At 68.9% G+C, this 56890-nt stretch carries 53 protein-coding genes (2 of these 53 only partly in view); 17 read left to right on the top strand and 36 right to left on the bottom strand.

What is annotated here, in order from left to right:
* Window positions 1–37, top strand: partial view of a DUF6153 family protein gene (locus DC434_RS02170; RefSeq protein WP_116633621.1) — the 3' end only. Its footprint begins 425 nt before the window's first position; 37 of the gene's 462 nt are visible here — the last part of the coding sequence; the start codon falls outside the window, past its left edge; its stop codon occupies window positions 35–37.
* An 85-nt stretch (window positions 38–122) separates the two neighbouring features.
* Window positions 123–722, top strand: a complete 600-nt coding sequence (locus DC434_RS02165) for a DUF305 domain-containing protein (RefSeq protein WP_116633620.1) — start codon at window positions 123–125, stop codon at window positions 720–722.
* 95 nt (window positions 723–817) lie between these two features.
* Here DC434_RS02165 and DC434_RS02160 read toward each other — a convergent pair whose 3' ends face one another.
* From DC434_RS02160 to soxR, 8 genes are all read right to left on the bottom strand, one after another.
* Window positions 818–1192, bottom strand: a complete 375-nt coding sequence (locus DC434_RS02160; protein WP_116633619.1) for a hypothetical protein — start codon at window positions 1190–1192, stop codon at window positions 818–820.
* 19 nt (window positions 1193–1211) lie between these two features.
* Window positions 1212–2213, bottom strand: a complete 1002-nt coding sequence (locus tag DC434_RS02155; protein WP_116633618.1) for an aldo/keto reductase — start codon at window positions 2211–2213, stop codon at window positions 1212–1214.
* Window positions 2214–2257: 44 nt separating this feature from the next.
* Complete coding sequence (locus tag DC434_RS02150) at window positions 2258–3424, bottom strand: aminotransferase class I/II-fold pyridoxal phosphate-dependent enzyme (RefSeq protein WP_116633617.1); 1167 nt, start codon at window positions 3422–3424, stop codon at window positions 2258–2260.
* A gap of 55 nt (window positions 3425–3479) precedes the next feature.
* On the bottom strand, window positions 3480–4310 hold the full coding sequence (locus DC434_RS02145; protein ID WP_243408759.1) for a sugar nucleotide-binding protein: 831 nt from the start codon (window positions 4308–4310) through the stop codon (window positions 3480–3482).
* A 226-nt stretch (window positions 4311–4536) separates the two neighbouring features.
* Window positions 4537–6798, bottom strand: coding sequence for a heavy metal translocating P-type ATPase (locus DC434_RS02140; RefSeq protein WP_116633615.1), 2262 nt, complete (start codon window positions 6796–6798; stop codon window positions 4537–4539).
* Window positions 6799–6845: 47 nt separating this feature from the next.
* Window positions 6846–7790 (bottom strand): heavy-metal-associated domain-containing protein, encoded by a 945-nt coding sequence (locus DC434_RS02135; RefSeq protein WP_116633614.1) that lies wholly within the window; start codon window positions 7788–7790, stop codon window positions 6846–6848.
* Window positions 7787–7999 carry a heavy-metal-associated domain-containing protein gene (locus DC434_RS02130; RefSeq protein WP_116633613.1) on the bottom strand — a complete coding sequence of 71 codons (213 nt, stop codon included), beginning with the start codon at window positions 7997–7999 and terminating at the stop codon, window positions 7787–7789. Before DC434_RS02130 ends, DC434_RS02135 begins: the two co-directional genes overlap by 4 nt.
* A 168-nt stretch (window positions 8000–8167) precedes the next feature.
* On the bottom strand, window positions 8168–8608 hold the full coding sequence (gene soxR, locus DC434_RS02125; RefSeq protein WP_116633612.1) for a redox-sensitive transcriptional activator SoxR: 441 nt from the start codon (window positions 8606–8608) through the stop codon (window positions 8168–8170).
* A gap of 114 nt (window positions 8609–8722) precedes the next feature.
* On the opposite strand from soxR, the gene DC434_RS02120 reads away from it, so the two are divergent.
* Together DC434_RS02120 and DC434_RS02115 are read left to right on the top strand one after the other, a co-directional pair.
* A complete protein-coding gene (locus tag DC434_RS02120) occupies window positions 8723–10162 on the top strand; it encodes an MFS transporter (protein WP_116633611.1) in 1440 nt (479 codons plus the stop codon).
* Window positions 10105–11055 (top strand): NAD(P)-binding domain-containing protein, encoded by a 951-nt coding sequence (locus DC434_RS02115; RefSeq protein WP_243408801.1) that lies wholly within the window; start codon window positions 10105–10107, stop codon window positions 11053–11055. The genes DC434_RS02120 and DC434_RS02115 overlap by 58 nt, the downstream gene beginning before the upstream one ends.
* A gap of 9 nt (window positions 11056–11064) precedes the next feature.
* Here the strand turns inward: DC434_RS02115 and DC434_RS02110 are convergent, their stop codons facing one another.
* The 5 genes from DC434_RS02110 to DC434_RS02090 form a co-directional block, all read right to left on the bottom strand.
* Complete coding sequence (locus DC434_RS02110; RefSeq protein ID WP_116633609.1) at window positions 11065–11562, bottom strand: hypothetical protein; 498 nt, start codon at window positions 11560–11562, stop codon at window positions 11065–11067.
* Window positions 11550–12926, bottom strand: coding sequence for an aldehyde dehydrogenase family protein (locus tag DC434_RS02105; RefSeq protein WP_116633608.1), 1377 nt, complete (start codon window positions 12924–12926; stop codon window positions 11550–11552). The genes DC434_RS02110 and DC434_RS02105 overlap by 13 nt, the downstream gene beginning before the upstream one ends.
* Window positions 12927–12957: 31 nt before the next feature.
* Entirely contained in the window at window positions 12958–13860 is a 903-nt protein-coding gene (locus tag DC434_RS02100) for a carbohydrate ABC transporter permease (RefSeq protein WP_116633607.1), read from the bottom strand.
* Window positions 13861–13869: 9 nt separating this feature from the next.
* Window positions 13870–14754, bottom strand: coding sequence for a sugar ABC transporter permease (locus DC434_RS02095; protein WP_116633606.1), 885 nt, complete (start codon window positions 14752–14754; stop codon window positions 13870–13872).
* Window positions 14755–14819: 65 nt separating this feature from the next.
* Window positions 14820–16097 carry an ABC transporter substrate-binding protein gene (locus DC434_RS02090; protein ID WP_165807972.1) on the bottom strand — a complete coding sequence of 426 codons (1278 nt, stop codon included), beginning with the start codon at window positions 16095–16097 and terminating at the stop codon, window positions 14820–14822.
* 180 nt (window positions 16098–16277) lie between these two features.
* Between DC434_RS02090 and DC434_RS02085 the strand changes: the two genes are divergently transcribed.
* The 5 genes from DC434_RS02085 to DC434_RS02065 all read left to right on the top strand — a co-directional run bounded on the left by DC434_RS02085 (window position 16278) and on the right by DC434_RS02065 (window position 23149).
* A complete protein-coding gene (locus DC434_RS02085) occupies window positions 16278–17315 on the top strand; it encodes a Gfo/Idh/MocA family oxidoreductase (RefSeq protein ID WP_116633604.1) in 1038 nt (345 codons plus the stop codon).
* A 43-nt stretch (window positions 17316–17358) separates the two neighbouring features.
* Window positions 17359–19299, top strand: a complete 1941-nt coding sequence (locus DC434_RS02080; RefSeq protein WP_116633603.1) for a primary-amine oxidase — start codon at window positions 17359–17361, stop codon at window positions 19297–19299.
* A 22-nt stretch (window positions 19300–19321) separates the two neighbouring features.
* Complete coding sequence (locus tag DC434_RS02075) at window positions 19322–20338, top strand: SIS domain-containing protein (RefSeq protein ID WP_116633602.1); 1017 nt, start codon at window positions 19322–19324, stop codon at window positions 20336–20338.
* Window positions 20335–21255, top strand: coding sequence for a BadF/BadG/BcrA/BcrD ATPase family protein (locus DC434_RS02070; protein WP_207769870.1), 921 nt, complete (start codon window positions 20335–20337; stop codon window positions 21253–21255). Before DC434_RS02075 ends, DC434_RS02070 begins: the two co-directional genes overlap by 4 nt.
* Window positions 21256–21919: 664 nt before the next feature.
* On the top strand, window positions 21920–23149 hold the full coding sequence (locus DC434_RS02065) for a hypothetical protein (protein ID WP_133192763.1): 1230 nt from the start codon (window positions 21920–21922) through the stop codon (window positions 23147–23149).
* Window positions 23150–23314: 165 nt separating this feature from the next.
* Here the strand turns inward: DC434_RS02065 and DC434_RS02060 are convergent, their stop codons facing one another.
* The 11 genes from DC434_RS02060 to DC434_RS02010 all read right to left on the bottom strand — a co-directional run bounded on the left by DC434_RS02060 (window position 23315) and on the right by DC434_RS02010 (window position 35147).
* Window positions 23315–24079 (bottom strand): GntR family transcriptional regulator, encoded by a 765-nt coding sequence (locus DC434_RS02060; protein WP_116633600.1) that lies wholly within the window; start codon window positions 24077–24079, stop codon window positions 23315–23317.
* A 109-nt stretch (window positions 24080–24188) separates the two neighbouring features.
* Entirely contained in the window at window positions 24189–25292 is a 1104-nt protein-coding gene (locus DC434_RS02055; protein ID WP_116633599.1) for a Gfo/Idh/MocA family oxidoreductase, read from the bottom strand.
* Window positions 25289–26029 (bottom strand): TIM barrel protein, encoded by a 741-nt coding sequence (locus DC434_RS02050; RefSeq protein ID WP_243408758.1) that lies wholly within the window; start codon window positions 26027–26029, stop codon window positions 25289–25291. The genes DC434_RS02055 and DC434_RS02050 overlap by 4 nt, the downstream gene beginning before the upstream one ends.
* Window position 26030: 1 nt before the next feature.
* Window positions 26031–27014, bottom strand: a complete 984-nt coding sequence (locus DC434_RS02045) for an NAD-dependent epimerase/dehydratase family protein (RefSeq protein ID WP_116633598.1) — start codon at window positions 27012–27014, stop codon at window positions 26031–26033.
* Entirely contained in the window at window positions 27011–27781 is a 771-nt protein-coding gene (locus DC434_RS02040; protein ID WP_243408757.1) for a sugar phosphate isomerase/epimerase, read from the bottom strand. Before DC434_RS02040 ends, DC434_RS02045 begins: the two co-directional genes overlap by 4 nt.
* A complete protein-coding gene (locus DC434_RS02035) occupies window positions 27778–28425 on the bottom strand; it encodes a ThuA domain-containing protein (protein WP_116633597.1) in 648 nt (215 codons plus the stop codon). The genes DC434_RS02040 and DC434_RS02035 overlap by 4 nt, the downstream gene beginning before the upstream one ends.
* Before the next feature lie 81 nt (window positions 28426–28506).
* Window positions 28507–30153 carry an ABC transporter substrate-binding protein gene (locus tag DC434_RS02030; protein ID WP_116633596.1) on the bottom strand — a complete coding sequence of 549 codons (1647 nt, stop codon included), beginning with the start codon at window positions 30151–30153 and terminating at the stop codon, window positions 28507–28509.
* Window positions 30154–30220: 67 nt separating this feature from the next.
* The gene (locus tag DC434_RS02025; protein WP_116633595.1) at window positions 30221–31180 is read right to left on the bottom strand and encodes an ATP-binding cassette domain-containing protein; all 960 of its coding nucleotides are present in this window, start codon (window positions 31178–31180) and stop codon (window positions 30221–30223) included.
* On the bottom strand, window positions 31177–33060 hold the full coding sequence (locus DC434_RS02020; protein WP_116633594.1) for a dipeptide/oligopeptide/nickel ABC transporter permease/ATP-binding protein: 1884 nt from the start codon (window positions 33058–33060) through the stop codon (window positions 31177–31179). Before DC434_RS02020 ends, DC434_RS02025 begins: the two co-directional genes overlap by 4 nt.
* On the bottom strand, window positions 33057–34040 hold the full coding sequence (locus tag DC434_RS02015; RefSeq protein WP_116633593.1) for an ABC transporter permease: 984 nt from the start codon (window positions 34038–34040) through the stop codon (window positions 33057–33059). Before DC434_RS02015 ends, DC434_RS02020 begins: the two co-directional genes overlap by 4 nt.
* Before the next feature lie 36 nt (window positions 34041–34076).
* Window positions 34077–35147, bottom strand: coding sequence for a Gfo/Idh/MocA family oxidoreductase (locus tag DC434_RS02010; protein ID WP_116633592.1), 1071 nt, complete (start codon window positions 35145–35147; stop codon window positions 34077–34079).
* Window positions 35148–35327: 180 nt separating this feature from the next.
* On the opposite strand from DC434_RS02010, the gene DC434_RS02005 reads away from it, so the two are divergent.
* The 6 genes from DC434_RS02005 to DC434_RS01980 all read left to right on the top strand — a co-directional run bounded on the left by DC434_RS02005 (window position 35328) and on the right by DC434_RS01980 (window position 42375).
* Window positions 35328–36272, top strand: a complete 945-nt coding sequence (locus tag DC434_RS02005; protein ID WP_116633591.1) for a zinc-binding dehydrogenase — start codon at window positions 35328–35330, stop codon at window positions 36270–36272.
* 94 nt (window positions 36273–36366) lie between these two features.
* Window positions 36367–37650 (top strand): ABC transporter substrate-binding protein, encoded by a 1284-nt coding sequence (locus tag DC434_RS02000; RefSeq protein ID WP_165807971.1) that lies wholly within the window; start codon window positions 36367–36369, stop codon window positions 37648–37650.
* 58 nt (window positions 37651–37708) lie between these two features.
* Window positions 37709–38623, top strand: a complete 915-nt coding sequence (locus DC434_RS01995; RefSeq protein ID WP_165807970.1) for a sugar ABC transporter permease — start codon at window positions 37709–37711, stop codon at window positions 38621–38623.
* Between the two features lie 14 nt (window positions 38624–38637).
* A complete protein-coding gene (locus DC434_RS01990; RefSeq protein WP_116633588.1) occupies window positions 38638–39558 on the top strand; it encodes a carbohydrate ABC transporter permease in 921 nt (306 codons plus the stop codon).
* Between the two features lies 1 nt (window position 39559).
* Window positions 39560–41296 carry a glycoside hydrolase family 9 protein gene (locus DC434_RS01985; RefSeq protein ID WP_116633587.1) on the top strand — a complete coding sequence of 579 codons (1737 nt, stop codon included), beginning with the start codon at window positions 39560–39562 and terminating at the stop codon, window positions 41294–41296.
* A 26-nt stretch (window positions 41297–41322) separates the two neighbouring features.
* Window positions 41323–42375: an NADP-dependent oxidoreductase gene (locus DC434_RS01980; RefSeq protein ID WP_116633586.1), complete on the top strand. Its 1053-nt coding sequence runs from the start codon at window positions 41323–41325 to the stop codon at window positions 42373–42375.
* Here the strand turns inward: DC434_RS01980 and DC434_RS01975 are convergent.
* Window positions 42306–42767 carry a MarR family transcriptional regulator gene (locus DC434_RS01975; protein WP_116633585.1) on the bottom strand — a complete coding sequence of 154 codons (462 nt, stop codon included), beginning with the start codon at window positions 42765–42767 and terminating at the stop codon, window positions 42306–42308. The genes DC434_RS01980 and DC434_RS01975 overlap by 70 nt on opposite strands.
* A 110-nt stretch (window positions 42768–42877) precedes the next feature.
* On the opposite strand from DC434_RS01975, the gene DC434_RS01970 reads away from it, so the two are divergent.
* The gene (locus DC434_RS01970) at window positions 42878–44068 is read left to right on the top strand and encodes an MFS transporter (protein WP_116633584.1); all 1191 of its coding nucleotides are present in this window, start codon (window positions 42878–42880) and stop codon (window positions 44066–44068) included.
* Between the two features lie 11 nt (window positions 44069–44079).
* Here DC434_RS01970 and DC434_RS01965 read toward each other — a convergent pair whose 3' ends face one another.
* Together DC434_RS01965 and DC434_RS01960 are read right to left on the bottom strand one after the other, a co-directional pair.
* Window positions 44080–44751 (bottom strand): GPP34 family phosphoprotein, encoded by a 672-nt coding sequence (locus DC434_RS01965; protein ID WP_116633583.1) that lies wholly within the window; start codon window positions 44749–44751, stop codon window positions 44080–44082.
* A 124-nt stretch (window positions 44752–44875) separates the two neighbouring features.
* Window positions 44876–45523, bottom strand: a complete 648-nt coding sequence (locus DC434_RS01960) for an aquaporin (RefSeq protein WP_116633582.1) — start codon at window positions 45521–45523, stop codon at window positions 44876–44878.
* A 235-nt stretch (window positions 45524–45758) separates the two neighbouring features.
* On the opposite strand from DC434_RS01960, the gene DC434_RS01955 reads away from it, so the two are divergent.
* On the top strand, window positions 45759–45974 hold the full coding sequence (locus DC434_RS01955) for a multidrug transporter (RefSeq protein WP_116633581.1): 216 nt from the start codon (window positions 45759–45761) through the stop codon (window positions 45972–45974).
* On the opposite strand, the gene DC434_RS01950 is transcribed toward DC434_RS01955, so the two are convergent.
* The 9 genes from DC434_RS01950 to DC434_RS01910 all read right to left on the bottom strand — a co-directional run.
* Complete coding sequence (locus DC434_RS01950) at window positions 45971–46897, bottom strand: PDR/VanB family oxidoreductase (protein WP_116633580.1); 927 nt, start codon at window positions 46895–46897, stop codon at window positions 45971–45973. The genes DC434_RS01955 and DC434_RS01950 overlap by 4 nt on opposite strands.
* 18 nt (window positions 46898–46915) lie before the next feature.
* Window positions 46916–47542, bottom strand: coding sequence for an MSMEG_1061 family FMN-dependent PPOX-type flavoprotein (locus DC434_RS01945; protein WP_116633579.1), 627 nt, complete (start codon window positions 47540–47542; stop codon window positions 46916–46918).
* Window positions 47543–47637: 95 nt separating this feature from the next.
* Window positions 47638–49554, bottom strand: a complete 1917-nt coding sequence (locus tag DC434_RS01940) for a helix-turn-helix domain-containing protein (RefSeq protein ID WP_165807969.1) — start codon at window positions 49552–49554, stop codon at window positions 47638–47640.
* A 60-nt stretch (window positions 49555–49614) separates the two neighbouring features.
* Window positions 49615–50388, bottom strand: a complete 774-nt coding sequence (locus DC434_RS01935; protein ID WP_116633577.1) for an enoyl-CoA hydratase/isomerase family protein — start codon at window positions 50386–50388, stop codon at window positions 49615–49617.
* Window positions 50388–51653, bottom strand: a complete 1266-nt coding sequence (locus DC434_RS01930) for a CoA transferase (protein WP_116633576.1) — start codon at window positions 51651–51653, stop codon at window positions 50388–50390. Before DC434_RS01930 ends, DC434_RS01935 begins: the two co-directional genes overlap by 1 nt.
* Window positions 51650–53020 carry an MFS transporter gene (locus DC434_RS01925; protein ID WP_116633575.1) on the bottom strand — a complete coding sequence of 457 codons (1371 nt, stop codon included), beginning with the start codon at window positions 53018–53020 and terminating at the stop codon, window positions 51650–51652. Before DC434_RS01925 ends, DC434_RS01930 begins: the two co-directional genes overlap by 4 nt.
* A 186-nt stretch (window positions 53021–53206) precedes the next feature.
* The gene (locus DC434_RS01920) at window positions 53207–54391 is read right to left on the bottom strand and encodes a M20 family metallopeptidase (RefSeq protein WP_116633574.1); all 1185 of its coding nucleotides are present in this window, start codon (window positions 54389–54391) and stop codon (window positions 53207–53209) included.
* Window positions 54388–55158 carry an ATP-binding cassette domain-containing protein gene (locus DC434_RS01915; RefSeq protein ID WP_116633999.1) on the bottom strand — a complete coding sequence of 257 codons (771 nt, stop codon included), beginning with the start codon at window positions 55156–55158 and terminating at the stop codon, window positions 54388–54390. The genes DC434_RS01920 and DC434_RS01915 overlap by 4 nt, the downstream gene beginning before the upstream one ends.
* A 17-nt stretch (window positions 55159–55175) precedes the next feature.
* Window positions 55176–56890, bottom strand: partial view of a dipeptide/oligopeptide/nickel ABC transporter permease/ATP-binding protein gene (locus tag DC434_RS01910; RefSeq protein ID WP_116633573.1) — the 3' portion only. Its footprint extends 67 nt past the window's final position; only the last 1715 of its 1782 coding nucleotides appear in the window; its start codon lies off the right edge, out of view; its stop codon occupies window positions 55176–55178.

The raw sequence follows: 56890 nt of genomic DNA, 5'->3' as shown, positions 1-56890 counted from the left end.
GCCCTCTCTCACCGTTCTCTGCATCAGTCGCACGTGATGACGCCTTGCTCCGCTCTCGCGGGCAACGCACTCCCTGGCACCGGCACCAGCCGGGCCTCATCACCGACCCTTGGAGAACACTCATGAACACCCGACACACGGCGATCGCCGCACTCACCCTCACGGCCCTCCTCGCCCTCACCGGTTGCGCCGGCACCGCCGGCTCCGGCGACGGCATGCCGGGCATGGACCACGGCAGCAACCCCTCTGCATCCGCAGACGCAGCCGACGCGAACGACGCCGACATCATGTTCGCCAGCATGATGAAGGAGCACCACGCTCAGGCCATCGAGATGTCCGACATCCTTCTCAGCAAGGACGGCGTCGACGACCGCGTCCTCTCCCTCGCCGAAGAGATCAAGGCCGCTCAGGAGCCTGAGATCCGCAAGATGGACCAGTGGCTCGACGACTGGGGCGCCGACGTGGACAACATGGGCGGCATGGATCATGGCAACGGCATGATGTCGGACGAGGACATGCAGGCCCTCGAGCATGCGACGGGCGCTGAGGCCGGCCGCCTGTTCCTCGAGCAGATGATTCAGCACCACGAAGGTGCTGTCGACATGGCGCAGGACGAAGTCGACAACGGTCAGAACAGTGACGCCGTCGCACTCGCCGAGACGATCATCGAGTCGCAGACCACGGAGATCACGACGATGAAGGAGATCCTCGCCACTCTGTGATCCAGGAGGTGGGGTGCGGGACCCCCGCACCCCACCTCCTCGGCCTGTTGCGCGACACGACCTGCCATCGGCCTGAAGACGCCTTCGAGTCCGAGCTACGCCCGGTCCCACTCCGGCAACGGGTACTCGCTGACGGGCGGCGGCGTGGCCAGCACTGCGGCCAGCAGCCCCAGCACGAGGACCGCACTCAGCCCGACGACGACCCACACCGTGGCACGCCGGGCGCGCGTCGGGCGGTCGCCACCCAGCCCCACAAGCGCGGCGGACAGCAGGAGAACGAGCCACACCAGGAGCGAGACGACGCCCATCCCGATACCGATCGACCGCTCGGCGTCGTCCGCATCGGAGTACTCGATGACCGAGAGGCCTGGACCTGCCAAGGTGAGGCCGGAGAGCCCGAGCATGAAATCGCCGAAGAGTCCGACAAGCGTCGCTGCGATCGCGAGAAGGACACTGCCGACGATCCGCACGGCCGCTGCTACTCCGCGATCAGGCCGGCTTCGCGGCCAGCGGCTCGAGGCGGGCGATCTCTTCGTCGGTGAGCGGGGCGCCGTCGAGCGCGCGGAGTGAGTCCTCCAGCTGGCGGACACTCGAGGCCCCGATGAGGGCGCTCGTCACAGCCGGGTCGCGCAGCACCCACTGGATCGCGAGCTGGGCGAGCGTCTGACCGCGCGAGACGGCGATCTCGTTCAGGGCCCTCGCCCGATCGAGGTACGCCTCCGAGATGTTCGACTCGGTCATCCATCGTCCGGTCGCCGCGCGCGAGTCGCTCGGGATGCCCTTCAGGTAGCGATCCGTGAGCAGCCCCTGATCCAGCGGCGAGAACGCGATCGCGCCGGAACCCAGCTCGGTCAGGGTGTCGAGCAGACCCAGCTCCTCGATGCGGCGGTCGAACATGTTGTACCGCGGCTGGTGGATCGTCAGCGGCACACCTTCGGTGCGAAGTGCTGCGGCAGCCGCTCTGGTCTCCTCCGGCGTGTAGTAGTTCGAGATGCCGGCGTACAGCGCCTTGCCCTGGCGAACAGCCGTGGCGAGCGCGCCCATGGTCTCCTCGATCGGCGTCTCGGGATCGGGCCGGTGGGAGTAGTAGATGTCGACGTAGTCGAGACCGAGTCGCTGCAGGGACTGATCGAGTGACGCGACCATGGTCTTGCGCGAGCCCCACTCGCCGAACGGCCCGTCCCACATCTGGTAGCCGGCCTTCGTCGAGATGATGAGCTCATCGCGGTAGGGCCGGAAGTCGAGCTGGTGGATGCGGCCGTAGTTCTGCTCCGCGCTCCCCGCCGGCGGGCCGTAGTTGTTGGCCAGGTCGAAGTGGAACACGCCCAGATCGAAGGCGCGGCGCAGGATCGCGCGCTGCGTCTCGAACGTGCGGTCCTCGCCGAAGTTGTTCCACAGGCCCAGCGAGACGCGCGGCAGGATCAGACCGCTCCGCCCGGATCGCGCCGTCGTGATCGAGTCGTACCTGGTCGGCTCAGCGGTGTACGTCATCGTCCTGCTTTCTGGGGGAAGGATACGAGTCCACTATTCCAGCCTCAGCGCCTCGCCAGCGCGTCGGCCATCCGATCGACGGCCTGCTCGATGATCGGACGCGGGGTGGCGAAGACGAAGCGCATGAAGCCGACGCCGGCGGTACCCGTGGCCGAGCCGTCGGTGAGGGCGACGCCCGCGTTCTCGCGGAAGAACTCCGCGGGCTGCGCACCGAGATCGAGTGCTCTCGCGTCGAGCCACCCGATGTACGTGCCCTCGGGCTCTCGGTAGGCGATCTCAGGAATTCGCGCGGCGAGCGCCTCCCCGAGGAACCGCCGGTTTCCGTCGAGGTACGTCGTGACGTCGGCGAGCCAGGCGCGATCGTCGCGATACGCGGCCGTGTTCGCGATGACGCCCAGGTTGCTCGCGCCGTGCGAGGCCATCATCCCGATCGGCTCCCAGATCGCGCGGTCCTCGTCGTTGGTGAGGATGATCTGCGCGGTCTTGAGCCCCGGAAGGTTCCAGGCCTTGGACGCGGATGTCGCGGTCACGGTGTGAGCGGCGGCGGCATCCGAGATCGACGCATACGGGGTGTGCGCCGCGGGGGCGTAGACGAGCGGCGCGTGGATCTCGTCGGAGAACACCCGTCCGCCGTGACGCTCGACGACCTCGCTCACGGCGAGCAGCTCCTCACGGTCGAACACCCGCCCGACCGGGTTGTAGGGATTGCAGAGGACGAGCAGATTCGCTCCGGCGCGGAACGCCGCGTCGATGCCGTCGAGATCGAGCGTGTAGCGGCCGTCGGTCACCGTCATCGGCACCTGGATCACCTCGCGCCCGGCCGCCGGCGGCACCGAGAGGAACGGCATGTAGGCCGGTGTCGGAACGATCACCGGAGAGCCGGGGCGCGAGAAGTGCTCCATCGCGAGCGCGAGGCCCTGGATCACGTCGGCGATCGGGTGGACGTCGGATGCCGGCACGGCCCAGCCGTACATGTCACGCAGCCAATCCGACGCCGCCGCCGACATCTCATCGGAGAGGGAGGCCGGCAGGTAGCCGAACAGGCCCTGATCGACAGCCGCGTGCAGCGCACGGGAGATGCCCGGAGCGACGCCGAAGTCCATCTCGGCGACGAAGGCACCGACCGCGTCGGGGAACATCGACCACTTGAGCCCGCCGATGCGTCGAAGGTGCTCGACCTCGATGGAGTCGAAGGCGGAGGCGAGGGACATGCAGGCTCCTTGTGGTTGCGGTCGCAGAGGGTGTCTCCCCATCTTCGCCCGGTTCTCAGGAGGTGGGCTCGGCCGCGATCATCTCGTCGTACCCCTCGACGTACGTCGGGTAGTCGAGGCTGCCGAGCACGGAGAGGAGCAGCGAGCCGTCATGCACCAGGCCGGTCGGCTCTGCGGACGGGTCGTCCGGCGGAGCGTCGACTCCGAGCCGGAGCGCGATGTGGGCGACGACGTCTCCCAGCGGCGCCGGAGCCTGATCGACAGCGTGCACGAGCGCCGGAGGCTCCGGCATCCGCACGAGCAGGTCGAGCGCGCGCACCAGATCCACCTCGTGGATGCGGTTCGTGCGACGGCGGTGGTTCAGCGTCTTGTGCTCTCGCACCTGCCGCAGCAGGAATCCCCTGCCCGGGCCGTAGATCCCGCTCGGCCGCACGACGACCGCCGAGAACAGCTCGATCGCCGCGCGCTCCCCGTCGTACAGTCCGCGGGAGCGATCGGATGCCGGCACGGGCTCGTCCTGCTCGGTGATCGGGTGATCGGATGCCGTCGCCTCGAAGACCCCCGTCGACGACACGAAGACGGTGCGTGCGGGAACGGCGGGCAGCGCGGCGCGGAGATGGGTCAGGGCTCTTCGGTAGCTGTCGACGCTGCCACCCGGCGGGAGGGTGATGACCATCGCGTCGACCGTCGGCAGCGGCTCGGTCAGGGGCGCGGAGAGGTCCGCCCGGATGCCGGACACGCCCTCCGGCAGCTCGCCGTCGCTGCGTCGCAGCGCGATCGCCTCACCGCCGTCGGCGACGAGCCGGAGCGCGAGACGCCGACCGAGCTTGCCGAAGCCGACGAGGAGAGTGCGGCGAGGGGGCGCGAGCAAGGCGGGAGAGGTCACGAACTCAATCTGTCACACCATCGTCAGGACGAGAGCGGCCGACGCGGCTCCGTAGTTCCACCGATGTGCGCGCTTCCCCGGTCGGGGAAGACTGACGGCCGGACCCCTCCTCGCACGCGCGCGGGGAGGGCCTACATGGACAGATGGATGGGAATGACCTTCCACCTGACCAGTCAGGTGCCGTACTAGACCGCGGCGCTGTCGATCGCGTCGTCGCAGAACTCGCTCAGCTCCGCGCAACGCTCCTGAACCCGCGCAGGCGCAGGCTGTTGCCGACGACGAAGACACTGGAGAGCGCCATCGCCGCGCCCGCGAGCATCGGGTTCAGCATCCCGAGGGCCGCGACGGGGATCGCCGCGACGTTGTACGCGAACGCCCAGAACAGGTTCGTCTTGATGGTTCCGAGCGTCTTCCGGGACAGGCGGATCGCGTCGACGGCGCTGCGCAGGTCACCCCGCACGAGCGTGATGTCGGATGCCTCGATCGCGACATCCGCCCCGGTTCCCATCGCCAGGCCGAGGTCGGCCTGCGCGAGGACGGGGGCGTCATTGACACCGTCGCCGATCATCGCGACGACCTTGCCCTCGCTCTGAAGGCGGCGGACGACGTCGACCTTGTCGGCAGGGAGCACCTCGGCGATGACCTCGTCGATGCCCACCTCGGTGGCGATCTGCCGCGCGACCGCCTCGTTGTCTCCGGTGAGCAGGACCGGGGTCAGACCCAGTTCCTTGAACCTCACGATCGCCTCGGCACTGGTCGGCTTCACGGTGTCGGCAACGACGAGGATGCCGCGAGCCTGGCCGTCCCACCCCACGGCCACGACGGTCTTGCCCTGGCTCTCGGCATCCGCCTTCGCCTGCGCGATCTCCGGGCTCAGGTGCTGCGACCACTCCGCCAGCAGGGACGCCCTCCCCACGAGCACCGCGTGCCCGTCGACGACTCCCTGCACACCCTTGCCCTCGATGTTCGCGAAGTCCTCGGGTACTGCCAGCGCCCCGACCTCCTGGGTCGCGGCCTTGGCGATGGCCTGCGCGATGGGGTGCTCCGAGGCATCCTCCAGGGCGCCGGCCAACCGCAGCAGCTCGGCGCGGTCCACGCCCGTCTCGACGACGACATCGACCATCGTCATCTTCCCGCTGGTGACGGTCCCCGTCTTGTCGAGCACGACGGTGTCGACCATGCGAGTGGATTCCAGAACCTCCGGGCCCTTGATGAGGATGCCCATCTGCGCGCCGCGACCGGTTCCGACCAGCAGCGCCGTCGGCGTCGCCAGTCCCAGGGCGCACGGGCACGCGATCACGAGCACGGCGACCGCTGCGGTGAACGCCGCCGTCACCGGGAAGCCGGCTCCCAACCAGCCCCCGAGTGCCGCGACCGCGATGACGATCACGATCGGCACGAAGATCCCGGAGATCCGGTCGGCGAGGCGCTGCACCTCGGCCTTGCCGGTCTGCGCGTCTTCGACGAGCCGGGCCATCTGCGCCAGCTGCGTGTCGGACCCGATCCGTGTCGCCCGCACCACGAGCCGTCCCCCGACGTTCGTGGTGGCACCGGTGACCGCGTCCCCCGACGCGACCTCGACGGGAACGGACTCCCCGGTGAGCATGGAGGCGTCGACAGCCGAGGTGCCGGACACCACGACGCCGTCGGTGGCGATCTTCTCGCCGGGACGCACGAGGAACTCATCGCCGACGCGGAGGTCCTCGACCGGGATCCTGCCCTCGATCCCGTCGCGCACGATCGAGACGTCCTTGGCGCCGAGCTCGAGCAGCGCGCGCAGCGCGGCCCCCGCCTGCTTCTTCGAGCGCTTCTCGAAGTAGCGCCCGGCGAGGATGAACATCGTCACGCCCGCGCCGACCTCGAGGTAGATGTTCGCGGCGCCGTCCGATGGCGCCAGCGCGAACTCGAACGGGTGCGTCATCCCCGGGGTTCCCGCCGTGCCGAAGAACAGCGCGTACAGCGACCAGAGGAACGCGGCCGAGGTGCCCATCGAGATGAGCGTGTCCATCGTCGCCGCGCCATGGCGCAGGTTCATCCATGCGGCGCGGTGGAACGGCCATGCCGCCCAGACGATCACCGGTGCGGCGAGCGCGAGCGACGCCCACTGCCAGTAGATGAACTGCAGAGCGGGGATCATCGCCATCGCGATGACCGGCACCGTCAGCACGATCGACCCGATCAGTCGGTTGCGCAGCGAGCGCAGCTCGGGGTCCGAGTCATCGACGTCGCCGGCCGTCTTCCTCTCACCCTTGGGCGCGGGCAGGACGGCCGTGTAGCCGGTCTTCTCGACCTCGGCGATCAGGGCGGCGGGGTCGTACCCCTCCGGCACCGTGACCTTCGCCTTCTCGGTCGCGTAGTTCACGGTCGCCGTGACGCCGTCGAGCTTGTTGAGCTTCTTCTCGATCCGCATCGCGCAGGAGGCGCACGTCATCCCGCCGATCTCCAACTCGACACCGGATCCGGCCGCCTGCGGCACTGAGGTGCTCATCGTGCGCTTTCCTTCTTCTCGATACGGATGCTGATGCGGGTGCGACGTCAGTGCGAGTCGCCGGTATGGGACTCGCCATCGCCGTGCGCCGCGTCGACGACGAACTCGGCCGTGCGGACGACACCGTCGACCTGGAAGTCCAGGTACAGCAGATAGCGTCCCGCGGTCGGGGCCTCGGCGAAGAACACGATCGCAGGTCCCGCGGTGTCGCCGGCCGCGGGCTCGTCGCCCTCGGCGTGCACGTGCAGGAAGGCGAGGCCGCCCTCGCGCAGGGCGACGAGGTGGCCGAACGCTCCCAGATACGGCTCCAAGGTCGTGACGGGCTCGCCGTCACGCGCGATGGTGATGGTCAGTTCGCTCGCGGACCCTGCGACCACGTCTCCTTCGAGGGAGACGGTGAAGCCGTCGACCTCGGAGACCAGGCTCGGCTGCGTCTCGACGGGAACGAACTCGCCCGCCACCTGGACGGTGCGCGAGAGTGTGAGGTTCGCCGCGTCCGCGCCGCCCGGCGTGAAGTCGGCGAACACGCGATAGGTTCCTGCGGCCGCCCACTCCCACGGGAGCGACCACGTGCCCGTGGCCTCGTCGAGCACCGGGTGCACATGCTGGAACCCGCTGCCGTCCGATCGGGCGACGATCAGGTGCAGGTCCTTGTCGTGCGCGGTCGTGTACGCCGTCACGGGTTCGCCGGCGGCATCCTGGATCTGGAAGCTCAGCTCCCCGGCCTCGCCCACGACCGTCGGCGCTTCGATCGGCGACAGCACGTAGCCGTCGATGCTGAGCGCGAGGCCCTTCAGAGCCGTGGCGATGGCCGTCGATGCCGATGCCGTCTCCCCGGACTCGTGTCCCTCGTCATGCCCGTTCATCTCGCTTCCCTTCTGCCATCCGGCGACCACGTCGTCGGGAACCACCGCTGCGGCGATGCCGAAGGCACCGCCGAAGGCGACGATCAGTCCGAGCCCGTAAAGGGCGAGACGTGCGCCGGTCTTCATGACGCCCGTACCGCCGAGTAGCCGGCCTCCTTGACCGCCGCGAGGATCTGCGCGTCGTCGATCGCGTCCGAGGCGGTGACCTCCAGCAGCCCGGTCTTCGCGCTCACCTGGATGCCCTCGACGCCGGCGATCTGTCCGACCTCTTCGCGCACCGACATCTCGCAGTGCCCGCAGGTCATGCCCGTCACCTGGTACTCGTTCGTCGCCATGTCCTCATCCTCATCTCGTCGGGATACCCCACCGGGGTATTGGGAACAACTGTATACCCCACATGGGTATTCCCGAAACCCCTGCAGAGCGCACGGATGCGCCTGGCGACGAGAGCGCGTCCAGCGCCCGCTCCGCGCCAGCGCGGTGCGGTGCGCTCAGGGCCCGCGTCAGATGCGACGCGGCCCCGGCCCGTCGACGCCGAGCGCGTCCTCCGGGTTGAGCAGCCGGCACGCCTTGAGCGAGAGGCACCCGCACCCGATGCAGCCGGTGAGCTCGCGCTGCAGATGGTCGAGCTGCGTGCGCCGCAGCTCGAGCTGCGTGCGCCAGAGCTTCGCGACCCGCTGCCAGTCGCGCTGCGAGGGCGGGTCGTCGAGCGGCAGGCTCTCGAAGACGTCCTGCACATCGCTCAGCGGGATGCCGAGCCGCTTCGCCACGACGATCAGAGAGACGCGCCGCAGCATGTGGCGGCGATACCGGCGCTGATTCCCCGGGGTGCGCGTCGAGGCGATGAGGCCGAGCTGCTCGTAGAAGTGCAGAGCGGATGCCGGCACGCCGGTGCGCTGCGTGACCTCGCCGATCGCGAGCAGATCATCGGGTTCCAGAGACATCTCGACCTCCCCTTGACCTCAACCTTACTTGAGGTCATACGGTGACGAAAGGTCGCCGGCAATCGGCGCCGCGGAGGCCCATCGCCTCCCTCCGACGCCGAGAAGGAACGATCGATGACGCAGACCTCAGACAAGACCGCGGCCGGCGGCACCTGGCGCGAGCTGCTCGGCAGCCGCTACGCCCCCGTCGCCTCCGTGCTCGCCGGTGGAGTGCTGCTCGAGGCGAGCAACGTGTATCTCACGACGAGCCTCCTCCCCACGATCGTCGGCGACATCGGCGGAGCCGAGTTCTACGCGTGGACCATGATGACCTTCCTGCTGGCCTCGGTGGTCAGCTCGATGCTGGTGAGCAGGATCCTCACACAGCAGGGCGCCGTACGGGCCTACCTGCTGGCGCTGGGACTGTTCGCGCTCGGTTCGCTGCTGTGCGCGGCGAGCCCGTGGATGTCGGCGCTGCTCTTCGGTCGCGCGGTGCAGGGTCTCGGCGGCGGACTGCTGGCCGGCCTCGGCTATGCCCTCATCCAGCGGGCACTGCCCGAGCGCCTGTGGGCACGGGGTGCCGCCCTGGTGTCGGCGATGTGGGGCGTCGGCAACATCGTCGGCCCGGTGGTCGGGGGTGTCTTCGCGCAGCTGGATGCCTGGCGGGTCACCTTCATCGGGCTCGCCGTCGTCGCCGCACTCATCGGGATCGTCGTGGTCCGTGCACTGCCGAGGACGGCGCGGGCCCGCTCCAGCGAGTCGATCCCCTGGCTCTCGCTCGTCCTCCTGTCCGGCGGGGTCGCCGCCGTCGGGATCGCGAGCGTGGTCCCGGCCGGTCTCGGCACGGCAGCCGCCCTCGTCGTCGGTGTGGTCCTCGGCCTGTGGTTCCTGCGCCACGAGAAGCGCGGCAGCCGCGGCATCCTCCCCCGCGTGACGTTCGCCCACGGCTCCTCGCTCGGCTGGGTCTACCTCACCGTCGCCGTGCTGGCCTTCGCGATCGGCACTGAGGCGTTCATCCCGCTGTTCGGCCAGGAGATCGGCGGGCTGGCGCCGTTCGTGGCCGGCTTCCTGGGCGCAGTCCTCTCGCTCGGCTGGTCGATCACGCAGATCTTCACGTCCAACGCGTCCGGCATCCGATCCCGGCGCGCGCTCATCGTCCTCGGCCCCCTGGTGGTCGCGATCGGCCTGGCCGCCTACGGCCTGCTCCAGCACGAGGGACCGTCGACCCTCGTCATCGCGCTGTGGTTCCTGACGCTGTTCGTCGCGGGAGCCGGAATCGGACTGGGCTTCCCGCATCTGACGGTCGCGGCGCTCGGCAGCACGTCGGGCGAGGAGGAGGGCGCCAAGGCGGCGGCCGCGGTGAACACCGTGTTCATCATCGCGAGCGCGTTCAGCGCGGCGATGGCCGGAGTGCTCGTCAACCTCGCCATGCCCGACATCGTCGGATCGGCGCGGCTGCTCATGCTGGCGTTCGCCGGCGTCACCGTGATCGGGGTCTTCATCGCGCGCGGCGCGAGCTGGGGCATCGGGCTGAGGTCCGACGACGAGCAGTCGACCGACGCGACCACGAACTGAGGGAGAACGACATCATGACGACGAACAGCCAGGTCACGGTGATCGGTCTCGGGAACATGGGATCCGCGATCGCGAAGACCCTCCTCGATCGCGGGTACCGCACGACGGTCTGGAACCGCACGGCGAGCAGGGCCGACCCCCTGGCCGCGGCGGGTGCCGCGGTGGCGAAGACCCCGTCGGATGCCGTCGCAGCGAGCCCGCTCGTCATCCTGTGCCTGCTCGACAGCACCGCCGTCGATGCGGTGCGGGAGACGATCGCGGGCGCCGTCGCAGGGCGCGTGCTCGTGAACGTCACCAGCGGCTCGCCCGCTCAGGCGCGCAGCATCGCGGAGTGGGCGCACGGACAGGGCGCGACGTACGTCGACGGCGGGCTCATGGGCGACCCGCCGTACATCGGCACCCCGACCATGTTGCTCTCGTTCAGCGGCGACCGCGACGCCTGGGAGGCGCACCGACCGATGCTGGAGCAGCTCGGCACCGTCGCCTACTACGGCGAGGACCCGGGGCTCGCCGGGGTGGAGTTCATGGCGCAGGTGGCGGTCGGCTACGAGTTCCTCATCGGGCTCCTGCACACCTTCGACCTCGTGCGAGCGGAAGGCGTCGACGTCGCCGCCTTCGCGGAGAGAGTCGCCGGCTCGATCGGCGGCTACGCACCGCTCGTGAACGCCTTCGGCGCCGCGGTCGCGAGCGGCGAGTACGGACCGGACCTCGGCTCCCTCGACGTGCAGGCCGCCCTGATGGACGATCTGATCAGCCATCGCGACTCCCTCGGCGTCGACGCCGTGCGGATGCGGGAGGTCAAGAGACTGATGGATCGGCGCATCGCCGACGGCCACGGCGATCAGGGCTTCTCGAGCCTGTTCGAGGTGCTCGGAGAGGAGAGGGCGGAATGACTCACGCCATCACGACGGGATGCTCATGGCGGCCAGCATCCCGAGCATCATCAGGAGGCACGACCAGAAGCCGAACCGCCCCGCGCGGTCCGCCCTCGCCGCGCCCGCGCGCAGCGCCGTCCAGCCGGCGACGATCAGCAGGCCGATGACCGCCACCGCCACGGTCCCGGTCGAGCCGACGTCGGCACCCGTACCGTGCGCGTGCCCGCCGAAGCCGAGTGCGAGGTACGGGACGGCCATCATCAGCCCCATCGCGAACGGGTCCCCGACCGCCCCTCCGCATGGCCCCACCCGATTCCGGCGACGAGCGTGGACGGCGGCGGCCGTCGCCCACGCGAAGAACGCGAGCGTCACACCGATGCCTGCCAGCGAGGCGTGACCGAGCAGCAGCGCGGGTGCCATCAGGGCGAGCATCCCCGCCCCGGCCGCCAGATGCCGGACGGCGCCGGTGCGCGAAGACGCACCGACGGACGCCGCCGCGGACGCCGTCAGCGTCAGGCCGTCCACACCGTCTTCGCGTTCACGAACTCGCGGATGCCGAACGAGCCGAGCTCGCGTCCGTACCCCGAGTCCTTCACGCCACCGAAGGGGAGGCCGAAGAACGAGGCGGAGTTGCCGTTGGCGAAGACACTGCCGAACTCCAGCTCGCGCTGCAGTCGAGCGATCTCATCGGCGTCCGCCGACCAGACACCGGCCGCCAGCCCGAAGTCGGAGTCGTTCGCCGCAGCGATCGCCTCATCGATCGAAGCCACCTTGTACACGCAGGCCACGGGGCCGAAGCACTCCTCGCGGAAGATGCGCATCTCGGGCGTCACCTCGGTCAGCACGGTCGCCGGATAGAACCAGCCCGGACCCTCGGGCAGCTCACCGCCCGTCCGGACCGTCACACCCTGGGCGACGGCATCCGCCACCAGCTCGTGCGCATCGGCCCGCACCTGCGCGGTCGCCATCGGGCCGAAGCCGGTGTCCTCCTCCCGCGGGTCGCCGAAGGTCGTCGCGCTCATCTCGCCCACGAACGCCTCGAGCCACTCGTCGTAGACGTCGGCGTGCACGAAGAACCGCTTGGCGCAGATGCACGACTGCCCGCTGTTCTGCGTGCGCGAGGCCGCGCCCATCCTGGCGGAGCGCGCGATGTCGGCCGACGGCATGACGACGAAGGCATCCGTTCCGCCGAGCTCCAGCACGCTCTTCTTGATGTTGCGTCCCGCGGCCGCGGCCACTGCCGCACCGGCGCCGACCGACCCCGTCAGCGTCACCGCACGGATGCGACGATCGTCGAGCAGAGCGGATGCCGCAGCCCCTTCGATCAGCAGCGTCTGGAAGGCTCCGGCCGGGAATCCCGCCCGCGCGAAAAGCTCACCCAGGTACAGCGCGGTCTGCGGCACGCTCGACGCGTGCTTGAGCAGCCCGGTGTTGCCGGCCATCAGCGCCGGGGCGGCGAAGCGGATGACCTGCCAGAAGGGATAGTTCCACGGCATCACCGCGAGCACGGTGCCCAGCGGCTGGAACTCGACGCGCGCCGCCGACGCCCCGACGGATGCCGCGGGCACGGGCTCCTCCGCGGCGAGGTACTCCTCCGCGTGGTCGGCGTACCAGCGCATTCCGTTCGCCGACTTGGTCACCTCGTACTTCGCCGTGCCGAGGGTCTTGCCCATCTCGAGGACCGCGAGGCCCGCGGCGTGCTCCAGGTCGGCGTCGAGCAGATCTGCGGCCCGTCGCATCCACTCCGCGCGCTCGGCGAAGGTCGAGCGCGCCATGAGCTCGTTCGCGGCATCCGCCCTCGACAGGATCTCCTCCACCTGCGCCGCGGTGTGCGCCGGGAACTCCTGCACCAGCTCGCCGGTGCTCGGGTCGATGGTCGCGATGGTCATGGTGAGACTCCTTCAGGTCGGACGGGACGGCTCACTTGCCGTAGCCCTTGGTCAGGCCGGCGATGTACTGCCGGGAGAAGACGGCGAAGAGGATGACGAGCGGCACGGCGCCGAGCGTCAGCGAGGCGAGCAGAGCCGGGTAGTCGTTCTGGAACTGCCCGACGAACTGCTGCACCCCGAGCGTCACGGTCTGGTTCTCCTTGCTCGGCGCGAGGATCAGCGGGAACCACAGGTCGTTCCAGACCGGCAGCATCGTGATGGATGCGACGGCGGCGATGCCCACCCGGACGATCGGCAGCGTGATCGAGAGCGTGCGCCACTCGCCCGCCCCGTCGATGCGAGCCGCCTCCTTGAGCTCGGTCGGCACGGCGCGGAAATAGGTGGTCATCAGTGCGATCGCGAGCGGCAGCTGCATAGCCGTGTAGACGAGGATCAGGGCGGTGAGCGTGTCCATCAGCGCCCACGACGTCATGATCTTGATCAGCGGCACGGTGCCCAGGCGGATCGGCAGCATGATGCCGACCACGAAGAATCCGGCGAGGACCGGGGTGATGGGCACCTTGTACTCCACGAGCGCCCAGGCGGCCAGGGTGCCCAGCACGATGGTCAGCACGATGGTGGCGATCGTGACGATCAGGCTGTTCTGGTAGTTGAGCAGGAAGTTCCCGCGGGTGAACACGTTGATGTAGCCCTGCAGGTTGAACGTCTCGGCATCCGGCAGGGCGAACGGCGAGCCGAAGATGCCCTGCGTCGTCTTGAACGAGTTCATCAGCACGATGAGGATCGGCACGATCGAGAAGATCGCCATCACGATCAGCAGCAGGTGCACCCCTCCCCCGGCGAACACGTCGGCGGCGCGGCGCGGCCGCCTGCGCGCGACGACGGGCGCCGGCTCGGAGGCGGCCGGAGGGGCGGTGAGAGTGTCGGTGGCCATCTTGCGCTCCTAGAGCTCGTAGGACTTCAGCCGGCGCTGCACGGCCCAGAAGTAGAGGGCCGTGGTCGCGAGGATGAGGACGAAGATCACCGATGCGACGGTCGCGCCGAGGTCGAGGTCGGCGACCTGGCCGCTGGATCCGAAGAACGAGCGGTAGAAGAAGGTGCCGAGGATGTCGGTCGAGTAGTTCGGCCCGGGGGCGGACCCGTTCAGGGCGTAGACGATGTCGAACCCGTTGAACGTCCAGATGTAGGTGAGGATCACGATCAGTCCGAACTGCGGCGCGATCAGCGGGAACTTGATCCGCCAGAACGCCGTCCAGGCGCCCGCGCCGTCGATCCGCGATGCCTCGATCACGTCGTCGGGGATGGCGAGGAGAGCGGTGTAGAGGAAGATCATCGGGATGCCGATGTACTGCCAGACCGACATCAGCGAGATCGTCGGCAGCGCGGTGGCCTCGAGCCCGAGCAGCGGGACCTCGACGACACCCCAGAGCGGGTTGATGATGAGCCGCCAGATGAAGCCGACGATCACGACCGAGAGCGTCGCGGGCACGAACAGCAGTGTGCGGTAGACCCCGACCGAGCGCCGGATCCTGCCCGACGTGAGGAGCGCCGCCATGAGCAGGCCGACGGGCAGCTCGACGAGCAGGTGGATGAGGAAGAACTCGACGTTGTTGCCGAGGGCGTTCCAGAACCGGGCGCTGGTGGTCGGGTTCGTGAACAGGTCGACATAGTTGGCGACGCCCACGAACGCGCTCGTCTGCCCGCTGGACTCGAAGAAGCTCAGGAAGACCGAGCTCAGCAGGGGGTAGACCGCGAAGGCCACGTAGACCACGAGGGCCGGCAGCACGAACATCGCCAGCAGGCGATAGCGAGCGGGTGTGCGGATCATTCGGGGTGCTTTCCGTCGACGGAACAGGGGATGCCGGGGGTGGAGGCTCCACCCCCGGCAGGGCCTCACGGAGTGGGCGTGTACCAGGACTCGAGGCTCTTCTGGAGTTCGGCCGTGGCCTCCTCAGGCGAGAGCCCGCTGTTGTACATGAGCTGGGCGACCCGCCAGATCTCGTCGTCCAGCGGCGGCTGGCCGGCGCTCAGACGGTCGAGGGCGAGGCGCGAGGTGAGCTCGGCTCCCTCCTTCAGGTCGGCGAAGTCCTGCGCCAGGGCGTTGTCGTACTTCACCGGCTCGGATCCCATCGAGAAGAAGCCCGGCAGCTTGTTCACGTAGAGCTGCTGGAACTCGCTCGTGCCGAGCCACTCGACGAACTCGGTCGCGGCCTCCTTGTTCTTGCCGGAGGCGTTCAGGCCGAAGGCCATGTCGGCCATCTCCTGCTGGTAGCGCTGGCCGCCCTCCTCGGCAGGCGGAGCGCCGAAGACGCCGACGTCCAACCCGGTCGAGGTGACCTGCGAGATCTGCCAGGAGCCGTCGGGCAGGATCGCCGCCTGACCGAGCGTGAACAGCTGGGTCATGTCCTCGTAGGAGATGGCCTCGTAGCCGCTGGGAAGGTAGTCCTTGAACGCGTCGAACACACGGAAGCCCTCGACGAACTCGGGGTCGGTGAGCTTCTTCGACCCGTCGATGAGTCCGAGGCGCCCCTCCTCGCCTTTCCAGGCGTTCGGGCCGACCTGGTAGAGCATGTTGTAGGCCAGCTGCCAGCCGTCGGCGCTGCCCAGCGCGAGCGGCGCGTAGGTGCCGTCCTCCTTGATCGCGTCGAGCACCTCGAGGAACTCGTCCTGCGTCTTCGGCACCTCGAGTCCCAGCTCGTCGAAGATCGCGGTGTTGTAGTAGAAGCCGGCGAGGACGGATGCCACGGGCACGCAGTACGGGTTTCCGTCGTCGCCCTCCCATGCGGCGAGCGCCGACTCCGGGAAGGAGCCGATCGCGTCGAGACCGTCGAGCGGTTCGAAGTATCCCTTCTCGATCCACGAGCGGTTCACGTCGAACGGACGGCACATGATGACGTCCGGTCCGGTGCCGCCGTCGATCTGCGACTGGATCGCGGCGTTGTAGTCGTTCGTGTCGATCGGGGCGTACTCGACCTTGATGCCGGGGTGGCTCTCCTCGAACGCGGGGATGATGTCGTTCTCCCACATCGTGGCGTCCTCGGTGCGCCACGTGCCGAGGGTGAGCGTGACGGAATCCCCGTCTTCGCCGCCACTTCCGGTCGCACACCCGGCGAGGCCGAGGACGAGCGTGGTGACAGCGAGGGCGGCGAGCGGTGCAGTGGCTGAGCGCATCATGACCTTCTCTCTGAAGTGACGCGCGGTCTTCGGGGACCTGCCACACCTTTGCGGCGGCGCGTGGTGCTGGTCAGCATATATAGGTCTGTATGCGGTAGCAAGAGGTATGGAAAAATAGTAGACAGATTCAAGACAAGTGGTATCTTGTGGACAACAGCCCTTGAAGGAGGTCTCCCAGTGATTCGTGTCGGCATCCTCGGCTCCGGGTTCATCGCAGACTCGTACGCCGATTCCCTGCTCGACGTCCGCGACGGCGTCCTCGTCGCCAACTTCTCGCGCAACCCCGAGCGTGCAGCGGACTTCGCCGCCCGATGGAGCAGCCCGAGCAGCTACACCGACATCGCCGAGCTGTGCGCGAATCCCGAGATCGACGTCGTCGTCGTGGCACTGCCGAACGAGGCCCACGTCGAGGCCGTGCGCATCGCGGCCGCGGCGGGCAAGGGCATCATCTGCACCAAGCCGCTGGCCCGCACCGGCGCCGAGGCCGCCGAGATCCTCCGGATCGTCGAGGACGCCGGCGTCTGGCACGGCTACGCCGAGAGCTCGGTCTTCTCCCCCAATGTGCAGAAGGCGCACGAGATGGCCCAGGCAGGCGGCATCGGCGACCTGCTCACGATGCGCGCCCGCGAGGCGCACTCCGGCCCGCACGCCGCGCACTTCTGGGACGCCGAGACCGCCGGAGGCGGCGCCCTGCTCGACATGGGCTGCCACACGGTCGAATCGGCCCGGCACTTCTTCGGCAAGGACAACGCGGTCACCGAGGTCTTCGCGTGGGGGTCGACCCTGGTCCACTCCGACAAGACCACCGGAGAGGACACCGCGGTCGCGCTCCTCAAGTTCGCCGGCGGCCAGCTGGCGATCATCGAGTCGTCGTGGGCGGAGAAGGGCGGCATGCAGCTGCGCCATGAGTTCACCGGCACGGCCGGGCGCCTGGTCACCGACACCTCCGTCACGCCGGTCTGGGGCTTCATCGGAAATCCGGTCGGCTACCTCGTCGAGAAGGCGGATGCCGAGACCGGCTGGGTGCACCCCGTCCCGGAGGAGACGCGCGCCTACGGGTTCTCGCAGCAGATGCGCCACTTCATCGAGCACTACGCCGCGGGCACCGTGCCCATGGAGACCTTCGAGGACGGCTGGATCGTGAACTGCATCCTCGACGCCTGCTACCGCGCCATGCGCTCCGGCACCTGGGAGCCGGTGCTCCTCGAGCGCTGAGCACCGACCGACCAGACCAGACCAGACAGGGAGACACCCGAGAATGACGAACACACTGCCCGCCGGTGCGCACGCGCTGCTCGCGACGCTGACCGCCGAGGAGATCGTCGCCAACCGCGCGGTCCTCGAGGCGGCGGGTATCGCGAACCCGAACACGCACTACTCCTACGTCGGACTGACGGCGCCGGACAAACGCCGACTGCTGGCTGGTGAGAGTCTGCCGCGTCAGGTGCGCAGCTTCCTGATCGACATGGTCACGGGGCGCTCGCACGACGTCGTCGTCGACCCCGCCGCAGGCGCCGTCGTCTCGGAGCGCGAGCTCGACCCCGAGGTCGACGGTGCGGTCCCGGTGGTGATCCGCGAGTTCGGCTACGTCGAAGAGGTCGTGCATCAGGACGAGCGGTGGCTCGCCGCGATGGCGAAGCGCGGTCTGACCGACGTCTCGAAGCTGCGCGTGAACCCGCTGTCGGGCGGCGTCCTCGCGGATGGCGAGCGCGGCCGCCGCATCCAGCGCTGCTTCACCTTCGTGCAGAACACGCCGGACGATCTCGGCTGGGCGCACCCCGTCGACGGCGTGACCGTCATGGTCGACGTCGTCACCGGCGAGGTGCTCGACGTGATCGACTACGTCGACCTCCCGGTGCCGCAGGAGGACGGGAACTACCACCTGGCCTCGTGGCGCGGCCCGGATCGCGCCGGTCTGAAGCCGATCGAGATCTCGCAGCCGGAGGGACCGAGCTTCACGATCGACGAGAACGGCGTGCTCGACTGGGCGGGATGGCGCCTGCAGGTCGGCTTCGACCAGCGCGAGGGCCTCGTGCTGCATGACGTCTCGATCGCCGACGGCGAGGCGCAGCGCTCGGTGCTCTATCGTGCGTCGATCGCCGAGATGGTCGTGCCCTACGGCGACCCGAGCCCGCAGCGCTGGTTCCAGAACTTCTTCGACGGCGGCGAGTACCTGTTCGGCGGGTTCGCGAACTCGCTCGAGCTCGGCTGCGACTGCGTCGGCGACATCACCTACCTCGACGCGGTGGTCGCGGGCAACGACGGCGACGCGCGCATCGTGCGTCAGGCCATCTGCATCCACGAGGAGGATGCCGGAGTGCTCTGGAAGCACTCCGACAACTGGAACGGCTCATCCGAGACGCGTCGCAACCGCCGCCTCGTGGTCAGCTTCTTCATGACGGTCGGCAACTACGACTACGGCTTCTACTGGTACTTCGGCCTCGACGGCACGATCGAGTTCGAGGTGAAGGCCACCGGGATCGTCTTCACCTCGGCGCACCCCGGGAAGGGCTATCCGTTCGCGACCGAGGTCGCGCCGGGCCTCGGCGCCCCGAACCACCAGCACCTGTTCAGCGCGCGACTCGACGTGGCCGTCGACGGACTCGCCAACGCGGTCGACGAGATCGAGGCGGTGGCTGTTCCGCGCGGTGAGCAGAACCCGCACGGCACCGGCTTCACGCAGAGCGTCACGCGCCTGCGCACCGAGTCGGAGGCGCAGCGCATCGCCGACAATCTCACCGGGCGCGTCTGGTTCATCGGCAACACCGAGGTGCAGAACCGCCTCGGCGAGCCCGTGGGCTGGGTGCTCTACCCCGAGGGCAAGCCGCTGCTGCTCGCCGACAGCGAGTCCGACATCCACAAGCGCGCGACCTTCACGACCAAGCACCTCTGGGTCACCGCCTACGAGCCCGACCAGATCTATCCCGCGGGCGACTTCGTCAACCTGCACCCCGGCGGCGCGGGCCTCCCGCAGTGGGTGGTCGCGGACCGGCCGGTCGACGGCACCGACATCGTGCTCTGGCACACGTTCGGTCTCACGCACTTCCCCCGCGTCGAGGACTGGCCGATCATGTCGGTCGACACGTGCGGATTCGTGCTCAAGCCGCACGGCTTCTTCGGCCGCAACCCCGCTCTCGACATCCCCGCCGCTGCAGACCACTGCGCGCCGGGCCACCACGACCACCACGCCGGACACTGACCGGACGAGCACGAGGAACGACATGAACGGTTACATCAGCTACGCGGAGGCCACCGCAGGTCAGGCCGACGCCCTCGCGGCGGCGATCCCGCACATCGAGAGCCAGGTCGAGGCTCTCGCCGCGGAGGGCGCGCTCGGTGAGGTCGGCCCGCTCTTCCTGGGCATCGGCGCCAGCCTCGCCGCCGCCGCGCCCGCGGTCTGGCATCTGCGCGAACGCGGCATCACCGCCTGGCGCCTGGATGCCGGTGACACGCCGCTGCCGCTCGCCACGGGCGACCACCCGGTCATCGCCGTGTCGCAGAGCGGTCGCAGCAGCGAGACCATCGCCGCACTGGACACCATTCCCGCGTCGCTCCGCTACGGCGTCGTCAACACCGCGCCCTCTCCCATCGCCGACATCGCGAACCACCTCGTGGGGTTGGGGTCGATCCCCGACAGCTACGCCTCGACCATCGGCTACACCGCGACGGTGGTCGCCGTGAGCATGCTCTCGGAAGCGTGGGCCGGCGGGAAGATCGACCCGGCGTGGCATGACTTCGCGGCGCTCTTCCGCGAGACTGAGACCATGCTCGCCCCGCAGATCGACCGTGCCGCCGAGCTCATCGCCACCGCGCCGAGTCTCGACTTCGTCGGCGCCGGGCCCTCGACGGGTTCGGCCGAGGCCGGCGCGCTGCTGTTCCGCGAGGTCGCCCGCATCCCCGCCAGTGCCATGGGCACGCGGCGGTACCTGCACGGCGCCATGGAATCGGCCGGCGAGGGCGCGCACGTGCTGTTCGGCGGTGAGCGGGAGAGCCGGGTCGCGCACACATTGAGCGAAGCCGGTCACCGGGTCGTGCTGGTCACGACCGACGACGTGGAGAGCTCTGACCACCTCGAGGTCGTGCGTCTGCCGCCGGCCTCGTCGAACGCCCTCGCCGTGCTCGAGGCGCTGTTCCTGCAGGGCCTCGTGGCACGGGTCGCGGACACCCGAGGAGTGGCGATCGAGGAGTTCGTGTTCCACAACGACGACATCAAGGTGGAATCCGGAGCGGCGCAGTGACTCCACCCGATGACTCCTTCCCGCACGAGGGGCTCATCGTGGGCATGGACGTGGGCGGGACGAAGGCGGCCGTGCGTGCGACGACACGCGACGGCGTGCGTGTCGCCGACGTCGTGATGAGCTCGGCCGAGTGGGATGCCGAACCGGCGGATGCCGCGGCGGCCTGGCTCGCCGATGTGCTGCTCCGCGCCCTGCCGACCGGGTCGACGATCGGCGCCCTGGTGGTCGGCGCACAGGGTTTGGACAATCCCGACGTCGCGCGTGACCTCGAGCAGGCTCTGGTGCAGCGGGGGCATCATCAGGTGCGCTGCGTGAACGATGCGGCGCTGCTCGTGCCTGCCGCCGGACTCGATCAGGGACTCGGCCTCATCGCCGGCACAGGAGCGATCGGCACGGGGACGGATGCGGCAGAACGCTCCTTCGTCACCGGCGGCTGGGGCTGGGTCATCGGCGACGAAGCGGGTGCCGCCGGGCTCGTCCGTGAGGCCACGAAGGCTGCGCTGCTCGCGCACGATGACGGCGAGCCCGACGACGGACTCCTCCAGGCTCTGCTGGCGGACTTCGGCGTCGCGGATGCCGAGCGTCTCGCCCGCGCCGTGAACGACGACCCCACCATGGCGAACTGGGCACCGCACGCCGCCGCGGTGTTCCACGCGGCCGACCGGGGCTCTGCTCTCGCCGCCGAGGTGATCCGTGCGGGTGCGGCGCACCTCGTGCGCCTGATCGATCAGCTGCGCCGGCGCGGCGCCGTGGGCGACGCCGTCGTCGCTGCGGGAGGCGTGATCACCGCGCAGCCGAGACTCGCGGACGGCGTGCGCGAACTGCTCGCCGAACGGCATCCGGATCTGCGATTCGTGCTCCTGGACCAGCCGCCGGTCGCCGGCGCGTGGTTCCTCGCGAACCGCCTTGTGGCCTGATCGCTACTCGGACTTTCACCGAGGCGGGCAGCCGCTCTAATCCCGCTTTCCCGGACGGATGTTTCGTCATCAACCTACGGGGTCGCGATCCAATCGGACTGGTGGTTCGGCGACCGCATCGCGAATCCGGTGGAATGGGATTCGGAAGATCAGCATTTTTCACCGCACTCGATCGGGCGGCAACCGGCAGTGACACCTCGAGTCGCTGCGCGAGAAATCCCTCAGCGCTAGAGCGCAACCGTCGCATCTGGAGAATGACCAAAAGAGCGCGCGAGTAATCAACAGCACATCCATCGTCGCGACCGTCAAGCTCCAGCCCGATGATTCATACTCGATCGGTGTGAGAGGACCCATTGCGCCTAAAGACAGCGATCCGCACTACCTCGCTGGGCTCTCAGACGGCCCCTGAGTTCGATTCCGTCGCGCGGGAGCGCTGGTAGGCCAGCGCATCGGCGAGCATCTGATGATGGAGCGGATGCAATAAGCACAACATCAGTGCTGGCGCGAGCGTCGGCCGAGCGGTCGGGCTACCGCTTACGGTTCTTGACAGCGAACTAGTCAAGGGTGGCCGCAGGCAGCTAAGTCGTAGCCACTCAGCCGACGGTAATAAGCACCGGTAGTGGTGCGTCTTGCCAGTGTCAGCCCCTTCGGCCATGCTGAACACATGAGTGACGCGGGGAACACGGCCGAGGATTCCGTTAACGGATCAGGCGGCGGCACACGGACGCGGCGTGCTCGCACCTTCCCCGCGATGTCATTCAAGGAGGCGCTCGTCCTTGGCGAGGCAATTCAGACACACGGTGCAGGCAAGCCGATTCGGCGGCTCACGCTGCTCGAAGCGCTCGGAAGGTCACCTGGTAGTGACGCAGTCCGGAAGCTGATCACGAGCAGCAATCAGTACGGCATCACCGAGGGCGCTTATAACGCTGAGGTCTTGGCACTCACTCCCGCTGGCGCCATCGCGACGGATTCGGACTGGGCCACCGCTGGGCGACTCAATGCGAGGTTCCAGCTCGCGATCGAAAGCGTCCCGCCATTCGCTGCAATTTACGAGCGCTACAAGAACCACCGGCTACCGAGTGTTGAGGTGTTGCGTGACGCCGCTACCGAGGCCGGGGCACACCAGGACCACGCCGCTGAATGTGTTGAGACGTTCCTTGCCAATGCTCGCGAAGTCGGACTGATACGCAACATTGCTGGTTCGGAGCACATCGTGCCCATCGAGGCTGTTCTGGAGCAGCTTCCGGACGATGTAGAGCAGCACAGCGAGAATGAGTACTCCGAACTGACGGAGGACGCGCAAGCGGAAATCGACGCACGGTTTGCGCCACCACCCCCGAAAGTGCGGACGGCTCAGAAAGTTGGCAAGAAGGGTGAGCGCCCTGGGGCACTCAACAAGACATGCTTCGTCGTTTCACCGATCGGCTCAGCGGACTCAGTCGAGCGGAAGCATGCTGACCTGGTGCTCTCGTCGTTGATCGAACCTGCACTAGAAGGTCTAGGGCTCGACGTCGTCAGAGCCGACCGCATCAGCAAGCCCGGCCTAATCACTGGTCAAGTGATTGAGCACATCGCACAAGCGGCGCTCGTGATTGCGGACCTAAGCTTCTCGAACCCGAACGTGTACTACGAGCTTGCACTACGTCATGCAGCGCGCAAGCCAGTCGTTCAGATAATTCGAACAGGCGACAAACTTCCATTCGATGTAGGCCAGTATCGCACCGTTGAGATCGACATGAGTGACATTTATGTGCTAGTTCCGAAGCTCGACCTCCACCGTCAGGAGATCACGCGTCAGGCTCGGGCCGCAATGGCAGACGGTGGAAACACAGAGAGCCCGTTGTCCCAGTTCTACCCGGCGTTCTGGGACCATATCGACCATCCCGACGCCTAGGCACCGGGGCCCACGATAGTCCACGCTATCGCTCGAACTCCGTAAGTCCAGCGGAACTCAGGCGGCGATCGAGCTCCCAGGTTTCTTGGTTGTCTTCTCGATTGCTTCACTCGTCCCGAACGTTCGCGGCTCGCCGGCCTCTCAGCCCCTCGTGCAGAGCTTTCGTCAGCGCGCGGGGCCGGTGCCGCGAGTGAAGACCGTGCGCAGCCGGTAGCGCTCGCCCACGTAGCGGATGGTCGACAGTGCGACGACGCGGCCGTCGAGGCCGTGCGCGACCTGACGCATCACGAGCAGGGGGCTGCCGACCGGGACACCGAGAGCCTCGGCGGCCTGAGCATCGGCTTCTCGTGCCTCGACGGTGCTGTCGGCGCGCTGGGGTCCGGCGCCGGACTCGTCGAGCAGGTCGTACAGCGAGTCGACGGCGAAGTCGGTCTTCGAGACATCGGGCAGCAGAGCCGCGGGCACGACGGAGGCGTCGAGGGCGATCGGCACGGCGTCGAGCAGACGGATGCGGTCGAGGCGGAAGATCGGCGTTCCCGGCGCGACTCCGATGGCCTCGGCCTCGTCGAGGCTCGCATGCCCGGTCTCGGCGCGGAGCACGATCGACGTCGACTCGAGGCCCATCCGCCGTGCGGTCTCGCTGAAGGACTCGAGGCTGTTCGGCCATTCCTTGGCGACGGGCGCCGAAGCCACGTACCAGCCGCGGCCGTGCGAAGAGCTCAGCACGCCCTCGTCGACCAGCTGCAGCAGGGCCTTGCGCAGGGTCACCCGACTGATGCCCAGCTGGGTGCAGAGTTCGCGCTCAGGAGGCAGCCGCGATCCTTCCGCGAGTCGGCCGGACGAGATCTCGACCTTGATGAGATTCACGGCCTGGATCCACAGCGGCTCAGGATAGTCCGCGCGGATCGGCGATTCACTGATGCTCGTCATCCCTGCCCCCTCGGAGGTGTCGTTCCACTCAGCACGGTACAGTTCCGAGCCGTACAGTGCGCCTGTGCACCATACCAGTAACGACCATTCTAAGTCCTCAGCGTTACCGTCAGAGAGGCGGCGCGCCTGCGCCCCATTGCGGATGCAGGGCGTCCACGGGGTCGAAGTCGCTGGCCACCGCGATCGGCCCGCCCGCGTCGATGGACTCCTCGATGGCCAGCAGCGCGTCGAGCACGTGGAACGCCAGGGCCCCGCTCGCGCGCGGATCCCGCCCGGCGCGGATCGCCTCCGCCATCTCGACGACGCCGATGCCGCGCGCCCGGTCGGCACCCGAGGGCACGAGCTCGACCGACTCCGGCCGCGGCTGCCCCGCCGGCACGAGAACGCTCGGCCCGTCGAACCCGCTCACCGGCACGGTCAGAGTTCCGCCGGAGCCGGTGACCTCGAACAGCTGCCGCCGCACGGGCGAATCGAAGCTGTAGATCGAGGTGCCGACCACGCCCGACCGGAATCGGGTGAGCACGCTCACGTGCGTCCAGACCTCGACCGGGATGCGGTTGCCCGCGCGTTCGCCGTACGGCACGGTGCGCACGTCGAAAGCCCGGTGGCCCATCGCCTGCACGGTATCGATCGGACCGAACAGCAGCGCGAGCGTCGTGAGGTAGTACGGGCCGATGTCGAACAGGGGGCCTGCTCCCCGCGCGAACAGGAAGTCCGGGCGCGGATGCCACGCGTCGGGACCCGGCCCCTGCATGAGAGTGAGCACGGTCTGGGGTGTGCCGATCCGGCCCTCGGCGATCAGCTGCTGCGAGTGCTGGATGCCGCGTCCGAGCACGGTGTCCGGCGCATTGCCGACGCGCACCCCCGCCGCCGCTGCGGCATCGAGCACGGTCCGGGCGGAGGCGCGATCGAGCGTGAGCGGCTTCTCGCCCCACACGTGCTTGCCCGCCGCGATCGCCGCGAGGGCGACCTGCGCGTGCACCGCGGGGATGGTCAGGTTCACGACGAGCTCGAGTTCCGGCAGGGCGAGGAGTCCGGCGGTGCTGCCGGAGAAGGGCACACTGTACTTCGCCGCCTGCGCGGCAGCGCGCTCCTCGTCGAGATCGGCGACCCCGATCACCTCGACGCCGGGAGCGGCGGTGAGGGTGGTGAGGTATTCGTCCGAGATGTTGCCCGCCCCGATGACGCCGACGCGGACCGGCCTGCCGGTCACGCGAGCGCCCCCTGGAAGACGCGGGTGTTGCGCTCCACCGCGGGGAGCGGGTCGCCGTCGACGACGACCTCGACCACCACGAGCTCGACGCTGCGCGCGGCGAGGACCGTGACCTCGCTCATCCGTCCCACGACCGGGACGCCGAGCGTGGGCGGGTCGTCGGGCTCCGGCTCCTCGTCGTTCACATGCACGAACCGGATGCGGGAGGCCAGGCGGGGAAGCAGCTCGAACACATCGGCTCCACCGACGCTCGCCCAGTAGGTGTCGACCTGGAGGACGACGCGCTCGTCGAGCAGCTCCACGAGGATCTCCCACGCGGCCCGTCCGTCGATCAGCGTAGAGAACTCGAAGTCGTGGTTGTGGTACCCGACGCGCCGCCCTTCGGCCGCGGCACTCTCGGCAGCGGCGTTGATCCGCGCGGCGAGCGATTCGACGCCCGCCCGGTCCGCGAACAGCGCAGGATCGACCCAGGGCACGATCAGCGTCTCGACGCCCACGGTCTTCGCCGCGGCGAGCGCCTCGTCGATCGGTACATCGAGCAGCTTCACGTGCGCGGTCGGCGCCTCGAGACCCGCGGCGGCGAGGTCGCGCGCCAAGTTCTCCGGGTCGCTGAGGATGTCGTAGGGTTCGACCCGCCTGTAGCCGAGCTCCGCGAGCCGCCGCAGGGTCGCGGGCCGCTTCTGCCCGAGCTCCGTGCGGACGCTGTACAGCTGGATCGAGAGCATCGTGTCTGTCATGTCATCCGTTCCGGATCAGGCGGTCGAACGCGGCTGAGAGGTCGTCGTCGAAGGCCCGCCGCGCGGCATCCGCCTCATGCCAGGCGACGATGCGGCGAGCGCCTTCCGAGAACGAGACCTGCGGGTGGTACCCGGGCACGAGGCGCCGCAACTTGGTGGTGTCGAAGAGGATCGAGTGCCGGAAGTCCTCCTGGAGCACCTCTGCCCAGCCGGGGATCTCCCGGCCGATCGATTCGCTGGAGAAGTGCGCGAGCCGCGGATCGCGGACACCGGCGGCCCGGGCGAGCGCTGTGTGGATCTGGTCCCAGGTGAGGACGTCGCCGCTCACCAGGTTCACGCTCTCCCCGATCGCATGATCGTTGCCGAGCAGCGGTACGAGTGCGCGCGCGACGTCGCTCGAGTGCGTGAGCGTCCAGAGCGAGGTGCCGTCGCCGTGCACGACCGACGCCTCGCCCCGCCGCATCCGCTCGATCGCCGTCCAGCTGACCGGGAAGATCATGGTCGTCTCGTCGTAGGTGTGCATGGGCCGCACGATCGTCAACGGCAGACCGCGCTCGCGGTGGGCGTCTTCGAGGGCGAGCTCTGAGGCCAGCTTGTCGCGGGCGTATCCGAAGACCGGATGCCGGCGCGGGCTGGATTCCGTGATCGGCAGCTGGGGCACCGGGCGTCCGAAGACGGAGCAGGTGCTGACGAACACGTACTGGCCGGTGCGGCCGGCGAAACGGTCGACGTCGGGCAGCACGTCCGCCGGCGCGAAGCCGACCCAGTTCACGACGACGTCGTACTCGGCGTCGCCGAGCGCATCGTCGAGTGCCGCCGCATCACGAACGTCGGCGCGGATGCCGCGCACCTCCGGGGGCAGCGCGCGCCGGTGCTCGCCGCGGGTCACGACCGCGAGATCGATCCCCTGCTGCACCGCCTCGCGCGCGACCGCGGAGCCGATCATGCCGGCGCCGCCAAGGAACAGCACACGCAGGGCGCTCATCGGGCACCCGCCGTCACGCCGTGCCCGGTGAGGTAGCGATACGACTCGGCCAGGGCGTCGAACGGGTCGAGGTCGAGCTTCTCCAGCTCGACGATGTGCCACTCGAGCGTCGACGGCTCGCGCAGCGCGCCCAGCACGTCGACCGTTCCCTGCCCGATCGGCACGAGCGTGTCGCCGCCGTAGGTCAGGGCCGGGCCGTCCTTGACGTGCACGTATCTCAATCGGGGGCCGATCGACCGCACGACCTCCGCCGGCGACGCCCCGCCGACCGCCGCCCAGTACATGTCGAACTCGACCCGGGCGTCGGGATGCAGGTGTTCGAGCAGCAGGTCGTAGGCGCTCCGGCCGTCGATCACGTTCCGGAACTCGGCGTGATGATTGTGATACGCGACGGTCATGCCGTAGGCCCTCGCCGACTCGACGCCGCCGTTGACGCGTTCGAGGCCCCGCTCGATGAGGTCGAGGCTGTCGAACTCCTCGGCCTCCATGCTCCAGGCGAGGTTGGGGGCACCCAGCTCGGCGTACTCGTCGAGGATGCGCGGGGCTTCCGGCCCGAAGGGGAACGGCGCGTGCGAGCTCACGACGGCGAGACCCGTGCGATCCAGCATCCGCTTCACGTCTGCGGCCGAGCGACCATGCAGGCCGTAGGTCTCGACGCCCTGATAGCCGAGGGCGGCGATGCGCTCGAGCACGCCCTCGAAGTCGTCGTCGAGCAGTGCGTCGACGGTGTACAGCATGACGGCGGCGCCGGGCAGTGCGGCGCTCATGCGCGTCCCGCCCAGCGGATCGCCTGAGTGACGAGCCGGCGGAACGGCGGCTCACCCCACGCGCGCATGTCGTGCCCGAGGGCGAGATAGACCACGCGCCCTTCGCCGACCTCCCGCACGTACAGGACGGGGATCCGCACCCCGTCCTCCCTGGTGCGCTCGGCGAGCACGAGATGATCCTCATCGGCGAACGCGAACTCGTAGTACTCGTCGAAGAGCTCGAAGTCCTCGACGCCGTCCGTGATCGGATGCTGCGCCACGATCTCGATCCGATGCCGGCCCTCGTGGTGTCCGGGGCCGTGCGACAGGTAGTGGTTGCCGAGCAGCTCGAAGAACGCCCGATCGGCACCCTGCGGGTCGCTCATCACGTTCGACATGTGCAGAGCGACGAGTCCCTTGCCCGCCGCGACCGCCGCGGCGAGCGCGGCCTGCTGCGCGCCGGGGAACGAGGCGCCGGAGTCGTAGAGCACGTAGACGTCGGCATCCGCCGTCTCGGGCCGAGCGTTCGCGAAACGCTGCATGCCGACAGCCGGTGCCGTGGCGAACCCGGCTCCGGCACCGATGCGGGTGAGGACGTCGGCAGCGCCCAGGAGGTCGTGGTGGGTGTCGTCGCCGCCGACGACGACGAGGGCGCGGGTGGACATGGGTTCTCCTCGGGTTGGTGAGTGGGCCGTTCGACGGGCTCAGGAACCGTGCGGTCCTGAGCCCGTCGAAGGTCTACTCGGTCACTTGGGCTGGAGCTCCAGCGCGACGACCGGGTTGACGAAAGCGCCCCAGTACGGGTCGTTCTCCTCGGGCCAGCCGGTGGCTTTCTTCTCGCTCCACCCGGCGTAGGCCTGGTAGTACGAGAGGACGAGCCATGGCATCTCCTCGATGAACTGCTCCTCCAGACCCGTGACGGCGGCGGTGCGCTCGTCGTCGGTGGTCGCGGCGAAGTAGTCGGCGAAGTACTGCGCGATCTCCGGGTCCTCGGTGCGCTGGATGTTCTGGTACGTCGGGATGGCCTCGCCGATCGGCAGCGAGTAGGCGGGGTTCATCCACGAGTCGTACAGGTTCACCGCGAGGATCTGCGTCGCGATCGGGTAGCCGATCGTGGCCTGGAACTCGCCCTTGCTGGTGATGCCGTTGATCGCCTCGACGGCGACGCCGTTGACGTCGACCTTGAAGCCGGCCTCCTTGAGGTTCGACTGGATGATCTGGGCGGCCGCGACCTGCTCGGTGAACGCCTGCGGGATCGTGATCTCGAAGGCCAGCTGCTGGCCGTCGCGCTCGTAGTACCCGTCGGAGCCCATCGTGAAGCCGAGCCCCTCGAGGATCTTCTTCGCACCGTCGACGTCGTACTCGTACACCTCGTCCTCGAGGCCGGGCGCGATGGCATCCTCGAACACGGGCAGCGGGAGGCCGCCCTTCCAGGTCGCCGCCGGTCGGTTGGCGACGTCGGCCACCTGCTGGCGGTCGATCGCAAGGCTGGCGGCCTCGCGGATCTCGCGCTCGTTGAACGGGAAGCTCTGGTTGTTCGTGATGAGACCGTCGGCGCCGACGACCGACCACAGGATGTGGAAGTCGTCGCTGCGGGAGAGGAACGTCTCCTCGACGTTCGCCATGTAGCAGCTGCACCAGTCGACGTCGCCCTGCACCATGGCCTGCGAGACCGCCGTGTTGTCCTTGTACGGGACGAAGCGCAGGCCGTCGATCGCGGGCTTGCCCTTCTGCCAGTAGTCGGGGTTCTTCGTGAGCGTGTAGCTCTCGGGCGTGAACGTGTCGAGCATGAACGGACCCGTGCCGACCGGCTTGTCGTCGGCGTACCCGGCGACGTCGTCGACCTCGCCGTACACGTGCTCGGGCACGATGCTCAGGTAGATGATCTTGTCGAAGAAGTTCGCCGACGGGGTGGCGAACGTCAGCACGACGGAGTGCTCATCGGGCGCGGTGATCGTGTCGAACTGGATGCCGGTGAGGTTCAGCTCCGGGTGGTCCTTGATGAGCTGGTAGCTGTAGACCACATCCTCACTCGTGAAGTCCTCGCCGTCTGTCCATTTCACGCCGTCGCGGAGCTGGAGCGAGAGCTCGGTGCCCTCGGTGTTCCACTCCCACTCGGTCGCCAGCCACGGCTTGAAGTCACCGGCCTTGGTGGTGTTGACCTGCACGAGGGGCTCGTAGATCATGCCCTCGGAACCGAGCTGGTACGCGGTGGTGGGCAGGTAGGGGTTGAAGACCTGCTGCACGGAGGCGGACGAGCGGCCGACCGTGAGGATCGTGTCGCCTCCCCCGGAGTTCGATGCGCCGCTGGGGGCGCAGGCGGCGAGGCCGGTGATGAGGGCGGCGACCGCCAGGGTGGCGATGGCCGCTCGTTTCGACGTGCGCATGGGCATGCCGACTTCCTTTCATTGAGACTGCGAGGACACTGCGGGGGACATGAAGGAACTGCGGAGGTGCTCGTCAGAGCACGCCTGTGCCCTCCTTCCCCTCGATGCGGTTCTCGGTGAGGAGCCGGGCGACGCTCTCGTCGTCGTCCCACTCCCGGGCCCAGTGGATGCCGTCCGCGGCATCCGCCACCGTCGGGTCGGTCTCGCTCACGAGTACCTCCGGGTGGCGAAGTCGCCGGTCGACGTCGACGACGAACGGCTCCGAGCGCGGGTCGGGCGCGGCTCGGACCAGGAGCTGCGTGTACGGGTGGATCGGCGCCGCGATCACGTCGCCGCTCGGCCCGCGCTCGACGACGCGCCCGTTGCGCATGACGACGATCTGACCGGAGAAGTGCCGCGCCGTCGCGAGGTCGTGCGTGATGTAGAGGACCGCGAGGTTGCGCTCGAGCTTGAGGGCGTCGAGCAGTTCGAGGATCTCCATCCGGATCGACACGTCGAGCATCGAGACCGGCTCGTCGGCGATGAGCACCTCGGGGCGGGGCGCGAGCGCCCTGGCGATGGCCACGCGCTGACGCTGACCGCCCGAGAGCTCGTGCGGGAACTTGTCGAGGTACTCCGACGACAGGTTCACGGAGTCGAGGAGCCGCTCGAGCTCGGTCTGCTCCTCCTTCGCGCCGCGCACGATGCGGTGCACCCGCAGCGGGCGGCGCAGGTGGTGCCGCACGGTGCGCAGCGGGTTGAGTGAGGCGAACGGATCCTGGAACACCATCTGCACACGGGAGCGATAGGCGCGGACGCCCTGCTGCCCGCGCGGGACGACCTCGTCGTCGAGCCGGAGCTCTCCCGACGAGGGGTCGGTGATGCGCAGGATCATCTTCGCCATGGTCGACTTGCCGCTTCCGGACTCGCCGACCAGCGCCACGGTCTCGCCAGGACGAACGGTGAGCGATACCCCGTCCACCGCGCGCAGCGTGCTGCCGCGACGACCGAGGTGGTAGTCCTTGGTGAGGTTCACCGCATGCAGGGTGGTCATCGTGCTCCCACTTCCTCGGAGGCGGTCTCGCCGTCCTCCGCGATGTAACGACCGCCTCCCGACAGCGGCGCGTCGCCGCGGAGGCTGGGGAACGACCGCAGCAGGTGTCGGGTGTAGTCGTGCTCGGCGTTCGCGAGCAGCTCCTCGGGAGTGTTCTCCTCGACCAGGCGCCCCTTGCGCATCACGCCGACGCGGTCGCTGATCTCGAGCAGCAGGCCCAGGTCGTGCGTGATGAACAGCACCGCGAAGCCGAAGTCGTGGCGCAGGCGCGCGATCTCGTCGATGATGCTGCGCTGCACGATCACGTCGAGCGCCGTCGTGGGCTCGTCCATGATGATGACGCGCGGCTTGAGTGAGAGTGCCATCGCGATCATCACGCGCTGCCGCATGCCGCCGCTGAGCTGATGCGGATAGCTGGCGAGCCGGATCGGGTCGATGCCGACCGTGCGCAGCAGATCGCCCGCGCGCCGGCGGCGCTCCTCCCGGCTCAGGCCCAGATCGTGGTCGATGAAGATGTCCTCCATCTGGTCGCCGACCGAGATGACCGGGTTGAGCGCGTTCATCGCGGACTGCAGCACCATCGCGATCTCGGACCACCGGAACGCCTTCAGCTCCCGGTCGTCGAGACCGAGCACGTCGATCTGCTCGCCGTCGCGGCCGGTGTACATGATCTCGCCGCCCGCGATGACGGCCGGCGGGCGCAGCAGACGTGTCACGGCGTAGGCGAGGGTCGTCTTGCCCGATCCCGACTCGCCCGCGAGACCGACGATCTCGCCGCGGTGCAGGGTCAGGCTGACGTCGTCGACGGCACGGAAGGCCCCGTCGCGCGTCTGGTACTCGACCGACAGATGGGAGATCTGCAGCACGGCCTCGCCCGCGACGAAGGCGGTGTCCTCGTCGAGGTCGCGACGCGGCTTGCGGAGGTTCAGCAGCGGCTGACGGGGACGCTTGAACTGCGTCTTGGTTCCGGCCTTCGTGCCGAGGCCCGCCGCCCGCAGACGCGGGTTGACGAACTCATCGATGCCGAAGTTCACCAGGGCGAGAGCGGTTCCGACGACGGCGATCGCGAGCCCCGGGGGCACGAACCACCACCACGCGCCGAACAGGAGCGCCGAGCTGTTCTGCGCCCAGTAGAGGATGCCGCCCCACGACCATTCGGTCACGTCCGTCATGCCGAGGAAGGCGAGACCCGCCTGGGTCAGGATGCCGCCGGTCACGGTCGCGAGGAACGACGACGCCACGATCGCGAGCATGTTCGGAAGGATCTCGCTCCAGATGATGCGGAAGGTGCGGTCGCCGGCGACGCGCGCGGCCTCGACGAAGTCACGGTTGCGGAGCGACAGCGTCTGCGCCCGCAGCACGCGGGCACCCCAGGCCCAGCCGGTGATCGAGATCACGATGATGATGCCGATCGAGCCCGTGCTCGGCAGATATCCGGCGAGGATGACCACCAGCGGCAGGCCCGGGATCACGAGGAAGATGTTCGAGAGCACCGAGAGCAGCTCGTCGCCGAGCCCGCCCACGTACCCCGCTGTGAGGCCGACGATGAGCGACAGCGCCGTGGCGAAGAAGGCGGAGACCACACCGACGAACATCGAGATGCGGGTGCCGTAGACCATCTGCGCGAACAGATCCTGACCGGTGTGCGTCGTGCCGAGCCAGTGCTCGGGCGACGGCGGCAGCAGCACCTCGGTGCTGACGGCGCTCGGGTCGGTCGTGACGACCATCGGCCCGAAGATCGCGACGAGCACGAAAAGCAGGAAGACGGTGCCGCCGACGATGATCTTGGCGGAGCGGAGTCCGTGCAGCCAGTCGAGGTTGCGCCCCTTCTTGGGAGCGGGCTGAGGCGCGGCGAGGGTGGCGGTGAGCGGGGTCGTCATCGGCGGGCCTCCTGACGGGTGCGGGGATCGAGCATCACGTAGGCGAAGTCCGCGACGAGGTTCGCCACCAGCACGGTGATGGTGATCACGAGGAAGATGCCCTGCATCAGCGGGTAGTCCTGCTGCTGGACCGCCTGGAACAGCGTGTAGCCGAGTCCCGGGTAGTTGAAGACGACCTCGGTGACGATCGATCCGCCGACGAGGAAGCCGAGCGACATCGCGAAGCTCGCGAGCGAGGGCAGCACCGCGTTGCGTCCGGCGTAGGTGCTCATCACCCGCCGGGTCTTGAGCCCCTTGGCCTGCGCGAGGAGCACGTAGTCCTCGCTGAGGGTGGTGACCATCATGTTGCGCATCCCGAGGAGCCAGCCGCCGATCGACGACACGATGATCGTGATCGCCGGCAGCATCCCGTAGGAGATGACGCTCCCGATGAACTCCAGGTTGAACCCCGGCATCAGCCCCGGCTCATATCCGCCCGACAGCGGGAACCATCGCAGCAGCACGGCGAAGACGTAGACCATGATCAGCCCGAACCAGAAGTAGGGGATCGACGAGATGAAGGTGGTGGCCGGCACGAGACCGTCCATCCACGAGCCGCGGCGCCAGCCGACGAGCATGCCGAGCCCGACGCCGATCACGAAGCTCAGCACGGTGCAGATGCCGATGAGCGACAGCGTCCAGGGCAGCCCCTGCAGGATCATCGTCGACACGGGCGCGGGGTACGCGCTGATCGACACCCCGAGGTTGCCGGTGAAGATGTTGCCCCAGTACTCCCAGTACTGGTTCCACAGGTTGGCGTCCCCCTGGCCGAACAGCTGCCGGAGCGCGTACACCGCCTCGGGGCTCAGCTTTCCCTGGAACCGCGTGAGCATCCGCTCGATCGGGTCACCCGGCATCATTCGGGGGAGGAAGAAGTTGATCGTGATCGCCGCGAAGGCGGTGATCAGATAGAACAGTCCTCGCCGCAGGAGCACTCTCATGCCACGGCCTCTCTCATCGCTTCCATCTCTCTCACGTCAGTAGGTCGAAACGATCTCGCCGGCGGGCGTCCAGAGCCCCTGATCGAGCCCGCGCTGGAGCGGGTTGTCGAACACGTCCAGCGGCAGCCGCACGGTGCCGCGGCGCACGCTCGACTCGTAGGCGGCGAAGATGATCTCCGCAGCAGCGAGTCCGTGGTGGGCGTGCAGCACGGGCTCTTCGCCCGTCGTCAGACAGCGGGCGAGGTCGGCGAGAGCGAGGGCGGTCTGCTCGATGATCGTGGCGTCGACGCCGCCGAGCTCGATCGCGAAGGCGGGGTCGACGGATTCCGCGATCTCGCGGGGCTCGCGGCCGTCGGCGTGCACGAGCGCGCGCCCGCCGAAGATGTCGACGCGTCCCCGCGTGCCCTGCAGCACGATCCCGTTGTCGCCGAGCGCGTGCAGGCGCTCATCGCGTCCGGTCGCGATGATCGCATCGGTGCCGCTGTCGAAGCGCACCTTGACGATGCCGGCCGTCTCGGTCAGCGCCCCGTAGACGCGCTTGCGGGCGGCGACGTCGATCTGCGCGAGCACCGAGACCGCCCGCGGGTCCCCGAGGTGCAGCCGGATCAGGTCGAGCGTGTGGGATCCCCAGTCGAAGAGGTTCGCGCAGTAGCCCTGCGCGCCGGTGAGCGCTCCGATCACGCCGTCCTGCACGAGTTCCCGCACCTCGCGGTGCATGCGGTCGAAGCGTCGCTGGTGATTGACGGTCAGGGCGACGCCCGCGTCCGCGGTCGCCGCGACCAGATGGCGTGCGTCGCCGTACGTGAGGGCCATCGGCTTCTCGCAGTGGATCGCGCGCACCCCGTGCGCGATCGCGGCGTCGACGACGGCGCGGTGCACGGCAGCCGGCGCGCAGATGCTCAGCAGGTCCACGCGGTGGTCGGCCAGCAGGGCTTCGAGATCGGTGTACGCCCGGGCGTCGTGGCGGGCCGCGAGAGACGCGGCGGCATCCGGATCGACGTCGCTGATCGCGACGATGCGCATCCCGGGGATGCGGGAGAGGCCGAAGGCGTGAACTGCTCCCTGCGCACCCGCGCCGAGAACGGCAGCGGTGAGGGCCGCCGTCATCGCGGCCCGTCCGTCAGGGGGAACTGGTACACTATGGCCTCTCCTTCGAGCGTTTGTAGTAGTCCATTGAAATACCACTGAGGGCCAAGCTAATACGCTTCTATGATGAGTGCAACCACTTGCTGTCCAATTGAGACAAGCCGGTGAGTGGTCCGCAGTCACCCGCCGGAGGAGAATTCCATGCTCATCAGCCAGGTAGTCGGTCCGCGCCGGTCCGAGATCGTCGAGGCGCCCGATCCGATCCCGACGCCCTCCCAGGTGGTGATCGACGTGCTGACATGCGGCGTCTGCACGTCCGATCGCACGCCATGGCGCGAGCACGGAACGCCGGAGAAGCCGGTACGGCTCGGCCACGAGACCGTCGGCCGGATCAGCGCGGTCGGCGACCCCGCCGGACGCTGGCAGGTGGGCGAGGTCGTGACCGGTCTCGGCGGCGACGGCTTCGCCACCCGGGTCGCGCTCGACGCCGATTCGATCCTGCGCGTGCCGGCGGGGTTCGCGCCGCAGCATGTGATCGGAGAGCCACTCGCCGACCTCGAGGAGGCGCTGTCCCGCAGCCGCATCCGTCCGGGTGATCGCGTCGCGGTCGTGGGGCTCGGCTTCATGGGCCTCGGCCTCGTCCAGCTGGCCGCGACCCGCCTGCCGGGACTGCTGGTGGCCGTCGACCCGAATCCGGCCGCGCGCGCACGCGCCCTGGCGCTCGGCGCGCATGAGGCTTATCACCCCGATGACCTGCCGGGTGAGTTCGTCTCATCATCCGGCCGACGCGAGCAGCGCATGGACGTCGTCGTCGAGGCCACGGGGGTGACCGCCGCGCTGCGGACCACGTCCTCGCTCGTGCGCCCGTACGGCACCGTGTGCATCGTCGGGTACCACCACGCCGGCGACGCGCCGATGGACATGGAGCTCTGGTACAAGGGCGCGACGATCGTGAACGGCTTCTCCCCCGAGCGCCCGCGCACGGTCCGTGCGATGCGCGAGGGCCTCGCGATGATCGCCGACGGCCGCTTCAGCTACCTGCCGCTCATCACCCACACCTTCGCCCTCGAAGACGTGGATCGGGCGTATGAGCTGATGGAGGAGCGTCCTGCCGACTTCGTGAAGGGCGTCGTCGTATTTAGTTAGAGGTCTTTTACATACCAGTATTGACCACTTAGAGTCCGAGACACTACCATTCAGGGAATCGCCGGTATCCGACCGGCCGACAAGGAGGTCTCTCGTGCAGAAGCGCGTGTCCATCCCCCTGGCCGGAGCCAGTGCCGTCGTGCTCGCCGTGAGCCTCGGGGCCTGCGCGAGCAGCCAGCCCGCCAGCGACCCGAACCAGATCGTCGTCCAGACGAACTGGACGGCGAGCCAGGCGCAGAACAAGCCGCTGTTCGCCGCCTTCGAGGCGTTCACCGAGGAGACCGGCATCGAGGTCAAGGTGCTCGAATCCGGCGACAACCTGAACCAGGTCTACGAGACCTCGCTTCTCGCCGGCGAAGAGGCCGACGTGCTGCTGGTCGGGCTCCTCGAGAAGCAGCTCGACTGGGCGATCAACGGCGCCGTGGTGCCCGTGAACGACTACATCGAGGAATGGGGCATCGCCGACCGGATCCCCGAGGACGCGCTCGTGGACTGGACGGATGCCGAGGACAACGTCCGCGCCTTCCCGTACTCCGGGTTCACGTGGCCGTGGTGGTACAACACCGACCTGCTGACTCAGGCCGGTGTCGAAAGCGTCCCCACCACGACCGACGAGCTCATCGACGCGACGAAGAAGCTGCGCGCCGCCGGCATCGCCCCGGTCGCGCTGGGCGGTATCGACTGGTCAGGGCAGAAGATCTTCCTGCAGTTCCTCGAGATGTACATGTCGACCGACGAGGCCAAGCAGGTCTACGCGGAGGGCGGCACGTGTGACAACCCCGAGGCCATGAAGGGCATCGAACTGCTCGTCGAGCTCCGCGACGCAGGCGTCTTCGTCGACGGCGTCGAGGGATACACGGCAGACCAGGCGCAGGCCGCGTACATGGACGGACAGGCCGCCATCGCCCCGATCGGGTCGTGGGCGTATCCGTCCCCCTCGGACGAGCTCGCCGCTGCCACGGTGCTCGGCGGACTCCCGGTCGCCGACGGCGCGCCGTTCGACAAGCCCCTCGCCTACCGCGGCTCGACGTCCGCCGGGTGGTGGATCAGCCCCAACGGCGAGGAGAAGATCGACGCGGTCGAGCAGCTCATCACCTACATGTACGGCAACGACGTGCTCAAGGGCATCCTCGACGAGGGCGGCGTGATCCCGGTCGCCGACTTCGGCGGCGACACGTCCGGCGTCACCTCTCCGCTGCTCGCCCAGTCGCTGACCGAGCTGCCCGAGGCCGTGGACTTCCCCGTGATGCCCGACATCTACGTGCCGGCCGACGTCTCCAACCCCATGTACCGCGCGACCTCGGTCGCCTTCACCCCCGGCACGGATGCCGCGACGATCTGCCAGACCGTCGACGACATCTACGCCGCCGCGAAGTAAGACCGCCGGGGCGGTCCGGCGCATCCGCCGGACCGCCCTCCCGACTGCTGGAGCATCCATGACCGCCCTGTCCCCCGACGTCGTCGCGCTTCGGCGCCGCAGATCCCGCCGACGGAGCGAGATGCTGCAGCTGTCGGCAACGCTCCCCGCGCTGCTGTGGTTCCTCGTCTTCACGATCGGACCCCTCGTCAGTCTCTTCTACTTCTCCACCGTCAACTGGCGAGGGCTCATCGCCCCGCGCACCCCCGCCGGATTCGAGAACTTCGTCCGCCTGGCCGGCGACCCGGTCGTGTGGCTGGCGACCGGCAACACGATCCTCCAGCTCGTCGTCACCCTGCCGATCGTGGTCGTGGGTGCGTTCATGATCGCGTACTACCTGAACCTGAAGCCCCGCGGCCACCGGTTCGTCCGCGCCCTCATGTTCACGCCCGTGCTGCTCTCGGCATCCGCCCTCGCCATGGTGTTCATCGGCGTCTTCGCGCCGAAGGGCATGATCAACGGCTTCCTCGAGATCCTCGGTCTCGAGCAGTTCGCCCGCCCGTGGCTCGCGAACGGCGACTCCGCGATGCTGTCGATCATCATCGTCACCATCTGGTGCAGCATGTCGGTGTCCGCGATCATGCTCGCCGCGCGACTCAACTCCATCGACGCCTCGGTCTTCGAAGCGGCCGAGATCGACGGGTGCGGCCACTTCCGCCGCATGTGGAGCATCGCCTGGCCGATGTGCCGGGAGTTCGTCGGCGTCGTCACGATGCTGCAGTTCCTCTGGACACTGTTCTCCTCCGCCGCCGTCGTGCTGCTGCTCACCAAGGGCGGCCCCGGCAACGCCACCGCCACCCTGTCGTTCCTCGTCTACGACTTCGCCTTCAATCAGTCGAAGGTCGGATACAGCCAGGCCGTCGCCGTGGTGCTGTTCGTCGTCGGCGTCGTCGGCATCCTCGTGATCCGCCGCGCGTTCCGGCAGAAGTACTGAAGGGATCCGACGCCATGACCACCACACTCGAAGCCCCCGCTCCCTCCCGCACCACGGCATCCGCCCCTCGCTCCACCCCGCGTCGTCGCACGCGCGGCGGCGCTCTGGCCCGCACCGGTCCCTCGAAGTACTTCGCGCACGCCGGCGTCTGGCTGTACGTGATCCTGCTCGCCGCTCCGCTCTACTACCTGCTGATCTCGGCGTTCAAGCGCAACACCGACATCTTCAACCAGCCGTTCTCGCCTTTCACCCCGCTGACGCTCGACAACTTCGGGCTGGCGTTCTCGCAGGCGTCGCTCGGCACGGCCCTGCTGAACTCGGCGTACATCACGATCGGTGCGGAGGTCCTGACGCTCGCCCTCGCAGTGCCGGCGGCGTTCGCGCTGGCGCGCGCGAAGGGTTCGCTCGGACGGATGGTGGAGCGGATCTTCGCGCTCGGATTCCTCATCCCCGGTTTCGCGGCGCTCGTGCCGACCGTGCTGCTGTCGATCGCGATGCATCTGTTCCACACCCGCGAGTTCCTCATCCTCTTCCTCCCCGCGTCGGCGATGCCGTTGACGGTGATCCTGCTGACGCAGGCGATGCGCGCGGTGCCCGCCGAGCTCGAGGAGTCGGCCGTGCTCGACGGCGCCGGCCCCCTGCGGGTGCTGTGGTCGGTCTACGTTCCGCTCGCCGTGCCGACTCTCACCGTCGTCGCGATCCTCAACTTCCTCTCCTTCTGGAACGAGTACTTCTTCTCGCTCGTGATCATCGGGCCGGAGGCGACGCTGCGCACCGCGCAGGTGGCGCTGCCCACACTCTCGATCGCGAACGCCGCGCAGTACGGTGTTCTTGCCGCCGGCATCCTCATCACTCTGATCCCCGCCTACCTCGTCTACGCGGTGTTCGCCGAGAAGATGGAGAACGCGGTCCTCGCCGGAGCACTCAAGGGCTGACATGCGCATCCTCATCGATCACCTCGGCTACGACACCGGGGCACCCAAGTCCGCACTCATCGAGCTCGCCGAGCTCGGGTCGACGCCGCACGTGGAGCTGCTGTCCCTCGACGACGGCTCCCGCATCCGGCTGGAGGCGACACCGGTGGCGGCGGTGGACGCCTGGCGGACGGGCGCATACTCGCGCGTGGACTTCGACGCCGTCGATTCACCCGGACGCTACGTCCTCGCGGCGGCGGTCGATGACGAGGCCGTCTCGTCGGAGCCGTTCACGATCGGCGAGGAGCGGCTCGCCGCCGGCACGCTCTCCGACATCCTCTTCGCCTTCAAGGCAGGCCGCTCCAGCGGTGAGATCGAACAGAAGGATGCCGCCGCCCTGCGGTACGGCGACGACTCCGGCTACACGGTGGATGCCCGCGGCGGGTGGCTCGACGCAAGCGGCGACACGAGCAAGTTCCTCAGCCACCTGACGTACTCGCCGACCATGAGCCCGCAGCAGATCCCCCTGTGCACGTGGGCGTTCCTCGAGGCGCGCGACCAGCTGGCGACACGGCATCCGCGGTTCCATCGGGCACTCGGAGCGCGGCTGCGTGACGAGGCCCTGTTCGGCGCCGACTTCCTGGTGCGCTTCCGCACCCCGGAAGGCGCGTTCTACAGCGGCATCTTCGACGCCCTGACCAAGCAGCTCGACGAGCGGGTGATCAACGCGCCGCTGCCGGAATGCGTGCGCACCGACCGGTACCGGGCGTCGTACCGCGGCGGCGGCGGGCTCGCGATCGCCGCGCTGGCGCGGGCGTCGCGGGAGAGCGCGCACGGCGACTTCACGTCTGCGGAGTACCTGGCCGCTGCCGTCGGGGCCTTCGACGACCTCGAGATGCACAACGACGACTACCTGTTCGGGCTCGATCTCGAGACCGGGGAGCTGACCGAGAGTGCGGAGTCGATCGTCGACGACCACTGCGCGCTGCTCGCGGCATCCGAGCTCGTGGCGGCTGTCGGACCCGATGAGCGCACGCGATTCGCCGCCGCGGCGGACCGCCGCGCCCTCTCGCTGATCGAGCGCTATCGCGCCGGAGCCGACGGCGCGGCCGGATGGTTCGAGGCCTGGCACGACGGACGCCCGTACTTCTCGGCGGTCGAGGCCGGACTCCCGGCGATCGCCCTGCTCCGCTACGCGGCGCTCGTGCCGGCCGGCGCCCACGTCGGGCGGGCGCGCGCCCTCGCCGTGCAGCTCGCGAAGGATCTGTTGGATCGGACGGACGCCGTCGCCAATCCGTTCGGCTACCCCCGGCAGCGCGTGCAGCCGCGCGGTGGTGTGCCGAAGGACGCGTTCTTCTTCCCTCACGACAACGACACCGGCTACTGGTGGCAGGGCGAGAACGCGAACCTCGCCTCGCTCTCGTTCGCAGCCGCGATCGTCGCAGATCTCCCGGAGTGCGATGCCGATCTTGCGGCGCGGCTGCGTCGCTTCGCCGCCGATCAGGTGCACTGGGTGCTCGGCCGGAACCCCTTCGACGCCTGCATGCTCCAGGGGCGCGGCCGGAACAACGTCGAGTACACCCCGGACTTCCCGAACCTGCCCGGCGGCATCGTGAACGGCATCACCAGCCACCCCGACGACGAGCAGGGCATCGCCTTCCTGACATCGGACACCGCCGAGGGCCCCGACTCCTGGCGATGGGCGGAGCAGTGGATCCCGCACTCGGCCTGGTTCCTGCTCGCCGTCAGCGCCGGGTGAGCAGGGGATCCTCCTAGGCTGTCCCCATGACCCTCGCACCGACGGATGCCGCGTCGAGACGCGTCGTGTTCCACCGGTTCGGGGGCCCCGAGGTGCTCGAGATCGAGCATCGGGCGGTCCCCCGTCCCGCCGCGGGTGAGGTTCTGGTCCGGGTGGCCGCGGCCGGTGTGAACCCCGTCGACTGGAAGCTGTTCAGCGGCGAGCCGATGCACGATCCGTACGAGCGGAGCCTGCCGTCGGGCAACGGGTACGACTTCTCGGGCACCATCGAAGCTGTCGGAGACGACGTCACCGGATGGCGCACGGGCGAAGAGGTGTTCGGCGGGCTCCGGTACCACGCGCAGGCCGACCACCTCGTGATCGACCCCGCGCTGCTCGTCCGCGTGCCGGAGGGGCTCCCGCTCGTCGTCGCGGGAGCTCTCAACGTCGTCGGCCGCACGGCCGTGGCGAGCGTCGGATCCCAGCGGATCGGCGCGGGCGACGTGGTCCTGGTGAGCGGCGCAGCCGGTGGCGTCGGCATCCTCACGGCGCAGCTCTGCGTCCTTCGGGGTGCCCGGGTCATCGGGACGGCCGGTCCGCGCAACCACGCGCTGCTGCGGCGCCTCGGCATCCATCCGCTCGCCTACGGCGACGACCTCGCCGACGCGGTGCGGGCGGCGGCGCCCGGCGGGATCACTGCGGTGCTCGACACCGTCGGTCACGGCACGGTCGACCTCGCTCTGGCCATGGGCGTGCCAGCGGATCGCATCAACACCGTGGCCGACTACGAGGCGCGCTCTCGGCATCCGGTCCGCGGCATCGGCGGGGCGAAGGCCGGCGCGCGGGAGCTCGCGATGGTCGCTCAGCTGATCGCCGACGGCAGCGTCGAGCTGCCGATCGACTCGGTGCATCCGCTCGAAGACGTGCGTATCGCGTATGCGCGATCGATCGCCGGACACGCCTCCGGCAAGATCGTGATCTCCCTGACGCCGAGCGTCGGGATCACCCCGACCGGTGAGTTCGCGGCGCCTCAGCGGGTGACGAGCGCGGGGAGCGCGACGCCGTTCAGAGCCTCGACCACGGGAGCGAGCTCCGGCTGAGCAGCCGCATCGTCCAGAGCGCGGCGGAGCGTGGCGTCGTGGATCGGGTGGGCGCGCTCGTAGAGCTCCCGACCGGATGCCGTCAGCTCGGTGTAGATGCCACGACGGTCGTCGGCGCACAGCACACGCGTGAGCAGCGCGCGGTCTTCGAGACGGTTCACGAGCCGCGTCGTGGCACTGGGGCTCAGGGCGGTCGCCCTGGCCAGCTGCTGCATGCGCATGTGCCAGCCGTCCTGACGCTCGAGCGCGTCGAGCACGGTGTACTCCACGACCGACAGGCCGACCGCGTCGGCGAGGGCGCGCTCGAGTTCTGCTTCGATCAGGCCGTGCAGCGCAGCCAACGTCCGCCACCCCTGGGCGCGCACTTCGACGGCGTCGTCTGCGATTCCCATCCGCACTCCTCAGATAGTTGCTTGCGCTTTATAGTTGCGTGTGCAAGCATTGTGCTTCGACGCGCAATATCCGGCGTCTGCAATCAAATTACTTTATCAGGAGAATCGTCATGCCAGTAGGACTGATCGCCCTCGCCATCGGGGCGTTCGGCATCGGACTCACCGAGTTCGTCATCATGGGCTTGCTGCCGGAGGTCGCGACCGAATACGGCGTCACCGAATCCGCGGCCGGCTGGCTCATCTCCGGGTACGCGCTGGCCGTCGTCGTCGGCGCCCTGCTGCTGACCGCCGCGACGACGCGCCTGCCCCGCAAGCCCGTGCTGCTCGGCCTCCTCGTGCTCTTCATCCTGGGCAACGCGCTCACGGCTCTCGCTCCCGACTACGGCACCGCCATGATCGGCCGGATCATCGCCGCCCTCTGCCACGGAGCGTTCTTCGGCATCGGCTCCGTCGTCGCGGCGGGCCTGGTCGCCCCGGAGAAGAAGGCCGGAGCCATCGCGATCATGTTCACGGGCCTCACCGCCGCGAACGTCTTCGGCGTGCCGTTCGGCACGTTCCTCGGCCAGGAGTTCGGTTGGCGCTCGACCTTCTGGACGATCTCCGCGATCGGCGTGCTGGCCTTCATCGGCATCGCCGCACTCGTGCCTGCCCTCCCGCGGCCCGACCAGAGCATCAGCCTCCGCCAGGAGCTGCGAGCTTTCCGATCCGGCCAGGTGTGGTTCTCGCTGACCGTCACGATCCTCGCCTTCGGCGGGATGTTCGGGGCGTTCACGTACATCGCGTACACGCTCACGGAAGTCAGCGGCTTCGCGTCCTCGGCCGTGCCGTGGCTGCTGGTGCTGTTCGGCGGCGGACTCGTGCTCGGCAACTGGCTCGGCGGCCGTCTCGCCGACCGCGCCATCGACCGCACCCTGATCGTCTTCATCGCCGCGCTGGTCGTGGTGCTCGCTCTGTTCGCGTTCTTCGCATCGTCCGGGATCGCGACGATCGTCGCGCTCTTCCTGATGGGCGGGTTCGGATTCGGCACCGTGCCGGGCCTGCAGAGCAGGGTGATGCAGTACGCGGGCGGCGCGCCCACGCTCGCCTCCGGCGCCAACATCGGTGCGTTCAACGTCGGCAACGCCCTCGGCGCCTGGGCAGGGGGCGTGGGCATCTCCGCCGGCCTCGGATACACCTCGCCGATCTGGCTGGGCGCGATCATCACCGCGGTCGCTCTGGTGGTCATGCTGATCGCCGCCGCGCGCACTCGCGTCCCCGCGGAGTCCGACCGGCACGCGACGGCCGCCGCCGTGGCGTCCTGACGCCGCGGTGATCAGCCGGTCGTGGTCGCCACGATGACCGGTGTCATCGCGGCCATCAGCGCCGCGGCGATCGCCGTGTTCACGGCCTTCGTGACGGCATCACCGGCCGCCGAGCCCGCGACAAGCTGCTCGATCCGCTTCTTGAGCTGACCCGCCGACGCCCCGGCCGCCTCGTTCTTGAGGATCGGATGCGCCGCGTTCATCCCCTGCAGGATGGCGAGGATCGTCACGTCGGCCAGGGCGGGCGCGGCCGATCCCGACAGCACGGCCGCGAGGCGGGAGCGGATCAGCATCTCCGGCCCGGGGTCCGACTCGGGCGTGCGCAGCGAGCCCCACCCGAAGAAGCCCCGCTCTCCGCGCACGAGAACGCCCTGTGCGACGAGCGATTCGACGACCTGGTCCAGCGGATCGAGCTTCGAGCGCATGAGGAGCGACTGCAGGCGCTTGCCGCTCAGGGGAGCGAGGCGCGCGAGCGCCGTGTCGAGGACCGGGTCGCCGATCGGATCGGCGGAGACGACCTGCACGGCCGGGTTCTTCTCCTCCGTCACCACGACGCGGTCGCGGAGGGAGAGGTCGACGATGACGGCGGCGATCGCGCCGAACAGACGGTGCACGCTCGCCGCGCTCTCGACTCGGCCGTCGGGCCGGGTGAGCAGCAGATGGAGCTCCTCGACGATCAGCATGGCTTCACGGTACGTCGCCGCGTCGGCGCCCGCATCCCCCGCGTGGCGGACATCGCTCGACGGAGAGGCCCGCACGCAGAAGCGCCGCGCCCTCGCAGAGGACGCGGCGCTTCGTGGCAGCGGGTTACTCGCCGGCGATCTTCTTGGCGTCGTCCGCGTTGAGCACGCGGAACAGGATCGCGGCGATCACGGCGCCGACGACCGGGGCGACGATGTAGAGCCACAGCGAGCTCCAGGCGAAGTAGCCGCCCACCGAGAGACCGAGGGCCACGGCCGGGTTGAAGCCGCCGCCCGAGATCGAGCCGACGGTCGCCGCACCGACGAACACCGTGGCACCGATCGCGAGGCCGTAGAAGGAGTTGCCCTCGGTGCCCTTCGCGGTGGCCGTGTTGAGGACGACCCAGACGAGGATCAGCGTGAACAGCGCCTCGACGAGGAAGGCGGGGCCGATCTCGATGACCACGGCCTTTCCGCCGGCGGGCCAGACCGCGAGGCTGGCCAGTGCGGCCAGCGCGCCGCCGATGAACTGGGCGATGAGGTAGGCGATGAAGTCCACGACGCTCAGGCCGCCGCGCAGGAAGACACCGACCGAGACGGCCGGGTTCAGGTGTGCGCCGGAGATGTGGCCGGTCGAGTAGACGAGGACCATGAGGGTGAAGCCGATGGCGAGCGGGGTCAGCGGGCTTTCGCTGTTCACCGCGGCGATGATGGCGAGGACGAAGAGGAAGGTCGCGAGCCCTTCGGCGAGCGCCTTCCGTGCGGTACCGGTCATGAGAGAACCCGTTTCTTGTGTCAGGTCGTGAAGCGATCCCCTCGATCGCCCCTGCCGGAGGCCGGCGTACCGTCCTTCGTGCGACGACAATATATCGGTGCCGGGCGAACGGATGACCGCGCCGCGCTGTGTTTCTGTGAGAATCCTGAGTGCGCATCCGGGCCCCCGCTGTCAACCCCATCGCCGCGGGGCACGGTCGGAACGTAGCTTTCGACGATGACGACCGAGGAGAGCCATGAGCACGCCTGATCACCCATCCGCAGACGACGAGACGTTCGAGGAGAAGCGCCACGACCAGCTGACCGCGGCGCCCGATGCCACCGAGGCCGATGCCGCGCCGCGCATCGAGGTGAGCGAGCACGACGGGAACACCCGGATCGACATCGCCCCGGATGCCCCGGTGCGACCTGGTCCCGGACCGGGCGTCGAGACCGGCGACGACGAATCCTAGACGTCGACGACGAGCTCCGGCGAGATCGACCTCGACACGCAGGGATAGATCGTCATCGAGTCGTCATCCGCGTTGAGGGAGTCGCGATGCTCGGGGATCCCCTCGAGCACGCTCAGCGCGCACGAACCGCAGACGCCCCGACGACATGAGCCGTCGACGGCGACGCCGGCGTCCTCGAGGGCATCGAGCATCGACCGCTGAGCCGGCACCTCCACGGTCACGTCCGATCGAGAGCACACCACGGAGAACGTCTCGTTCGGCCTATGCTCTCGGGGCTTCGGCTCGAAGCGCTCGACGTGGATGCTGCCGCCTTCTGGCAGCGCGCCGTCGAGCCCGGCGAGGACGTCGATGAATCCCTGCGGCCCGCAGGCGTAGACCGCGGTACCCGGCGCGATCCCGCCGAGCAGACCCGCCAGGTCGAGCCGCCCGCGCTCCGAGCTGACATGGATCTCGACGCGATCGCCGAAGGCGTCGAGATCCGTCGAGAATGCGATGTCTTCGCGATGGCGAACGAGATAGACCATACGCCAGTCCGCGGTTCCGGATGCCAGGTGCCGAGCCATCGCAAGGATCGGAGTGATCCCGATGCCGGCCGCGACCAGCAGGTGGGCGGGTGCGTCGGAGAGCGCGAAGAGGTTGCGGGGCGGCCGCACCCATACGCGACTGCCCACGCGGAGGAAGGAGTGGATGTAGTGCGAGCCACCGCGGGACAACGGCTCGCGCAGCACGGCGATCCGATATCCCGTCACATCCGATGGGTCTCCGCACAGCGAGTACTGGCGCTCATGCCGCGTGATGAGCTGCACGTCGATATGCGCTCCCGGCAGCCAGGGCGGAAGCGGCGAGGCGTCGGGAGCTTCGAGTCGTACGCTGACGATCGACGGCGTCTCCCGGAGGATCTCACTGACGAGGAGGGGGATCATCCCCGCTCGAGAGCGCATTCAGTACAGCACCCGGTAGGCGCCGGCCATCGCATCGTCGATCGCACTGCCCACCGTCGGGTCCCAACCGGACATGCTCGCCCAGATCTGACCGGAGCTCGGCACCTCCTCCGCGAGGTCCTGCGTCTCCGGATCCCACAGCCCCGCCCGAAGCAGCGCGCGGCCGCAGTGCAGGTAGACCTGCTCGGTGCGGATCACGATCGCGAGATCCGGAACCGCGTGGTCCTGCTCCAGCATGGTCAGGAGCGCGGCATCGTCGGTCACGGTGGCGGTGCCGTTGATCCGGAGGGTCTCGGTCATGCCTGGGACGAAGCACAGCAGTCCGACGTGGCCGTTGTCGAGGATGTTCGTCATCGAGTCCGCGATCTTGTTTCCGAGGCGGTCGGGGATGACGAGGGTGCGCGCATCCAACGCACGGACGAAACCGGGGTAGTCGCCGCGGGGCGAGCAGTCGCAGTTCCCTGCCGAGTCCGACGTCGACAGGCAGCAGAAAGGCGAATGAGCGAGAAACGCCAGGCAGTTCTCGTCGAGATGATCGGTGATCTTCTGCGTGGTCGGCGCCTCTGGTTCCCCGAGGGTCGCTCTGAGGGCGCCCAGATCGACGGGTCGAAAATCACGAACGTCCATCCTTCGACGCTAGACACGGATGACGGTCGTGTCATCGTCAGTTCGTCACAGCATCCACGATCGCGACTGTGCCCGCACCACACAGTTGGGGACCGTCACCCGCCCGCGGTCAGCCGGAGCCGCAGGTTCTCGAGGCGGACCGCCGCCTGCACGCGGAACCGGTACTCGGCGTCGTCCCAGTCGCCTTCGAGCAGTGTCCAGATGCGCTCCAGACGCTGCTGGATCGTATTCTTGTGCACACGCAGCGACACCGCCGCCGCCTGCCTGCTGCCGCCTCCGTCGAAGTAGGCGGCGAGAGTCTGGACGAGCGCGGTGCCCCGGCGGGAGTCCCATTCGCGCACCGGACCGAGCACATCCTCGACGAATCGGGACACCGCATCGGGTGCGGCCGATGTGAGCACGTGGTAGGGCGCGAAGGCATCGGACCGCACGGTCGCGTCGGCGATCCCGAGAGGGACGAGCATCCGCAGGTCACGTGCGGCGCGGTCGGCGGCGGACCGGAGCGAAACCGCGTGGTCAACCACCGCCACAACGGCGCGGATGCCGGGTCGGCGCAGGCGGTCGGCGATCATGCGGCGCATCCGCTCCGTCGCGTCGGTCGCGTCCGGCACCGCCCACGCGATGATCAGGTGCGCTCCGCGCACGGCCACGATCCCCTCGTCTCCGACGGCCTCGGCCGCCGCGGTGAGCACGCCGTCCGCCTGGACATCGACCACGGCACACGCGGTGATCTTCGCAGGGAACTCGGCGGAGAGGTCCGCGGCCGCCTGAGCCGTGTCCCCTTCGAGCACTCCGAGCAGCGCCCGCGCCCGGCGGTCGGCCCGGAGCGCCGATGCCGCGTCGCGCTTGAAAGACACCAGCGCGGCGACGTGCGCTGCGCGCTCCAGCGTCGGTCGGACCACGTCGTCGGCCGGCGCATCCGCCCCCTCGCTCTCGGCGACGATGGCGCCGAGCGCCCGATCGGCACCGAGGATCGCGACCACCAGCCAACGATCACCGCCCTGGTCGACCGGCTCCGCGTGACCGCTTCGCTGACTCGCGCGGACCGCCGCGGCAAGCAGCGCCCTCGCGGGAAGACCGCGGACGGCTCCGGTCGAGGCGCCGAGCGGACGGGCCCCCTGGTCCAGTGCCCAGACGCGCCGGCCCAGCCGTCCCGAGAGCGTCGTGACCAGATCGACGATGGTCGCCCCCGACATCACCGCGGCCGTCAGCTGCTCATGGATGCTGCTCGCCACCTGCGTCGCCGCGAGATGCCGCTGCAGCTCCCCGTAGGCGTCCTCGGCACGCGCCCTGGCAGCCGCGCTGTCGGCCAGCACGCGCGCGCTGTGCAGGACGGCAGCCGCGTGATCGGCGAACCCCGAGAGAAGCAGCACCTGGTCGGGCGTGAAGTCGTGGGCGTGGCGGTTGCAGGCGAAGAGGGCACCGAGGACCTCATCGCCGACGGCGAGCGGGACCCCGAGGAACGACACGAGCCCTTCGCGTTCGACCGCTGCGTCGATGGCTGCATCATGCGGCGCATCCGCCATCCGCGCGTACTGCCGCACCCATACCGGCTCCCGGCTCTCCGCCACGAGGCTCGCGAGCCCGAAGCCCGCCGGGACCAGCAGATCCCGGAACTCCGGCGTGACGGTTCCCACCGAGTAGCGCACGCGCAGATCGCCCCGTGCGTCGTCGACCTCGGAGAGATACGTGACATCCGTCCCCATCAGCTCGTGCGCGCGCTCGACCAGGCGGCGCAGCACATCCGTGACGTCCTGCAGACGCACGAGTTCGCGCGCGGTCGAGAACAGCGCCTCCAACTCGGTCGCTCGGCGTCGCAGCCGCGCGGTCAGCTGCTGCGACTCCTGTACCGAGGCCAGCAGCTGCTCGACCTCGGTGGCGGCGACATCGGCCTCGCCCAGCAGCTCGGCGAGTGCGACCATGCCCTCGCCCGGCTCGGAGCGGATGGCGGCGACCACCTCGTGCACCAGAGCCGAGGACGCACCGGACGAGACTCGGGACTTCTCGGCCATCGCACCTCCTCGGGAAACGGCCATCGGGATCGACAGCAGTCTACGAGCGCCGGTTCCGCCTTATGCGTGTGACGCGAAGACCGGCGCGCGGCGCTGCGCGAAAGCCGCAAGACCCTCACGGGCGTCGGCGCTCGCGAACGCCTGCTGCCCGAGCACGGCTTCCTGGCGGAACGCCTCGTCCTCCGGCAGGTCCTGCAACGCCCGCACCGCACGTTTCACGGTGGCGACGGCGGTGCGGCTCTTCGTCAGGATCTGCTCGGCCAAGGCGAGAGCCTCGTCGTGCAGGTCCGCAGCCGGCACCACCCGGTTGACGAGCCCGTAGCGAAGGGCCGTGTCGGCGTCGATCCGGTCGCCGCGCAGCATCAGGTCCATCGCGAAGGCGTACGGGATCTGTCGCACCAGCCGCACGAGCGTGCCGCCGGCCGGGACGACCCCCACCCCGGTCTCGGGAAGCCCGAACTCGGCCTGTGCCGCAGCGAGACGGATGTCGGTCGACAGCATGATCTCGAAGCCTCCTCCCAGACACAGGCCGTTGACGGCGGCGATGACTGGCTTCTCGAGCGTGGAGTGCTTCTGGTGTGCGGCATCCCATTCGCTGATGTCGAAGCGCTCCTCGGCCAGCGCCGGTATCGATTCGCCGAGGTCGGCCCCCACGCAGAAAGCGCGGTCGCCCTCGCCGGTGAGCACGGCGACACCGACGCGGTCGTCATCGCGCACCTCGGCGAACGCATCGCCCAGTTCGTCGTACATCGACAGGGTCAGCGCGTTGAGCTTCTCCGGCCGGTCGATGGTGATCACGCCGACACCGCCCTGCCTCTCGAGACGGATCCCCATCAGACCGTGCCTCCCACGCGCAGCGCCTCGACCTCGTCGCCCGAGTAGCCGAGGAAATCGATCAGCACGCGGGTCGTGTGCTGCCCGATGTCGGGGGCGAGTCCCGCCGTCTGCGGGGGTGTGCGGTCGAGCTTCACGGGAGAGCCGAAGGTACGAAGGGAGCCGTGTCCGGGGTAGTCGCTGTCGACGATCATGCCGCGGGCCGCGATCTGCGGGTCCTCGACCACCTCGCCGATGTCCTTCACGGCGCTGAGCGGCACCAGGTCGCCGGCGAGCGCCTCGAGCTCGGCTTTGGTGCGATCGGCGAACCATCGAACCACCAGCGGCCGCACCCTCTCCTGGTACACCTCGGCGTCGAACCGGGTCGCCATGGCGTGCAGGTCGGGGTTGTCGTCCCAGTCGGCCGGGCTTCCGAACGTCTCGCACGAGATGCGCCAGAACTTGTCGGTGTAGCCGCCGAAGAAGACGAACCCGTCGCGGCACGGGAAGAGCTCATAAGGACGGACGAATGGATGCTCGTTGCCGAGCGGCTTCGGGATGACGCCGTCGGCTGTGTAGGCGACCACCGCGTTCTCGGTGAGGGTGAGGACGGAGTCCTGCTGCGAGATGTCGACGAGCTGACCCTCGCCGGTCTGCTCTGCGTGGCGTAAAGCCGCGAGCACTCCGATCACTCCGTAGAGACTCGCAGCGAGGTCGCCGATGATCGTGCCGACGCGCGTCGGGGGGCTGCCCGCCTCTCCGTTCATCGACCAGAGACCGCCGGTGGCCTGCGCACTGTTGTCGTAGGCCGGGCGCAGCCGGTAGGGACCGGACTGGCCGTACCCGCTGAGCGCCGCGTACACGAGCCGCGGATTCACTCGGCGCAGGCGCTGGTAGCCGTGTCCGAGCCGGTCCATGGTGCCAGGGCGGAAGTTCTCGACGAGCACGTCGGCCCGCGCCACCAGGCGGTCGAGCACCGCCGCTGCATCCGGACTCTTCAGGTTCAGGGTCACACCCAGCTTGTTGCGGTTGAACTGCGCGAAGAATCCGCTCAGCGGCTCCTCCCCCTCGCGCGGCAGCAGCGGTGGGAAAGTCCGCGTGTAGTCCGGGTCATCGGGATTCTCGACCTTGATGACGGTGGCACCGAGGTCGGCCAGGATCATCGAGCAGTACGGACCGGCCACCACCCGGGTGACGTCGACCACCACCACCCCCGCAAGCGAGCCCGGGCCGACACCCACCCCTCCCAGACTGCCGAGCAAGGCGCGTGTGGCGTCGTCGATCATCGAGCGGATCCTTCCGGAACGTGTGCAGTGCCGGCCGAGCGCCGGGCAGCATGGGCGGTGAATCGGTGCAGCAGCGTCGCCGAGACGAGGGTGACCAGACCCGCGACCACGATGTACAGCGCGATCGCCCATGAGCCGCCGAAGACGGAAAGCAGCTCGAGGTAGATGATCGGCACGAACGCGGAGCCGACGATCGTGCCGATTCCGAGAGCCAGTGACATGCCCGTGTAGCGGATGCGCACATCGAACGCCTGCGCATACAGCACGCCGAGTGTGCCGTAGGTGGCGCAGAACGCGACCGTCATAGCGAGGTAGGCGACGTATGCGGCAGCGAGGCTGCCGGTGTCGATCAGCCAGAAGGCGGGGAAGGCCAGCACCACCGAGAGGATCGTGCCTGCGGCGAAGACCTTCGCGACGCCGAAGCGGTCGGCGAGCTTTCCGGCCAGCGGCAGCCCGCCCAGCGCCAGCACGGAGCAGATCGTCGCGATCGTCAGCATCTCCGATTGCGCGTGCCCCACGAACTCGGTGCCGTACGTGAGGCTGAAGGTGAAGAGCATGTAGAAGACCGCGCCGATCACGGCGAAGCTCAACGCCGCGAGGATCACCTGCGCGGGGTGAGTCTTGAGCGCGTCCCACAGCGGCACCTTCGCGGCCTTGCCGGCATCCCGCATCTGCTCGAACTCGGGTGTCTCGGTGATCTTCAGACGGATGAACAGGCCCACGAGCACCAGCACCGCGCTGATCAGGAACGGCACCCGCCAGCCCCACACGGCGAAGGCATCGCCCGGCAGGGCCACGAGAGGCAGGAACACCAGCGTGGACAGCGTGAGCCCGAGCGCGAGCCCGACCTGCGGGAAGCTGCCCAGGAATGCGCGGCGCCTCGGCTCGGCATGCTCGACGACGAGAAGGACCGCGCCGCCCCATTCGCCGCCGAGGGCGAACCCCTGCACGAAGCGCAGCACCATGAGCAGTATCGGCGCAGCGATCCCGATCACCGCGTACGTCGGGAGGAGACCGATGAGGAAGGTCGCGATGCCCATCACGACTAGTGAGATCACGAGCATCCGCTTGCGTCCGATGCGATCGCCGAAGTGGCCGAACACGATCGATCCGAGCGGGCGCCCGAAGTAGCCCACGGCGATGCCGCCGAACGCGAGGATCGTGCCGACGAGAGGGTCGTAGTCCGGGAAGAACAGACCGTTGAGGATGAGAGCCGCCGCCGTCGAGTAGGCGAAGAAGTCGAACCACTCGACGGTGGTTCCGACGACGCTCGACGCGACGATCGTGCGGATCTGCGACGGTGTCTCGGGGCCGTTCTCGCCGAATGCAGCGGCTGAGCCGCGAGCCGCGGTGGATGCCGAAGTCATGAGCTTTCCTTTCCGCCGGCATCCGCGCTGAGGCCGGCAGGTCCAGCTTTGCGGGCCTCAGGAGACGGGAGTATGTGCGCGAAGCACATAACTGGGTGCTTGTCATGGCTCTGTGTGCCAGAGCATCCGATCCGGTGGCAACGGGAACGGGCCCGACGAGCCGCGCGCCGTGAAGGAGGACACCTGTCAGCCGCGCTCGAGCCTCCGCCATGCGAGTTCGGCGAGCACCTGCGCCTGCAGCGGAAGCACCGCGTCGTCGAAGATCGCGTCATCGGAGTGCAGCGGCAGGGGTCCGCTGTCGGGGGCCGCGCCGACGAAGACCAGGGCGCCGGGCACCTCCTGCAGCACGTAGGAGAAGTCCTCAGATGCCATCGAGGGCGCTTCCAGCCGCGTGACGCGCTCCGCCCCGACGAGGTCGTCGAGCACCTGGAGCACCTCGCGCGTCTCGGCCGGATCGTTGTAGGTCACCGGGTACGACGCGATGAACTCGATCTCGAGCGTGCAGCCGTTCGCCTCGGCGATGCCTGTGAGCAGCACCGGCAGCTGCGCGCGCACCGTGTCGAGCGTGGCCTGCGAGAGCGTGCGGATGTTCGCCTCGAGGAACACGCTAGCGGCCAGCACGTTGCTCGCCTCGGAGTCGCTGCTGAGCCGGGTGATCGAGATCACGGCCTGGTCGGTGGCGGGCAGCCGCCGTGCGGTGAAGGCCTGCACGGCGAGGATGAGCTGCGCGGCCACCGGCACCGGGTCGATCCCGAGCTGGGGGAAGGCGGCGTGGCCGCCTGTTCCGCGGAGGGTCATCCGCATCGCGCTGGCGCTCGCCATCATCGCACCCTCGCGCGTGACGATCTGTCCGCGCGGCGTCGCGCTGTCGACGTGGATCGCGTAGGCCGCCACAGGTCGCTGCCCCGCGGCGTCCAGCACGCCCTCCTCGATCATGATGCGACCGCCGGCCTGGCCTTCTTCGCCGGGCTGGAACATGAAGATCACGGTGCCGGACAGCTCATCCCGACAAGCGACCAGCAGACGCACGGCCCCGAGGAGCCCGGCCATGTGCAGGTCGTGGCCGCACGCGTGCATAGCTCCCGACGTCGAGGCGAAGGGCAGTCCCGTCGCCTCGGTCACCGGCAGGCCGTCCATGTCGCCGCGCAACAGCACGACGGGACCGGGCCGACCGCCGCGCAGCACCGCCGTGATCGACGACAGCGACGTGCCGAGCGTGATCTCGAGACCGAGTCCCTCCAGCTCGCGCAGCAGGATCTCCTGCGTCCGCGGAAGGTCGAGACCGGTCTCCACCGCCCGGTGCAGCTCGCGCCGCACCCCGATCAGATCCTCGCGCAGCTCTTCCGCCACCGCCGCGAACCGTGTCGTCATCCGAACTGCATCCTCTCGCCGAGCACAGGCACCGCATCGAGCAGATCCCGCGTGTAGGAGTCGCCCGGAGCCGCGAGCAGCGCCTCGGTCGGGCCGGCCTCGACCAGCCTGCCATGCCGCATCACGCACACCTCGTCGCTGATGTATCGGACGACGGCGAGATTGTGCGAGATGAAGAGCATCGAGATCCCCAGATCCTGCTGGAGCTCCCGGAGGAGGTTGAGGATCGCCCCCTGCACCGAGACGTCGAGGGCGCTGGTGACCTCGTCGGCGATGAGCACCGACGGCTCCCCCGCGAGCGCCCGCGCGATCGTGATCCGCTGCCGCTGGCCGCCCGAGAACGCTCCGGGTCTCTCGCCCGCGCGGTCCGGGTCCAGATGCACCTGCGCGAGCAGCTCACGAACCCGAGCCGTGCGCTCGGCTCTGCTCCACCGCCGCCCCGTCGCACGCAGCGCCTCGGCTATCGAGTCGCCGACGGACATGAGGGGGTCGAGCGCCGAGAACGGATCCTGGAACACGAGCTGCATACGGCGGCGAGCGCGGCGAGCAGCGGCGCTTCCCCCGAGAGCGTCGGCGCCGTCGACCCTGATCGATCCCGATTCCGGGCGCACGAGCCCCACGGCAGCCGCCGCGATCGTGCTCTTACCCGAGCCCGACTCGCCGACCAGCCCGACCGTGCGCCCCTTGGGGACGGCGAGGCTCACGCGCTCCACGACGCGCGTGCGTCCGTACCGCACGCTCAGGTCCTCGATCTCGAGCGCGTTCACGCTCTCCCCTCGGGTGTTCACACCGTCACCTCCCGGTCGTCGTGCGTCTCGTCGAGCGCCTCAGGCACCAGCTCCGGAGGGATCACCGGCAGCGGCTGCGTGCGGTCGCTGGTCATATCGGGCAGGCAGGCGATCAGCGCCTTCGAGTACGGATGCCGAGCGTCCTCGCGGATGCGACGGGCATCGAGCGTTTCGACCGCGCGGCCGTCCTTCATCACGATCACCCGGTCGCAGAACGCCGAGACGAGGGCGATGTCGTGCGAGATGAAGACGATCGCCGCGCCGGTCTCCTCTTGCGCCCGGTGCAGCACGCCCATGACCTGCCGCTGCACGGTCACGTCGAGTGCCGTTGTCGGCTCGTCGGCGACGATGAGACGCGGACGCCCGGTCAGGGCCATCCCGATCATCGCCCGCTGCCGCATCCCGCCGGAGAACTCGTGCGGGTACTGCTTCAAGCGCTGCGCGGCGTTCGGGATGCCGACGGCGTGGAGCGCATCGGCCGCACGGGCACGCGCCTCCCTCGGGCGCATGCCCATATGCACCTCGGGGACCTCGGTCAGCTGGCGGCCGATGGTCAGCGCCGGATTCAGGGATGTCAGCGGGTCCTGGAAGATCATGCCGAGCTCGACGCCGAGGCGGGCGCGGTCGGCGGTCGACGGCGACTTCGTCATATCGATGCCGGCGAACGTGTGGGCGGAGGTCGTGATGATCGCATCGTCGCCGAGCAGGCCGGCGAGAGCCATCGCCGTGAGCGACTTGCCCGATCCGGACTCGCCGACGATGCCGACGACCTCGCCTCGGGCGATGCGGAGGTCGACGCCGCGGACCCGCTCGACGGTGCCGCCGTCCGGCGTGGCGAACGCGACGCGCAGGTCGCGGATCTCGGCGACCACCTCGTCGGCGGACTCTGCGCTTGCCGCCGCGGGCTCGCGGCGCCGTGCCGAGATGGTGACCGATCCGGCCGCCCGCGCGGCGACCGCACGGAATCCCGCCCCGCGGGATCCGGCGACGGCCTCGCTCACCATGGTGAAGACGAGTCCCGCGAGGACCACCGCGAGGCCGGGGCCGAGGGCTGCCAGCGGGTTGACGTAGATGCGGAGGATCCCCTCCTGCAGCATCCGCCCCCAGTCGTATTCGGGAGCCTGCACGCCCAGGCCGAGGAACGACAGGCCGGCGAACGAGAGCAGGGTCACGCTCGCGGTCGCGGCGGCGTTCACGAAGAACGGGTTCGCGATGTTCGGCAGCACGTGCTTCAGCAGCACGCCGACGGGTCCGACGCCCACGACCCGGGCTGCCCGCACGTAATCGCGCCCCGAGACCGAGGCGGCGAGGTTGTAGACCAGGCGTGCGAAGGAGGGGATGCCGGCGAAGCCGATCGCGAGCATCGCGCCGGTCGCCGTCGCGCCCCAGATGACCGTGAAGAACAGCACCATGAGCAGCCACGGGAAGGCGAGCAGGATGTCGAGCAGGCCGGTGAACAGGCGTCGCGGGTGCTTCGGCAGGATGCTCGCGACGAGACCGAACACGATGCCGCCGGCGAGCGCGATCGCCGTCGCCCCCAGGGTGAGCAGAAGCGTCAGCCGCGTCGCGACGAGCACCCGGGCGAGGATGTCGCGACCGAGCTCGTCGGTGCCGAACGGGTGGGCGGCGCTCGCACCGAGAAGGCGCGACGAGATGTCGGTGGAGTTCGCGGCTTCCCCCCAGATCGAGGGTCCCGCGATGGCGGCGAACA

Source organism: Microbacterium sp. TPD7012 (genome assembly GCF_003075395.1).
Lineage (GTDB): Bacteria > Actinomycetota > Actinomycetes > Actinomycetales > Microbacteriaceae > Microbacterium.
This window is presented reverse-complemented; position numbering and strand designations above follow the sequence as displayed.

Coding starts and splice junctions, on each gene's coding strand:
- DC434_RS01970 (WP_116633584.1), top strand. CDS start 42,878: ATGCCAGTAGGACTGATCGCCCTCGCCATCGGGGCGTTCGGCATCGGA.
- DC434_RS01935 (WP_116633577.1), bottom strand. CDS start 50,388: ATGGGGATCCGTCTCGAGAGGCAGGGCGGTGTCGGCGTGATCACCATC.
- DC434_RS01950 (WP_116633580.1), bottom strand. CDS start 46,897: ATGATCCCCCTCCTCGTCAGTGAGATCCTCCGGGAGACGCCGTCGATC.
- DC434_RS02100 (WP_116633607.1), bottom strand. CDS start 13,860: ATGGCCACCGACACTCTCACCGCCCCTCCGGCCGCCTCCGAGCCGGCG.
- DC434_RS02140 (WP_116633615.1), bottom strand. CDS start 6,798: ATGAGCACCTCAGTGCCGCAGGCGGCCGGATCCGGTGTCGAGTTGGAG.
- DC434_RS02005 (WP_116633591.1), top strand. CDS start 35,328: ATGCTCATCAGCCAGGTAGTCGGTCCGCGCCGGTCCGAGATCGTCGAG.
- DC434_RS02150 (WP_116633617.1), bottom strand. CDS start 3,424: ATGTCCCTCGCCTCCGCCTTCGACTCCATCGAGGTCGAGCACCTTCGA.
- DC434_RS02050 (WP_243408758.1), bottom strand. CDS start 26,029: ATGACAGACACGATGCTCTCGATCCAGCTGTACAGCGTCCGCACGGAG.
- DC434_RS02080 (WP_116633603.1), top strand. CDS start 17,359: ATGACGAACACACTGCCCGCCGGTGCGCACGCGCTGCTCGCGACGCTG.
- soxR (WP_116633612.1), bottom strand. CDS start 8,608: ATGTCTCTGGAACCCGATGATCTGCTCGCGATCGGCGAGGTCACGCAG.
- DC434_RS02165 (WP_116633620.1), top strand. CDS start 123: ATGAACACCCGACACACGGCGATCGCCGCACTCACCCTCACGGCCCTC.
- DC434_RS02015 (WP_116633593.1), bottom strand. CDS start 34,040: ATGAGAGTGCTCCTGCGGCGAGGACTGTTCTATCTGATCACCGCCTTC.
- DC434_RS02025 (WP_116633595.1), bottom strand. CDS start 31,180: ATGACCACCCTGCATGCGGTGAACCTCACCAAGGACTACCACCTCGGT.
- DC434_RS01955 (WP_116633581.1), top strand. CDS start 45,759: ATGAGCACGCCTGATCACCCATCCGCAGACGACGAGACGTTCGAGGAG.
- DC434_RS01990 (WP_116633588.1), top strand. CDS start 38,638: ATGACCACCACACTCGAAGCCCCCGCTCCCTCCCGCACCACGGCATCC.
- DC434_RS01930 (WP_116633576.1), bottom strand. CDS start 51,653: ATGATCGACGACGCCACACGCGCCTTGCTCGGCAGTCTGGGAGGGGTG.
- DC434_RS02090 (WP_165807972.1), bottom strand. CDS start 16,097: ATGCGCTCAGCCACTGCACCGCTCGCCGCCCTCGCTGTCACCACGCTC.
- DC434_RS02035 (WP_116633597.1), bottom strand. CDS start 28,425: ATGTCCACCCGCGCCCTCGTCGTCGTCGGCGGCGACGACACCCACCAC.
- DC434_RS02020 (WP_116633594.1), bottom strand. CDS start 33,060: ATGACGACCCCGCTCACCGCCACCCTCGCCGCGCCTCAGCCCGCTCCC.
- DC434_RS02120 (WP_116633611.1), top strand. CDS start 8,723: ATGACGCAGACCTCAGACAAGACCGCGGCCGGCGGCACCTGGCGCGAG.
- DC434_RS01965 (WP_116633583.1), bottom strand. CDS start 44,751: ATGCTGATCGTCGAGGAGCTCCATCTGCTGCTCACCCGGCCCGACGGC.
- DC434_RS02105 (WP_116633608.1), bottom strand. CDS start 12,926: ATGACCATCGCGACCATCGACCCGAGCACCGGCGAGCTGGTGCAGGAG.
- DC434_RS01920 (WP_116633574.1), bottom strand. CDS start 54,391: ATGACGACACGGTTCGCGGCGGTGGCGGAAGAGCTGCGCGAGGATCTG.
- DC434_RS01940 (WP_165807969.1), bottom strand. CDS start 49,554: ATGGCCGAGAAGTCCCGAGTCTCGTCCGGTGCGTCCTCGGCTCTGGTG.
- DC434_RS01945 (WP_116633579.1), bottom strand. CDS start 47,542: ATGGACGTTCGTGATTTTCGACCCGTCGATCTGGGCGCCCTCAGAGCG.
- DC434_RS02155 (WP_116633618.1), bottom strand. CDS start 2,213: ATGACGTACACCGCTGAGCCGACCAGGTACGACTCGATCACGACGGCG.
- DC434_RS01975 (WP_116633585.1), bottom strand. CDS start 42,767: ATGGGAATCGCAGACGACGCCGTCGAAGTGCGCGCCCAGGGGTGGCGG.
- DC434_RS02075 (WP_116633602.1), top strand. CDS start 19,322: ATGAACGGTTACATCAGCTACGCGGAGGCCACCGCAGGTCAGGCCGAC.
- DC434_RS02135 (WP_116633614.1), bottom strand. CDS start 7,790: ATGAAGACCGGCGCACGTCTCGCCCTTTACGGGCTCGGACTGATCGTC.
- DC434_RS01925 (WP_116633575.1), bottom strand. CDS start 53,020: ATGACTTCGGCATCCACCGCGGCTCGCGGCTCAGCCGCTGCATTCGGC.
- DC434_RS02065 (WP_133192763.1), top strand. CDS start 21,920: ATGAGTGACGCGGGGAACACGGCCGAGGATTCCGTTAACGGATCAGGC.
- DC434_RS01960 (WP_116633582.1), bottom strand. CDS start 45,523: ATGACCGGTACCGCACGGAAGGCGCTCGCCGAAGGGCTCGCGACCTTC.
- DC434_RS01980 (WP_116633586.1), top strand. CDS start 41,323: ATGACCCTCGCACCGACGGATGCCGCGTCGAGACGCGTCGTGTTCCAC.
- DC434_RS01995 (WP_165807970.1), top strand. CDS start 37,709: ATGACCGCCCTGTCCCCCGACGTCGTCGCGCTTCGGCGCCGCAGATCC.
- DC434_RS02130 (WP_116633613.1), bottom strand. CDS start 7,999: ATGGCGACGAACGAGTACCAGGTGACGGGCATGACCTGCGGGCACTGC.
- DC434_RS02030 (WP_116633596.1), bottom strand. CDS start 30,153: ATGCCCATGCGCACGTCGAAACGAGCGGCCATCGCCACCCTGGCGGTC.
- DC434_RS02040 (WP_243408757.1), bottom strand. CDS start 27,781: ATGAGCGCCGCACTGCCCGGCGCCGCCGTCATGCTGTACACCGTCGAC.
- DC434_RS02095 (WP_116633606.1), bottom strand. CDS start 14,754: ATGATCCGCACACCCGCTCGCTATCGCCTGCTGGCGATGTTCGTGCTG.
- DC434_RS01985 (WP_116633587.1), top strand. CDS start 39,560: ATGCGCATCCTCATCGATCACCTCGGCTACGACACCGGGGCACCCAAG.
- DC434_RS02045 (WP_116633598.1), bottom strand. CDS start 27,014: ATGAGCGCCCTGCGTGTGCTGTTCCTTGGCGGCGCCGGCATGATCGGC.
- DC434_RS02060 (WP_116633600.1), bottom strand. CDS start 24,079: ATGACGAGCATCAGTGAATCGCCGATCCGCGCGGACTATCCTGAGCCG.
- DC434_RS02010 (WP_116633592.1), bottom strand. CDS start 35,147: ATGACGGCGGCCCTCACCGCTGCCGTTCTCGGCGCGGGTGCGCAGGGA.